This is a genomic window from Pantoea sp. BJFS-204, from assembly GCF_049310725.1.
Taxonomy (GTDB): Bacteria; Pseudomonadota; Gammaproteobacteria; order Enterobacterales; family Enterobacteriaceae; genus Pantoea; species Pantoea agglomerans.
The window spans coordinates 229,129-286,799 of sequence record NZ_JBMOWE010000005.1; the positions used below are offsets into that span (position 1 = coordinate 229,129).

Genomic DNA, 57,671 nt, shown 5'->3' on the forward strand with positions numbered 1-57,671 from the left:
GGGTTTTAAACGAGCCGGTGACTTTAACCACCTGATCGTAATTGAGGATGTCGGGATACATCCGCTTGCTGGCGCACTCCAGCGCCAGTTGTTTGATGTCGTAATTAACGTCGCCCGCCCGGCGGTTGACGCCTTCGCGAATGCTGAACACCAGTTTAGGGAACACCGCCGTTTTGCGATTTTTACCCAGTCCGGCCAGCCGGTTAAGCAGAATCGACTGCTGAATCAGCCGGGCCGCCCAGTCCGTCCCCAGACCAAAACCAAAGGTGACAAACGGCGTCTGGCCGTTGGCGGTGTGCAGAGTATTCACCTCATACTCCAGCGACTGAAAGGCGTCGTAGCACTCTTTCTCCGTACGCTGGCGCGCATACTGCTCGGCCTGCGGGATCTGCCACTGCTCCGCAATCGCCAGATGTCGGGCATAGCTCTGCTCAACAAACGGGGCCAGCACTTCATCAATACGGTTAATGGTGGTGCCGCCGTAAATATGGCTGGCGACCTGCGCGATGATCTGCGCCGTCACGGCGGTGGCGGTGGCGATCGATTTAGGCGGCTCGATCTCAGCATTGCCCATTTTGAAACCGTTGGTCAGCATGCCTTTCAGATCGATCAGCATGCAGTTGAACATCGGGAAGAAAGGGGAGTAGTCGAGATCGTGATAGTGGATCTCGCCGCGCTCGTGCGCCAGCACCACATCGCGTGGCAGGATCTGCTGCTGTGCGTAGTGTTTTGCCACGATCCCGGCCAGCAGATCGCGCTGCGTCGGGATCACTTTGCTGTCTTTGTTGGCATTCTCGTTCAGCAGCGCCGCATTGGTCTGATCTACCAGCCCGCGGATGGCGTGATGTAACTGGCTCTGACGATCGCGGGCGACATCGCGATCGTGGCGGTATTCAATGTAGGCGCGGGCCAGTTGAGGGTAAGGACCCGCCATCAGCGTTTCTTCAACCGCACACTGAATTTCACGGATATCCACTTCCGGACAATCGGCCAGCCGCAATGCCACGCGCTCAGCGACCTGCGCGCACCAGGCCGCGTCTTCTACTTCGGCTGCCCGTGCCGCCGCCGCCACGGCCTGCTCAATACGCTGCGCATCAAAGCCTGTCCGGCATCCATCACGCTTGATTACCACCGTCGCCATTTCTCTCTCCATAAACTACATATAGGGGTCGAAAGGATTCTATTCGCTACATGTAGTGATTGCTGAGAATTATTGCGATCAGATTTGACCTGAAACAAGGAAGCCTCAACCCGCTGGAAAACTCTGGCTGATGTAAAAAATCGGGTGCTGGTTCAGGTTTCCTGCAGGATCCACTGGCGGATTGGCGTGCAGCAACTTTAATCAACGTTCTGCCCTGTCAAAACGTTGACGTTACAAGGATGCCCGCCAATGTGGTTACCCCGTTCTTTGCTCCTGCTCCTGCTCCTGCTCCCGGCCCTCAGCCCAATCGCCCTGGCCAGTTCGCTGCCGCTGATGCCCTGGCCGCAACAGGTGGAACAGCCCGCCAGCGGCGGCACGCTTATCCTGACGCCGCAGCTGACGCTGCAAATCGCCGGCGATCATCTGGCGGGTGCCGAAGCGCGCTGGCTGGAGCGCATCAGCAATCAGACCGGCTGGCCGCTGTTGCCCGCCACCCAGCCGGTAGCAGCACCGACTATCCGCATCGTCATTGCGAAGGCGGTGGATCCGCTGCCGCTGCCTGATAGCGATGAGAGCTATCAGTTGCAGGTCGATGGCGACGGCGTCCTGTTAACCGCGCCCAGCCGTTTCGGCGCGATGCGCGGCATGGAAACCCTGCTGCAGCTGATACAAAACGGCGCACAGGGGACAACCATTCCTTACGTCACCATCCACGATCATCCGCGCTTTCCGTGGCGCGGCGTGCTGATCGACACGGCGCGTCACTTTATGCCGGTGGAGACGCTTAAACGTCAGATCGACGGCATCGCCGCCGCGCGAATGAACGTCTTTCACTGGCATCTTACCGATGATCAGGGCTGGCGCTTCGCCTCCAGCCACTATCCCCAGCTGCAGCAGAAAGCCAGCGATGGCAACTATTACAGCCAGCAGCAGATGCGGGAGATCGTGAAATATGCCACCGATCGCGGGGTGCGTGTGGTGCCCGAGCTGGATATGCCGGGACATGCGTCCGCGCTGGCGGTGGCGATGCCAGAGCTGATTAGCGCACCCGGCCCCTGGCAGATGGAGCGCGGCTGGGGCGTCTTTAAACCGCTGCTCGATCCCAGCAACGAACAGGTTTATCAGGTGATCGACACGCTGGTGGGTGAGATGGCGGCGATCTTCCCCGATCCCTGGCTGCACATTGGCGGCGATGAGGTGGATCCGACACAGTGGAACGACTCGCCCACTATCCAGCAGTTTATGCGCGACCACGATCTGAAAGATGCCCATGCGCTTCAGGCATATTTCAATCAGCGGGTAGAGAAGATCCTGGAAGCCCATCACCGTCAGATGGTGGGCTGGGATGAGATTGCCCATCCCGATCTGCCGCGCAGCATTCTGATCCAGTCGTGGCAGGGCCAGGATGCGCTGAGCGCGCTGGCAAAAGAGAACTACCGCGGCATCCTCTCCACCGGTTTCTACCTTGATCAGCCTCAGCCTGCCAGCTATCACTACCGCAATGAGGTCACGCCACAGGACCTCAACGGCCAGGATCGTCTGCGGCCAGGCGACCAGGCGCAGAGCTGGTCATTCACCATGCCGCGGCTGAAAGGCAGCCCGGTAAAGGGCAGCTTTACGCTGATACAGGGAGAACCAGGCTGGCGCGGTTTTATCGACTTCGATGGCAAAGCCCGCCGGATGGTCAGTCAGATCAACTGGCTCTCGACGCAGCAGGTGCGGTTTAGCGTGGATAGCTGGATGGGGCCGTTCCAGCCGGTGTTCACGCTGCAACAGAACGCCCTCAAAGGTTATGCAGAGGTAGGCAACGTGCGTTATCCCACCACCGGCCAACGGCTGGCTCAGACGCCTGCGGGCATCGCGCCCGCGCTGCCCACACCTGCGCAGGTGCAGCAAAATCTGCTGGGTGGCGAGGCGGCGCTGTGGGCGGAAAACATCAACAGCCAGATTATTGATACCAAACTGTGGCCGCGCGCCTTTGTGGTGGCCGAGCGGTTATGGTCGGCACAGGATGTCACCAATACCGACTCGATGTATTCGCGGCTGGCGGCGATGGATCGCTGGAGCAGCGTGTCGGTCGGAACGCTGCAACACGCGCAGACGGAGCAGCAGATGATGCGGCTGGCCAGTGGGCATGACATCGCCCCACTGCGGGTACTGGCCGAGGTGCTGGAACCGGCGCAATACTACACGCGTCAGCATCTCAAGTTTCAGGCGGGCCATTACGACTACCATGAACCCCTGAACCGGCTGGCAGATGTACTGCCCGCTGAGAGTGAGGCGGTACGTCAGCTGGAGCAGCAGGTCGCCGTGTTAATCGCCAATCGTAATAATCCGGCTGCCGCCTCTGCGGTTCGCGCGCCGCTGCAGCGCTGGCAGGCTAACACCAGTGCGGTGCTGCCGATCATTAACGCCAGTGCAACGCTGAAGCCGCTGGCACAGAGCGTGCAGCAGATCGAGGCGCTGAGCGCCATGGGCCTCGCGCTGGTTAATGCTTACGTTCGCAATCAGGCGTTTGGTGCCAGTGAAGTGGCGGAGATGCGTGCGACACTGGATGCCGCCGCAGAGGTACAGGATGAAACAGTGATTGCGCTGGTCAGGCCGCTGGAGACGCTGCTGCGCGCCTTTCAGTAAACGCTGCGGCCGGATTAACCGGCCATAGCGTCCTCAGGCCGGGCCGCTGACCGAGTGGCGGCGCACCAGGGTCGGGCTGAACATGTGGGTCACTTCCGGCAGCGGCTGATTGTTGGCCAGCGCCAGCGCCAGCTGGGCCGCCTGCTGCGCCATGGTGACAATCGGATAGCGGATGGTGGTGAGGCGCGGTCGCACATAGCGCGAAACCAGCACATCATCGAAGCCGATCAGCGACATCTCTTCCGGCACCCGAACACCGTTATCGCTCAGCACCGCCAGCGCGCCGGCGGCCATTGAGTCGTTGTAGCAGGCGACGGCGGTGAAATTCTTGCCGCGACCCAGCAGTTCCGTCATCGCCTGCTCACCGCCCACTTCATCTGGTTCGCCCCAGGTGACCAGCCGATCGCTGCACGGCAGGCCATGTTCTTTCAGCGCATCGTAGTAACCCTGCAGGCGATCTTCTGCATCGGAGATGGTGTGGGTCGAGCAGATAAAGGCGATATTCTGGTGGCCAAGCTGGATCAGATGACGGGTTGCCAGCCAGGCGCCGTAGCGATCGTCGAGCGCGATACAGCGCTTTTCAAAGCCTTTTATCAGCCGGTTCAGCAGCACCATGCCAGGCACCTGCTTCATCAGCACTTCCAGCTCTGCATCGGGGATTTTCTTGGCGTGAACCACCAGCGCCGCGCAGCGGTGACGCATCAGTTGTTCAATCGCCTGCCGCTCTTTTTGCTCATTATGGTAACCGTTACCAATCAGCAAAAAGTTACCGGTGTCACCTGCCACCTCATCCACGGCTTTAACCATTGCGCCAAAAAAGGGATCGGAGACGTCACCGACAATCAGGCCGAGCGTTTCGGTCGATTGCTGCGCCAGTGCGCGTGCGTTGGCGTTCGGGTGATACTGAAGCTGCTCCATCGCCTGACCTACGGCCTGTCGGGAGCTGTCGCTGGCTTTGGGAGAATTATTGATTACACGGGAGACTGTGGCGACAGAAACGCCAGCCAGTCGCGCAACATCCTTTATGGTAGCCATGCGTTGACCTGCTTTGGGGAAAACGTTTACACATCGCATCAGTGTTACGGAAAAGGGCTGACACATCAACCCGACAGAATGCCAGCGTCGTCGCAAAAAGGGGTAAAAACGGTCACTGCTGCACGTCTTCTGCTGAGGCGTCGCACCATGCTATGCTCAATCTCCCACCTGGCTACCGTGAAAAACAACGATGAAAACCAAAGTGCCACATCTGGCGCACTGGGGCGCCTTTACCGCCGTCACTGAAAACGATCGCCTGATTGGCTGCGAACCTTTCTTCGCCGATGCCGATCCGTCACCGATGATCCACACCATTCCTGAACTGGTCTATTCCGACAAACGCATTCGTCAGCCGATGGTGCGGCGCTCGTGGCTGAAGTCACGCGAAAAGAGCGACCGTACGCTGCGTGGCCGGGAGGATTTTGTTGCCGTCGACTGGGAAACCGCGCTGGATCTGGTGGCGGAGGAGAATCGCCGCATTCGCGAGCGCTATGGCGCATCGGGCATTTTCAACGGCTCCTACGGCTGGTCATCGGCCGGACGTGTTAACCATGCCCGCACCCTGATTCGTCGCTTCTACTTTCAGGGCGGCGGCGGCGTTGATCAGCAGGGTAACTACAGCTGGGGCGCCGCGCAGTTCTTCCTGCCCTATGTGATTGGCACCTACATGCCGCTGACCGGGCGCGTCACCGAATGGCCGCAGGTGGTGGAACATGCCGAAATTTTTGTCGCCTTTGGTGGGCTGGCGCTGAAAAATGCCCAGGTTGCCTCGGGGGGCGCAGGGCAGCACAGCCTGAAACCGGCGCTGATGCAACTGGCCGCCAAAGGCACGCCGGTGATCAACATCAGCCCGATGCGTGATGACTGCCCGGAATTTGTTAACGCCGAGTGGATTCCGATTCGCCCCAACACCGACGTGGCGCTGATGCTGGCGCTGGGTCATGAGATCACCCAGCGCGGCGCGGTTGACGAAGCGTTTCTCGCCAGCCACTGCACCGGCTGGCCGCAGCTGCGCGCCTATCTACTGGGCGAAACCGACGGCGTGGCGAAAACCGCCGGCTGGGCCAGCCGTATCACCGGCATCCCGGCCGATCGCATTGTGCAGCTGGCGCAGCAGCTCACCGGCAAGCGCAGCTTTATTACCTGCTCCTATTCCGTTCAGCGCGCCCATCGCGGCGAGCAGCCTTACTGGATGATGATTGCGCTGTCGTCGATGCTCGGCCAGCCAGGCCTGCCGGGCGCAGGTTTCTCTTTTGGTCACGGTTCGATGAACAGCGTCGGCAACCCGCGCCAGGAAGGGCCGGCTCCGATGATGAGCACCGGCCCCAATCCTTCCGGGCTGTCGATTCCGGTGGCGCGGATCAGCGATATGCTGCTCAATCCCGGCCAGCCTTACCGCTTTCAGGGCGAAACCCTGCACTATCCCGACATTCACATGGTGCACTGGGCGGGCGGCAATCCTTTCCATCATCATCAGCAGCTCAACCGGCTGGTGGAGGGCTGGCAGCGGCCCGATACGGTCGTGGTGCAGGATATCGTCTGGACACCCGCCGCGCAGATGGCGGACATCGTGCTGCCCGCGACCACCACGCTGGAGCGCAATGACATCGGCGGCTCCTCACGCGACCGCTTTGTGCTGGCGATGCATCAGGCGATTAAACCGCAGCATCAGGCGCGCAACGACTTCGATATTTTTGCTGACCTGGCGGAGCGCCTCGGCTACCGCGATACCTTCACCGAAGGGCGCAACGAGATGCAGTGGATCGCCCATCTTTATCAGCAGTGTGCGACCGCGCATCAGCGTAAAGGCATCGATTTCCCGTCGTTTGAGGAGTTCTGGCAGCGCGGCTTTGTGGAGATCCCCGAAGGGGGCAAACCCTATCAGTTTATGGATGATTTCCGTGCCGATCCGCAGGCCAATCCGATTAAAACCGCCAGCGGCAAAATCGAGCTCTTCAGCCAGACCATTGCAGACTACCAGCTGGACGATTTCGCCGGCCATCCGGAATGGCGTGAACCCCAGGAGTGGCTTGGTTCGCCGGTCAGCCGCGACTATCCGCTGCACATGATCTCAATTCAGCCTTCCGACCGGTTACACAGTCAGCTGGATGCGACAGAAACGGTGCAGGGCAATAAAACCGCCGGACACGAAACGCTCTACATGCATCCGCAGGATGCGGCCGCGCGCGGGCTGGTGGAGGGCGACGAGATAGAGGTGAGCAACGCACGCGGCGTGATGCTGGCGGGCGTGCGGATCACCGATGGCGTGACGCAGGGCGTGGTGATTATCGCCACCGGCGCCTGGTTTGATCCCGGCTTTGGCAAGGCGTGGCAGCCGCACGATCGCGCGGGTAACCCCAACGTGCTGACGCTCGACATCGGCACCTCGTCGCTGACGCAGGGGCCAAACGCCATGAGCTGCCTGGTGGAAATCAAAAAACATCAGGATTGCACAATAGCGTAAGGATCTCATGGCTGGTTACATTTTGCCGGTAACTGTTGCGTTTGAGAGATGGCAGCCGATCGATCCCTCTTGCTACATTCAGGGTCCCAGAGGTATTGATGGGTGAACATCAATAGATTTTCTTGATTACACCAACCTGCGCAGATGCGCAGGTTTTTTTTTGCCAGAAATCGGCCGTCGATAACGAACTGATACACAGTTTTCCTGTTATACGGCCAGCGCTTTCTTTATAACTGCTGGCACCAGCCCCTTTCTCTTTATTTTGCGCAGCGGAATGCCATGCCCCGGATTAAAAAACTACTGGGAAAAGACCAGATAAAAGCGCCGTTTAACCCTTTTCGTTTCCGACTGATCTGCCTGGGTGTCACGACCTGTCTGGTGGTGCTGCTGGCGCGCGTCGCGGACCTGCAGTTCCTGAATCAGCCGATGCTGGAGCACGAAGCGGATCAGCGATCGCTGCGTACCGTGACGCTGCCGACCAGTCGCGGCACGCTGCTGGATCGTAACGGTGAAGCGCTGGCGCTCAGCGTCCCGTCGCGCGACGTGATTGCCGATCCGCAGCGCGTGCTGGAGAGCAACCCCGATTTTACCAGTGCCAAATGGGCCTATCTGGCGGCGGCGCTCAACACCCGTCCCGAAGAGCTGGCGGCGCAGATCACCGCCAACCCGAAACGTCGCTTCCTCTATCTGGGGCGTAAAGTCGAGCTGGGCATTGCCAAAGATATTAAAGAGCTGAAGCTGAAAGGCATCAGCGAAGTCTATGATGACAGCCGTTTCTATCCGATGAGCGAAGCCTCTGCGCCGCTGATCGGCATCGTCGGGGCGGATAATGTCGGCCTGAACGGACTGGAAAAGGGCTTTGATAAAGTATTGCAGGGCGAGCCGGGCAAAGAGGTCTATCGGCAGGATGCCGCAGGCAATATCATCGCGATGATCAACTATCAGCCGCCGACCCAGCCGCCGACGGTACAGCTCAGCATCGACAAATATGACCAGTACACGCTCTACAGCAAACTGCGCGACGGCGTACTGATCAACAAGGCGGACTCGGGTGCGGCCGTGCTGGTGAAAATCGACACCGGCGAGATTCTGGCGATGGCCTCCTATCCGTCGTTCAACCCCAACAACTATGAAGGGGCAACGCCCGCGCAGATGCGTAACTCTGCCATCAATGACAGCTACGAACCGGGATCGACCGTCAAGCCGTTAGTGGTGATGGAAGCGCTGGAGCGCCACCTGGTGCGCCCGGATTCGGTGATCGACACCACGCCTTACAGCGTTAACGGCCACCTGATCCGCGACGTCGGCCACTGGCCGCGCCTGACCATGACCGGCATTCTGCAAAAATCGAGCGACATTGGCGTGTCACACCTCGCGCTGGCGATGCCCGCCGAAGCGCTGGTCAACACCTATCATGCGTTCGGCCTTGGCAAACCAACCGGCTTAGGGCTGACCGGCGAAAGCGTCGGCTACTTTCCGTTGCACCGCACCCGCTGGGCAGATATCGAGCGGGCCACCTTCTCCTTTGGCTATGGCCTGCGTGTGACGCCGCTGCAGATTGCCCGCGAATACGCCACGCTCGGCTCCTATGGCATTTACCGTCCGCTGTCGATCACCCGCGTTACGCCACCGGTCATGGGACGCCAGGTCGCCAACCCGGAAACGGTGAAAGAGGTGGTGCACATGCTGGAGAGTGACGTCCTGCCGGGCGGAACCGGGCTGAAAGCTGCGGTGCCGGGCTACCGTCTGGCAACCAAAACCGGTACGGCGGAAAAAATGGGCACCAGCGGCAAGTATGATGGCGGCTACGTCAACTACACCGCCGGTCTCGCTCCCGCCAGCCATCCTGAAGTGGCGCTGGTGGTGATGATCAACCATCCGACGGCGGGCGATCACTTCGGTGGCTCGGTTGCTGCGCCGGTGTTCGGCAATATCATGGGACCGGTACTGAAACACATGAATATTGCACCGGATGCCATCTACACCAAACCGGCGGCCACTCCTTCAGATAAATCTTAGACAAATCAGAGTGTAAGCGAGGCGTGAAGGATATTCACACCTCGTTGCACTTCCCCGAATTCGGTTGCGTTTTCCTGCTGTCTCCGCGCGGTCAATCAGTGCGAGGATAGCAGTCCCAGAGGTATTGATGGGTGTGAAAACAACACCGCTTCGGCAGTGAGACCCTGTTATTACACCGACCCACGCAGATGCGTGGGTTTTTTTTGCCTGCTCGCCTGAGCCTGCCGTTACCGCTGTAAAAACCCCCGCTAAATCAACATCGTTCTTAACGAAACCCTGACAGTTTGCCAATAGAAAGGCGCGTCGCCTTTCACTGATAATGGCCGCCGTGAAGCCTGGCGCTTTTTTGCTCGCCGCCGCTCACTGCCGCATTCCGCACGTTCCGGGATTTCTTTTTTTGCTTATCTGAAGAGTTCGACGATGACTCACCTTTCTCGCCCCACGCGTTCCTTTGGGCTTAAATGGCTGCTCCTGTTGCTGGTGGCGGCGATTGTCGCTGGGGTTATCTGGCGTCTGCTGGCGGCAGGTCACGGGCCGGGCGAGGGGATGCCGTCGGGCAGACCGGGTGTGCATGGCATGATGGGCGGAGGGGCGACGCTGGTTCACAGCGGTGTCGCCAGCACGGCGGATGTGCCGGTGTGGCTGAATGCGCTCGGCACGGTCATCCCCAACGCCAGCGTCACGGTGACCAGCCGCGTTGACGGCCAGCTGGAGCAGGTTTTCTTTACTGAGGGGCAGAAAGTCAGCGCCGGGCAGCTGCTGGCGCAGATCGATCCGCGCAGCTTTCAGGCCACGCTGAACCAGTATCAGGGCGAACTCAGCGAAAACCAGGCGCTGCTGAAAAGTGCGGAGCTGACGCTGGCGCGCTACCGCAAACTGGCGGCGCAGGATGCACTGGCGCGTCAGGATCTGGACAGCCAGATTGCCACCGTCGGGCAGTATCGCGGTGCCGTCGCCGCCGATCAGGCGCAGATCGCCAGTGCGAAACTCAGCATTGAATATGCCCGGATCACCGCCCCGATCAGCGGGCGCGTCGGCCTGCGTCAGGTCGATCCCGGCAACATGGTTCAGAGTGCCAGCAGCACCGGCCTGGTGACTATTACCCAGATGCAGCCCGCCGCCGTGACCTTTAGCGTGCCACAAAGCGAAATCCCGACGCTGGTCAGCGTGCTGCATCAGGGACAGAGCCTGCCCGCCACGCTGTATGATCAGGACAACCAGCATCAGCTCGGCAGCGGCGAAGTGAAGTTCATCAGCAACCAGATCGACACCGCCACCGGCACCGTGGCGCTGAAAGCGGTGTTCGCTAACCAGGATGAGTCGCTGTTTGCCAATCAGTTTGTGAATCTGCGGCTGCAGACCCGGGTGCTGAAAGGCGCGACGGTGATCCCGGCCCAGGCGCTGCAGCTGAGCAGCGACGGCAGTTTTGTCTTTGTGATCAATCAGGATCACAGCGTTACGCGCAAAGCGGTTACCACCGGTCCCGCTTTCGGAGACGATCAGCAGGCGATCCTCAGCGGTGTTTCGCCGGGCGATCGGCTGGTGACGGAAGGGATCGATCGTCTGACCAGCGGCAGCAAAGTGTCGCTGGCTGATGAGACGCCCGCCGCTGCGGGTGCTGTGTCGAAATGAACCCGTCGCGCCTGTTTATTCTGCGTCCGGTCGCCACCATTCTGCTGATGGTCGGCGTGCTGATCGCCGGCATTTTTGCCTGGAAATTCCTCTCAACCTCGGCGCTGCCGCAGGTCGACTATCCGATCATTCAGGTCACCACGCTCTATCCGGGTGCCAGCCCGGATGTGATGGCATCGTCGGTCACCTCACCGCTGGAGCGCCAGTTAGGGCAGATGGCGGGGCTGAGCCAGATGAGCTCCACCAGTGCCAGCGGCTCCTCGATCATTACCCTGAAGTTCAGCCTCGATCTGTCGCTGGATGTCGCCGAGCAGGAGGTGCAGGCAGCGATCAATGCGGCGAATAACCTGCTGCCCGACGACCTGCCCAATCCGCCGACCTACAAAAAGGTTAATCCGGCGGACAGCGCGGTGGTAACGCTGGCGGCGAGCTCCAGCACGCTGCCGTTGACTGAGGTGCAGGATCTGGTCAACACCCGGGTGGCGCTGAAGCTGTCGCAGATCTCCGGCGTCGGGATGGTGACGCTGGCGGGCGGCCACCAGCCGGCGATTCGGGTGCAGATGAATCCTCAGGCGCTGGCGGCGCATCATCTGACGCTGGAGGCGGTAAATACGCTGATTGGTAACAGCAACGTCAATGGCTCCAAAGGCGGCTTTGACGGTAAATATCATTCGGTGACCATTGACGCCAACGACCAGCTGCGCACCGCAACCGAGTACGGCAACCTGATCCTCAGCTATGAGAATGGCGCGGCGCTGCGCCTGAAAGATATCGCCCACATTGAACAGGGCCCGGAAAACAGCTTCCAGTCGGCGTGGGCCAACAACCAGCCCGCGATTGTGATCAGCGTGCAGCGTCAGCCGGGCGCGAACGTGATCCAGGTGGTGGACAATATCAAGGCGCAGCTCCCCGCGCTGCAGGCGGCGCTGCCGGAGGGGGTGAAGATGACCATTCTCTCCGATCGTACCCAGACCATTCGCGCCTCGATCAGCGACGTGCAGTTTGAACTGATGCTGTCGATTGCGCTGGTGGTGATGGTGACTTTCCTGTTCCTGCGCAACGTGGCCGCCACGCTGATTCCGAGCGTGGCAGTGCCGCTGTCGCTGGTCGGCACCTTTGGTGTGATGTATCTGGCGGGCTTCAGCCTGAATAATCTGTCGCTGATGGCGCTGACCATCGCCACCGGTTTTGTCATTGATGACGCTATTGTGGTGGTCGAGAACATCTCCCGGCGGCTGGAGCAGGGCGAGTCACCGATGGAAGCCGCGCTGAAAGGCTCACAGCAGATTGGCTTCACCATCATCTCGCTGACCTTTTCGCTGATTGCGGTGCTGATCCCGCTGCTGTTTATGGGCGATGTGGTCGGGCGACTGTTCCGGGAGTTCGCGATTACGCTGGCGGTGGCGATTCTGGTGTCAATGCTGGTGTCGCTGACCCTGACACCGATGCTGTGTGCTTATCTGCTGCGCCACATTCCGCCTGAACAGCAGTCGACGTTTGCCCGCAAGGGCGGCGAGCTGTTTGATGCCCTGGTGCGCGGCTATGACCGGCTGCTGACCGTGGTGCTGAACCATCAGAAACTGACGCTGCTGGTGGCGCTGGCCACCTTCGGGCTGACGGCGCTGCTCTACATGATGGTGCCGAAAGGCTTCTTCCCGACCCAGGATACCGGGCTGATTCAGGGCATTACCGTCGCCTCACAGGACGTCTCGTTTAACGCCATGGCAACGCGGCAGCAGGCGTTGTCGGCGCGGATCCTGAAAAACCCGGCGGTGGAGAGCGTCTCATCGACGATCGGCATCGACGGCACCAACACCAGCCTTAACAGCGGGCGGTTGCAGATCAACCTGAAGCCGTTTGGCTCCCGCGATCTCAGCGCCAGCGAGGTGATCAGCCAGCTGAAACAGGCGACCGCCGATGTGCCGGGCATCCGGCTCTATCTGCAACCGGCGCAGGATCTCACCGTCAACGATCAGGTCTCGCCGAGTCAGTATCAGTTCACCCTCGATGATGCCGACAGCGAAAATCTGGTCAGCGAGTCGCCGAAACTGGTGGCGGCATTGCAGCAGCGGCCCGAGTTTAATGGCGTGGTGAGTAACCTGCAGGATCAGGGGCGCGTCTCTTACGTTGAGCTGAACCGCGATAAAGCGGCGCGCTTCGGCATTACTGCCTCGAACGTGGACACCGCGCTCTATAACGCCTTTGGTCAGCGGCTGGTCTCGACCATCTTCACCCAGTCGAATCAGTATCGGGTGGTGCTGGAAGTGGCTCCGGCATACCAGCAGGGTCCGGCGTCGTTTGATGATGTCTGGCTGCAATCGTCCGGCAGCAGCAGTTCGGCGTCGTCATCCACCAGCACGGCTTCATCAGCGTCAACGTCTTCGTCAACATCGTCGTCTTCGTCGACGTCCACTTCAGCCTCTGACACCAGCGCCAGCCCGATCAGCAGCGGCATGGTCAAACTCACTGCTATCGCCACTATCCACCAGCGCACCGGTTCGCTGATGCACATGCGGCTGAATCAGTTTCCGGCGGTGATGATCTCCTTCAACCTTAATCCGGGCTACTCGCTGGAGGATGGACAGCGGGCGATCGCGGAAGTACGGCAGCAGCTGCATCTGCCGGAGAGCACCACGCTGCGTTATCAGGGGGAAACCTCGGCGTTTCAGAGCGCCACCGGCAACACGCTGTGGCTGATTCTGGCGGCGCTGATCACCATGTATGTGGTGCTCGGCATCCTCTACGAAAGCTTTATCCATCCGGTGACCATCCTCTCTACGCTGCCGTCGGCGGCGGTGGGCGCGTTGCTGACGCTGCTGCTGGCGGGCACCGAATTCAGCCTGATTGCGCTGATTGGGGTGATACTGCTGATCGGCATCGTGAAAAAGAACGCCATCATGATGATCGACTTCGCGCTGGAGGCGGAACACCATCAGCAGCTCAGCGCGCGCGACGCGATTCATCAGGCCTGCCTGCTGCGCTTCCGCCCGATTCTGATGACGACGATGGCGGCGCTGCTGGGTGCGCTGCCGCTGATGCTGGCCTCCGGCTCCGGGGCAGAGCTGCGTCAGCCGCTGGGGCTGGTGATTGTCGGCGGGCTGATTGTCAGTCAGGTGCTGACACTCTTCTCCACGCCGGTCATCTACCTCCTGTTTGATGGGCTGGCGCAGCGCGGTAACGCCTGGGTGAAACGCCGTCAGCAGCGGGCGCGGAGCGGGCAATGAATCTGACCCGGCTGTTTATCTTTCGTCCGGTGGCGACGCTGCTGCTGACGCTGGCGATCCTGCTGCTGGGCGCGCTGGGCTACCGGCTGCTGCCGGTAGCACCGCTGCCGCAGGTCGATTTTCCTACCATCATGGTCAGCGCCAGCCTGGCAGGCGCCAGCCCGGAAACCATGGCGGCGACGGTCGCTACGCCGCTGGAACGTTCGCTGGGGCAGATTGCCGGTATCAGTGAGATGACCTCCAGCAGCTCGCAGGGCTCCAGCAGCATCATCCTGCAGTTTGAACTGGACCGCGATATCAATGGCGCGGCGCGCGACGTTCAGGCGGCAATCAACGCGGCGCGCAGCCTGCTGCCCAGCGCAATGGCCTCGCTGCCGACCTATCGCAAAGCCAACCCGTCAGACGCGCCAATAGTGATGCTGGCGCTGACCTCTGCCACCCGCACACTAGGCGAACTCTACGATCTGGCGGAGAGCAAAATCGAACAGGCGATGGGGCAGGTACAGGGCGTTGGCGAAGTGTCGCTGATGGGCAGCGCCTTACCGGCGGTGCGGATTGATCTGCAGCCGCTGAAGCTGACCCATTACGGCATCTCGCTGGAGACGGTGCGTGCCGCCGTCGCCAACAGCACCACTAATCTGCCTAAAGGGATCTTACAGGGCAGTGACCAGTCGTGGCTGGTGGACAGCAACGGCCAGCTGGAGAAGGCGGCCAGCTACCGCGATCTGATCATCACTTATCAGCAGGGCAACGCGGTGCGACTGCGCGACGTCGCCACGGTCTATGACTCGGTAGAAGATCGCTATCAGGCGGGGTTTCTGAATGCCACACCGGCGGTGATGATCGGTATCAAACGTCAGGCGGGTGCCAACATGCTGGAAACCATCGACGCGATAAAAGCGCAGTTGCCGCAGCTGGAAAAGAGTCTGCCTGCTGACAGCCAGCTGAACGTGGTGGTTGACCGTTCGCCTGGCGTGCGCGCCTCGCTGTATGACACCGAAGAGACGCTGCTGATCGCGGTGCTGCTGGTGATTGCGGTGGTGTTTATTTTTCTGCGCAATCTGCAGGCGGTGATCATTCCGGCGCTGGCACTGCCGGTGTCGCTGATCGGCACCTGCGCGGTGATGTATCTGCTGGGATACAGCCTGGATAACCTGTCGCTGATGGCGCTGATTATCGCCACCGGCTTCGTGGTGGATGATGCGATTGTGGTGCTGGAGAACATCACCCGTCACATTGAGCGCGGGCTGAGCCCGTTGCGGGCAGCGCTGCGCGGGGCGCAGGAGGTGAGCTTCACCGTGCTGTCGATGACCGTGTCGCTGATCGCGGTGTTCATCCCGATCCTGCTGATGGGCAGTATTGTCGGGCGGCTGTTCCGCGAATTCGCCGTGACGCTCACCGTGTCGCTGCTGATCTCGCTGTTTGTCTCGCTGAGTCTGACGCCGATGCTCTGCGCCCGCCTGCTGAAACCAAAGCCGCCCGTCAGCCAGCGGCCGCATCCGCTTTATCAGTTGATTGAAAACCAGCTGAATCGCCTGCTGGCCGCCTACGGGCGCGGGCTGGCCTGGGTGATGTGCCATCAGAAACTGACGCTGCTCAGCCTGCTGCTGACCGTACTACTGAATGTTTTTCTCTTCGTCGTGGTGCAGAAGGGCTTCTTCCCCAATCAGGATACCGGGCTGCTGATGGGTGCGCTGCGCGCCGATCAGAACATCTCGTTCCAGGCGATGAAGCCGAAAATGCTGATGTTCACGCAGATCATTCAGCAAGACCCGGCGGTAGAGAGTGTGATGTCGTCGATGGGCAGCGGGATGTTTGGCTCCCGCAACAGCGCCAACTTCTTTGTGCGGCTTAAAGATTTTGATCAGCGCGATGCGACCGCCACCGAGGTGGCCAACCGGCTGACGAGAAAAACCAGTCACATCGCCGGGGCGCAGATGTTCCTGATGGCGGCGCAGGACCTGCACATTGGCGGACGCAGCGCCAACGCCACGTATCAGTACAGCCTGCAGGCGGACGATCTCGATCTGCTGCGCACCTGGACGCCGAAAGTGCAGGCGGCGCTGGCGGCGATCCCCGAGCTTAACAGCGTGGACTCCGATTCGCAGACCGGCGGCCAGGAGTTGGAGCTGACCATCGATCGTGATCGCGCCACCCGGCTGGGCGTCAACGTGAACATGCTGGATACGCTGCTGAACAATGCGTTTAGCCAGCGGCAGATCGCCACGCTCTATCACACCCTGAATCAGTATCACGTGGTGATGTCACTGCAGGATAGCGACACCGCCAATCCCGAGACGCTGCAGCAGCTTTATGTGATTAACGATAGCGGTGACCGCGTGCCGCTCTCCGCCTTTGCCCGCTTCAGCGGCGGCAACGCGCCGCTGTCGGTGGCGCATCAGGGCCAGTCCGCGACCAGCACCCTGGCGTTTAATCTCAACGAGGGGGTGTCACTGGAACAGGCGCAGGAACTGATAAAACAGGCGATGGCGAAGCTGGGCCTGCCATCGACCCTTCATGCCGGTTTTGCCGGCACCGCCGCCGCCTTTTCTCAGCTGACCGCGACCATGCCGTGGCTGATTCTGGCGGCGCTGGCGGCGGTCTATCTCGTGCTCGGCGTGCTCTATGAGAGCTACATCCATCCGCTGACCATTCTTTCGACCCTGCCGTCAGCGGGCGTCGGCGCGCTGTTACTGCTGCTGCTGACCGGCACGCAGCTCACGGTGATCGCGCTGATTGGCATCATCCTGCTGATCGGCATCGTGAAAAAGAACGCCATCATGATGATCGATTTCGCCATCGACGCGGAGCGGCGGCAGGGCATGTCGCCACAGCAGGCGATCACCCAGGCGTGCCTGATGCGCTTCCGGCCCATCATGATGACCACGCTGGCCGCCTTTTTCGGCGCGTTGCCGCTGGCGCTGGGCAGCGGCGGTGATGCCGATCTGCGCAGCCCGCTGGGCATCGCTATTGCGGGCGGACTGGCGCTCAGCCAGCTGCTCACGCTGTTTACCACGCCGGTTGTTTATCTTTGGCTCGATCGTCTGGGCCGTGCCACTCAACGTCAATGGCGTCGTCTGCGCCCTACGGAATCCTGATCCATGAAACCGCTTATCCCCTTTGTTGTGATGCTGCTGCTGGGCGGCTGTAGCGTCGGTCCCGACTATCAGCGCCCCGCGATGGTGATGCCGGTCCACTATAAAGAGGCCAGAGGCTGGCAGCAGGCGACGCCGCTTGATGCGCAAAGCAAAGGCGAATGGTGGGCGGTTTATCACGACGCCACCCTGAGCGGCCTGCTGAACCAGGTGAGCATCTCGAACCAGAACGTGGCGAATTATGCCGCGCAGTACCGGCAGGCACAGGCGCTGGCGAGTGAGTCACGCGCGGCGCTGTTTCCCTCGCTGGGCTATGACGGCAGCGCGACGCGCAGCGGCAGCCACGCGACTGACAGCAGCGTTCGCACCACCAGCAGCAGCCATCAGGCGGAGCTGAGCGCCAGCTGGGAGCTGGATCTGTGGGGCAAACTGCGACGCACGCTGGAGGAGAACCGCGCCAGCGCCTCGGCCAGCGCGGCGGAACTGGCCAATATCACCCTGAGCGCCCAGTCTGAACTGGCGCAGGACTATTTCCAGCTGCGCATCATGGATCAGAAAATCGCGCTCTATCAGCAGAGCGTTGATGCTTATCAGCGCTATCTGAAAGTGATTACCAGCCAGTATCAGGCGGGCACCGCGTCGCGTGCCACCCTGGCTCAGGCGCAGCTGCAGCTGGAGAGCGCCAGCGCCTCGGCGCAGGATTATCAGTGGCAGCGTGCACAGATGGAGCACGCCATTGCGCTGCTGGTCGGCAAAGCACCCGCTGAATTCAGCCTGACCGCCGCGCCGCTGACGGCCACGCTGCCCGCGATTCCGGCAGCCCTGCCGGGCGAGCTGTTGCAGCGCCGTCCCGACATTGCTTACGCCGAACGTAACATGGCCGCCGCCAATGCTGCGGTGGGCGTGGCGGTGGCCGGTTACTATCCCGACCTGACCCTGAGCGCCAGCGGTGGCGTCAGTTCTTCCGTGCTGCATTCGCTCTTCTCGCTGCCGAATCGCGTCTGGTCGCTGGGGCCGGAGCTGAGCGGCACGCTGCTGGATTTTGGTGCGACCGCAGCACAGGTCGATCAGGCACGAGCGGGCTGGGATGCCAGCGTTGCGACCTATCGTCAGACGGTGCTGACCGCAATGCAGGAGGTGGAAGATAAGCTGGTGGAGCTGAACACGCTGCAGGGTGAGATCGCCGCGCAGCAGCGCGCCACCGACGCGGCGCAGACCTCGGCGCGGGTAACGCGTTTGCAGTATGAGGCGGGCATGATTACGTATCTGGATGTGGCGACCACCGAAAACAGCCGCCTGAGCGCGCAGCAGAGTTTGCTGACGCTGCAGAGCACGCAGTGGGTCAGCAGTGTGGCGCTGATTGCCGCGCTGGGCGGTGGCTGGCAGGCACCCTGAAGGCGGCGTCAGGTTACCGATAATTCTGTTGTCGAACCGCGTCAAATCCTGCATCGTGAGGGGCTATTTTCACGATGCTAAGGAGCCGGCATGGTTTTCACACTATTGCGCCTGATATTTCGCCTGTTATGGCGGGTCGAACTGCGTGGCGACGTCGCCGAACTGCATAAGCAGAAGGTATTGATCACGCCGAACCATATGTCGTTTCTCGACGGCATATTGCTGGCGCTATTTTTGCCGATTAAGCCGGTCTATGCGGTCTATTCGACCATCAGCGAAAGCTGGTTTATGCGGCTGGTTAAACCCTTTATCGACTATGTGCCGCTCGATCCCACCAAACCCATGGCGCTCAAACAGCTGGTCAGGCTGATCGACAGTGGCCGTCAGGTGGTGATCTTCCCGGAAGGACGCATTACCGTCACCGGATCGCTGATGAAGATCTACAGCGGGGCGGGTTTTGTCGCGGCGCGTTCGGGCGCGAATGTGGTGCCGATGCGCATTGAAGGCGCAGAGTACACGCCGTTTGGCCGTCTGGCGGGCGTGTTTAAACGTCGCCTGTTCCCGCGCATCACCCTGACGATTCTGCCCGCCACCCGCATTCCGATGCCGGAGGCGAAACGGGCGCGCGATCGGCGCGTGCTGGCCGGTGAGCATCTGCATCATGTGATGATGGAAGCGCGTATGGCGGTGCGTCCGCGTGAAACCCTGTTTGAGGCATTTCTGGCGGCGCGTACGCGTTATGGCGCGTTTAAGCGCTGCATCGAAGATGTCAATTTCAAACCCGACAGCTACAACGGACTGCTGAAGAAGGCGCTGGGCGTGGGCCGTATTCTGGAGCGCTACAGCCAGCCGCGCGAAGTGGTAGGACTGCTGCTGCCCAATACCACCGTCACGGCGGCGGCGATTTTCGGGGCATCCCTGCGCGGACGTGTTCCGGCGATGCTCAACTATACGGCGGGCGTGAACGGCATGCGGGCGGCACTGACCGCCGCGCAGATCAAAACGGTCTTCACGTCGCGCCAGTTCCTGGACAAAGGCAACCTGTGGCATCTGCCACAGGGGCTCGATGATGTGCAGTGGATCTATCTGGAAGATCTGAAAGATACCGTGACCAGTAAGGACAAACTGTGGATCGTCGCCCATCTGCTGATGCCGCATCGCGCACAGCTGCCCCAGCAGCCGGAAGACGCCGCGATGGTACTGTTTACCTCCGGCTCGGAAGGCAATCCTAAAGGGGTGGTGCATTCGCATAAAAGCCTGCTGGCGAACGTTGAACAGATCCGCACCATCGCCGACTTCACCCCGCGCGACCGCTTTATGTCGGCGCTGCCGCTGTTCCATGCGTTTGGTCTGACCGTCGGGCTGTTTACGCCGCTGATGACCGGCGCGCAGGTGTTCCTCTATCCCAGCCCGCTGCACTATCGCATCGTGCCGGAGCTGGTCTATGACCGCAACTGCACCGTACTGTTTGGCACCTCGACCTTCCTCGGCAACTACGCGCGCTTTGCCGCGCCCTATGATTTTGCCCGCCTGCGCTATGTGGTGGCGGGGGCGGAGAAGCTGCAGGAGAACACCCGTCAGCTCTACATGGAGAAGTATGGCATTCGCATTCTTGAAGGCTACGGCGTAACCGAATGCGCGCCAGTGGTCGCGATTAACGTGCCGATGGCGGCGAAGGCGCACACCGTCGGACGCATTCTGCCGGGCATGGATTCGCGGCTGATGTCGGTGCCGGGCATTGAGCAGGGCGGACGGCTGCAACTGCGCGGACCGAACGTGATGAAGGGCTATCTGCGGGTTGAGAATCCAGGCGTGCTGGAAGTGCCGGTCGCCGACGATGGCGAAGGCAATCAGGAAGCGGGCTGGTATGACACGGGTGATATCGTCAGCTTTGATGACGGCGGTTTCTGCCAGATTCAGGGGCGTGCCAAACGCTTTGCGAAGATTGCCGGTGAGATGGTGTCGCTGGAGATCGTCGAGCAGATCGCTCTGAAAGCGTCGCCGGACAAACAACATGCCGCCTCGCTGCGCCCGGATGGTCAGCGTGGTGAGGCGCTGGTGCTGTTCACCACCGACGCTGAACTGGCGCGCGACAGCCTGCAGAAAGCGGCCCGCGAGCTGGGTGCGCCAGAACTGGCGCTGCCGCGTGATATCCGGGTGATGAAGCAGTTGCCGCAGCTGGGCAGCGGTAAACCCGATTACGTCACGCTGAAAAAAATGGCGGAAGAGGAGCAGGCATGAGCCTTGATCGTAATGCGCCGCTGATGTCACGCGGCATGATCGCCGTGATTATCGCCCAGTTCTTTTCGGCCTTCGGCGATAACGCGCTGCTGTTTGCCACGCTGGCCGTGCTGAAAAGCCAGTTCTATCCCGACTGGAGTCAGCCGGTGCTGCAGATGCTCTTTGTCGCAGCCTACATTCTGCTGGCACCGTTTGTCGGTCAGGTCGCGGACAGCATGGCAAAAGGGCGGGTGATGATGCTCGCCAACAGCCTGAAGCTGCTGGGCGCGCTGGTGATCTGCTTCGGCTTCAACCCCTTCCTCGGATATACCCTGGTGGGCGCGGGCGCAGCCGCTTACTCTCCGGCTAAATATGGCATCCTCGGTGAGATCACTCACGGCGAGAAGCTGGTGAAAGCCAACGGGCTGATGGAGGGATCGACCATCGCCGCCATTCTGCTCGGCTCAGTGGCGGGTGGGATGCTGGCTGACTGGCATCTGCTGGCGGCGCTGGGGATCTGTGCGCTGACCTACGGCATTGCCGTGGTGGCCAACCTGTTTATCCCGAAACTGCAGGCGGCGCGTCCTGGTCAGAGCTGGCAGCTGGGTATGATGGTACGCAGTTTTTTCAGTGCTGCCGCGCTGCTATGGCGTGATGCGGAGACGCGCTTCTCGCTGCTCGGCACCAGCCTGTTCTGGGGCGCAGGCGTGACGCTGCGTTTTCTGCTGGTGCTGTGGGTGCCGGTGGCGCTGGGCATCAGTGACAACACCACGCCAACGACCCTGAATGCCATGGTGGCGATCGGGATTGTGATTGGGGCGGCGGCGGCGGCGAAGCTGGTGACGCTTGAAACGGTGCGTCGCTGTATGCCAGCCGGTGTGCTGATTGGTGTGATGGTCGTCGTCTTCGCGCTGCAGCATTCTCTGCTGAATGCCTATCTGGTGCTGATGCTGATTGGCGCGCTGGGCGGTTTCTTTGTGGTGCCGCTGAATGCGCTGTTGCAGGCGCGGGGCAAAGAGAGCGTCGGTTCAGGTAATGCGATTGCGGTGCAGAATCTGGGTGAGAACAGCGCCATGCTGATCATGCTGGGGCTCTATACACTGGCGATCAAGACGGGTGCACCTGCGGTGGCGACGGGCGTCGGTTTTGGCGTGCTGTTTGCGCTGGCGATAGCGCTGCTGTGGCTGTGGCGACCGGCTAAGCGTTAAGCGATTCACCGCCTCTCTCCGGGATAGCCGGAGAGAGGCGGGCGCCCTCGTTAACAATAGATGTTAACAACGGAGATTAGCGACGAAGGGCAATCGCTTCGATTTCGATCTTCACATCCTTTGGCAGACGCGCCACTTCGACACAGGAACGCGCCGGGAAGTGAGCTTCATGCTCGGTGAAAAACGCCTCATAAGCCGCATTGACCGTGGCGAAGTCATTTAAATCTTTTACGAACACCGTGGTCTTCACGATGTCGCCGACCTTCAGACCTGCTGCTTCAACAATCGCCTTCACATTTTCCAGTGACTGACGCGCCTGTGCGGCAACGTCATCCGCCACCTGGCCGGTCGCCGGATCCACCGGGATCTGGCCAGAGGTGATGATCATGCTGCCCAGATCGACACCCTGAACATAGGGGCCGATAGCGGCAGGGGCTTTTTCAGTACTGATTTCACGAGACATCATTGCTCCTTTGATTACGTCGTCAGGCGGCGATGCCGCCGGTGTTGCCCATTATAAGGTCGGGCAGGGCGATTACCAGTGACCCAGCACCACATGGCGGGCGAACTCTTTTTCGCAATATTTGCACTTCAGATGCACATCGTCGGCGCGCTGCTTCACGGCAAAGCTGGAGAAGACCGGCTCGCTGCGGCTGATGCAGTTGCTGTTGGGGCAGGTCAGTACCCGTTCAACGTGGTCCGGCAGCGTCGGGGCGATCTTAGCAACTACTTCATAGTCGTCGATGCGGTTGACCGTGGCATGGGGCGCATAGACCGCCAGCTGATTCACCTGATCGTCGGTGAGAAAGGTGTTCTCAATCTTGATCAGATCTTTGCGGCCCATCTCGCCCGAGGGCAGATTCAGGCCAATGGTAATGCGCTGATCGGTTTCGGTCAGCCGGAACAGAGAGAGCAATTTAAAGCCGATCTGCGCCGGAATATGGTCGATGACCGTGCCGCGTTTGATCGCTTCGACCTGCAGTTTGTTGTCCTGCGTCATGGGGGTATCTCCTTACAGGGCGAGTTCGCTGTTTAAAACCAGTGCCAGCAGAGCCTGGCGCGCATAGATGCCGTTACCCGCCTGCTGGAAATACCAGGCATACGGGGTTTTGTCGACATCGGTGGTGATTTCGTCGATGCGCGGCAGCGGGTGCAGCACCTTCATATTGTCGCGCGCCGTAGCGAGATCGGCGGCGCGCAGAATGAACTGCGCTTTGACGTTGGCATATTCTGACGGATCAAGCCGCTCTTTCTGCACCCGCGTCATGTAGAGGATATCGAGCTGCGGCATCACCTCTTCAAAGCTGTCGTGACGTGACCAGCTGATATTCTTCTCATCCAGCATGTCGGTGATATAGGCCGGCATCGCCAGCGCATCGGGCGCGATAAAGAAGAAGCGGTTGCCGTCAAACTTCGCCAGCGCCTGGGTCAGGGAGTGGACGGTGCGGCCATACTTCAGGTCGCCGACCATCGCCACATTCAGCTGATTAAGACGGCTCTGCGTCTCCTGAATGGTGAAGAGATCAAGCAGCGTCTGGGTCGGATGCTGGTTCGCGCCGTCACCGGCGTTGAGAATCGGGATGCCGCCGGAGAACTCGGTCGCCAGCCGCGCCGCGCCTTCCTGCGGGTGACGCATCACGATCGCATCGACGTAGGTGCTAATCACTGAAATGGTGTCGGCCAGGGTTTCGCCCTTTTTGCCCAGCGACGTATTACTGCCGTCAGCAAAGCCCACCGCTGACGCGCCGAGGCGATGAATGGCGGTTTCAAACGACAGGCGGGTACGGGTCGACGCCTCAAAGAAGCAGCTGGCGATAACCTTGTGCTTCAGCAGTTCCGGCTGCGGGTGGGCTTTCAGCTTTGCGGCGGTGTGCAACGCCAGTTCCAGCTCTTCACGACTGAGGTCGTTAATTGAAATAATGTGTTTGCGATATAGCGGGTTAGCCATAGCTTTCTCCTCTGCGCGGCCGGATTGCGGACAAAAAAAAGCCCCTGCTTAAGGGGCTTTTTTAAGATCGGGTCGATGACCGAAAGAAACAGTAGCACCGCCTGCGGTCAGGCGTGATTGAGCGTCAAATTGTCCGCTGTGCTGTAGCATATTTCCTCCGGCAAATTGGGCCGCATTATACCCGTTCGCGGTGGGGCAGCAAGAGGAAAACGTTTGCGCCTGCCTGGCCGATCGGTGTCCAGGCCAGATCCGGCGGATGAATAGGCCGGTATGAGCGGGCGCGACTCAGCGTCCTCAGCCGCGCGATGCTGGTCGGTCAGCGCTGGCCCAGCGTGGCCACCATTACCGCTTTAATCGTGTGCATCCGGTTCTCAGCCTGGTCGAACACAATGCTGTGTGGTGACTCAAATACCTCGTTGCTCACTTCCATGCCGTTGGGCAGATCGTACTGCTCTGCCATCTGCTGGCCCAGCGTGGTCTGATCGTCGTGGAAGGCGGGCAGACAGTGCAGGAATTTAACCTGCGGGTTGCCGGTCAGATCGAGCATCGCCCGGTTCACCTGATAGTCACGCAGCAGCGCGATACGCTCGGCCCACACCGCTTTGGCTTCGCCCATCGACACCCAGACATCGGTGTAGATAAAGTCAGCGCCTTTCACGCCGTCGGCAATATGTTCGGTGAGGGTAATTTTCCCGCCGGTCTGCTGCGCGGCTTCACGGCACTGCGCCACCAGTTGCTCCTCTGGCCAGCAGCTCTTTGGTGCCACCAGACGCAGATCCAGCCCCACCTGTGCGGCGGCTTCCAGCATGGTGTTGCCCATGTTGTTGCGCGCATCACCTACATAAACCAGCGTCATCTCGCTGAGTTTTTTGCCCGGCAGATGCTCCTGCATGGTCAGCAGGTCGGCCAGCAGCTGGGTCGGATGAAACTCGGTGGTCAGGCCGTTCCACACCGGCACACCGGCATGTTCCGCCAGCGTTTCCACCAGTTCCTGACCGTAACCGCGATACTGAATGCCATCATACATCCGGCCCAGCACCCGCGCGGTGTCGCGCATCGACTCTTTATGGCCGATCTGGCTGCCACTCGGGCCAAGATAGGTGACGTTCGCACCCTGATCGTAAGCGGCAACTTCGAAAGAGCATCGGGTGCGGGTCGAGTCTTTTTCGAAGATGAGCGCGATGTTTTTACCTTTCAGATGCTGCACTTCCTGGGCGCTTTTTTTCGCCCGTTTCAATTCAGCGGAAAGGGTAAGCAGGTGATCAATCTCGGCGGGCGTAAAATCCAGAAGCCTGAGGAAATGGCGCTGATACAGCTGACTCATACAACACTCCGGTAATCATTAAAGTGAATTAAAATTCAATCTAACCGTATGAATATGCATTTTCAAGTGCGGGGCTAATAAACTTTTCGTTTTGTGTAGTGGCGCGACGGGCAGTATGGGAAAATAATTGATTATTGCCGAACTCAGAGAGGATATCGTCATGGCATATGAAGCATTACTGGAAGAGCAGCAGGAAGAGACGCGGCAGATTATTGAAGAGCTGCTGGAGGATGGCAGCGATCCTGATGCGCTCTATACCATCGAGCACCATCTCTCATGCAATAATTTTGATTCGCTGGAAAAAGCGGCCGTTGATGCGTTCAAGCTGGGTTATGAAGTGACCGAGCCGGAAGAGCTGGAGCTGGAAGATGGCACCACCGTGATGTGCGTCGACATCATCAGCGAATCCGCCCTGAAGCCTGAACTGATCGATGTGCAGGTTGAGCAGCTGGTGAACCTGATTGGTAAGTACAACGTCGATTACGACGGCTGGGGCACCTATTTCGAAGATCCCGATGCCGAAGATGAAGATGACGACGCCATCGAAGATGAAGATGATGATGGTATTCGCCACTAAGTAGCCGGGGCGGAGAGTTCTCCGCCTGTCACCCCTGCCACCTGTTTTAACATCATGAACTACGCACCCTTACTTGAACCGATCTATCAGTTTCTGCACTGCCGCACGCCACAGGCCTGGATTGATGAGGCGCGCAAGCCGGAAAATCTGACCCTGCTGTTAACCGACCATCTGGTGTGCGAACTGAAAGCCGCGCAGACCGCGGTGTGGTTGATCCGCAAATATGTTGCCGACAAACCCAGTGGCGACGCCATTCTGGCGTGGCTGAAACCTTATGAAGATTTTATCTTCCGCGAAGATGGCGACAGCGACTTTATCAACGCCCATAAGAACCTGACAAAACGTATCATCGTGCGCAATGCGCTGCCGTGGGCGGATGAGCTGGTGGAGAAGATGGTGCTGCTGATTAAAGAGGAGCTGCATCACTTCTATCAGGTGTGGGAAATTATGCAGTCGCGCGGGCTGGTCTATCAGAAGATTACCTCCAGCCGCTATGCCAAATCGCTGCTGCGCGAAGTCACCACCCATGAACCGGAAACGCTGGTGGATAAGCTGATATGCGGCGCTTACATCGAGGCGCGCTCCTGCGAACGTTTCGCCAGTCTGGCACCTTATCTTGATGACGAACTGGCGAAGTTCTATCTGTCGCTGTTGCGCTCAGAGGCGCGGCATTATCAGGACTATTTAACCCTGGCGGCGCAGATTGCCACCAGAGACATCACGCCGCGGGTGCAGGTGATTGGGGCAACAGAAGGGCGGTTAATCAGCGAACCCGACAACGAATTACGCTTTCACAGCGGCGTACCGGCGTTCTGATTCGGACGCGTTTACGGAATCCGCCCCTGTTTCACAATGGCTTCAGCATGCGCACTTCGCAGTCGACATGGCCGGTGCAGCCCATCGCGCTGTTGATATGCTCAAAGCCCAGTGACTCATAAAGTTTAATGGCCCGCGTCAGGCTGGCGGTGGTTTCCAGATAGCAGCGACGGAAGCCGTGACTGCGTGCATGTTCTATCGCCCGCAATGCCAGTTCGCGAGCCAGACCCTGACCGCGTACCTCTGGCAGAAAGTACATCTTTTGCAGTTCGCAGATATCGGGCGCGCTGCAGGCGAGCGGCGCAACACCGCCGCCGCCGACCACCTTGCCCTGATACTCAACAATCCAGTAGGCGCTCTGTTCGGCACTGTAGAGCTCAAACAGCTGGTCGAGCTGCGGATCGGAAACGGTGTAGCCCTTGTCAGCCGTCAGGCCGAACTCCGCGGAAACGTCGCGGATCACCTGGGCGATATGCGGATTATCGGCGGCAGTAATCGGCCGCACCTGGAGGTCAATAAGCGGGGTGGCGCTGGTCGTCATCATCTCTTCCGGATTTGTACGAGGTCAATAAAAAAGCCGGGCAAGCCCGGCTTTATGAATAAGCTGTCAGCTAAGACGCTTACAATGCCGCAATGACCGCCTGCTGTTCAATCAGTTTTGTTTTTGATTGTTGCAGGTCCGCTACGCGTTCGCGCTCTTTCGCCACCACCGCTTCCGGGGCGCGCGAAACAAAGCCTTCGTTCGCCAGCTTGGTCTCGATCTTCTCGATTTCCACATCCAGCTTAACCAGCTCTTTCGCCAGACGCTCCAGCTCAGCGGTTTTATCCACCAGATCCGCCATCGGGATCAACAGCTCTGCGCCTTCAACCAGTTTGGTCACCGACACCGGACCTTTCTCGCCCGCAGGCAGAATGGTCAGGCTTTCCAGACGCGCCAGGCGCGACAGGAAGTTGCGGTTAGCTTCAACGCGACGCAGTGCCGCAGGCGAGCAGTCACGCAGCAGCACATCCAGCGGCTTGCTCAGTGCGATATTCATCTCGGCACGGATATTACGCACCGCCACGATCGCCTGTTTCATCCACTCAATGTCCGCTTTCGCTTCGGCATCTTCTTTCGCCGCATCGTACTGCGGGAAAGGCTGCAGCATGATGGTGTCGTCGCTGATATTTTTCAGCCCCTTCACGCGCTGCCAGATGGTTTCAGTGATAAACGGAATGATCGGATGCGCCAGACGCAGCAGCGCTTCCAGCACGTGAACCAGCGTATGACGGGTGCCACGCAGTTCAGATTCACTGCCGCTGTTCATGACCGGCTTGGTCAGCTCCAGATACCAGTCGCAGAACTGGTTCCAGGTGAAGTCATACAGCAGGTTAGCCGCGATATCGAAACGGTAGCTATCCAGCGCTTCACGGTACGCTTTCACCGTGTTGTTGAACTCGGTCAGGATCCAGCGATCTGCCAGCGACAGCGTCATTTCGCCGCCATTCTGTCCGCAATCCTGCTCTTCGGTGTTCATCAGCACAAAGCGGCTGGCGTTCCACAGCTTGTTACAGAAGTTGCGATAGCCTTCCAGGCGCTTCATGTCCCAGTTGATGTCGCGACCGGTAGAGGCCAGCGCCGCCAGGGTGAAACGCAGCGCATCGGTGCCTGATGGCTCGATGCCGTCCGGGAACTGCTTCTCGGTACGTTTGCGGATTTTCTCCGCCAGCTGTGGCTGCATCATGTTGCCGGTGCGTTTTTCCAGCAGTGCTTCCAGTGAAATGCCGTCGACCATATCCAGCGGGTCAATCACGTTGCCCTTGGATTTCGACATCTTCTGACCTTCTTCATCACGGATCAGACCGGTCATGTAGACGGTTTTAAACGGTACCTGTGGTTTGCCGTTTTCATCTTTGATGAAGTGCATGGTCAGCATGATCATGCGGGCAATCCAGAAGAAGATGATGTCGAAGCCGCTGACCAGCACGCTGGTCGGATGGAAAGTACGCAGCGCTTCGGTGTTTTCCGGCCAGCCCAGGGTGGAGAAGGTCCACAGACCTGAGGAGAACCAGGTATCCAGCACGTCATCATCCTGACGCAGCGCCACATCGGCGGCCAGGTTGTTCTCAGCGCGCACTTCGTCTTCGGTGCGGCCGACGTAGACGTTACCGTTGTCGTCATACCACGCCGGGATGCGGTGACCCCACCAGAGCTGACGGGAGATACACCAGTCCTGAATATCGCGCATCCAGGAGAAGTACATGTTTTCGTACTGCTTCGGTACAAACTGGATGTCGCCGTTTTCAACGGCTTCAACCGCGACTTTCGCCAGCGGTGCGGTACGCACATACCACTGATCAGTCAGCATCGGCTCGATAACCACGCCGCCACGGTCGCCGTAGGGCACGGTCAGATCGTGGGGTTTGATCTCTTCAAGCAGGCCGAGTTCATCGACAGCGGCAACAATCGCTTTACGCGCCGCGAAGCGTTCCATGTTCTGGAAAGCCGCCGGGATCTCATCGGAACAGGCATCGCTGGCTTCGCCATTGGTGTCATACACCTGAGCACGGTCGCGGATATCGCCGTCGAAGGTCAGGATGTTGATCATCGGCAGTTTGTGACGACGGCCGACTTCGTAGTCGTTGAAGTCATGCGCCGGGGTGATCTTGACGCAGCCGGTGCCTTTTTCCATGTCGGCATGTTCGTCGCCAACGATAGGGATAAGACGGCCAACCAGCGGCAGCATCACAAATTTGCCGATCAGATCTTTGTAACGTGGATCTTCCGGGTTAACGGCGACGCCGGTATCGCCCAGCAGGGTTTCCGGACGCGTGGTGGCGACCACCAGATAATCTTTACCGTCGGCGGTTTTTGCGCCGTCAGCCAGTGGATAGCGGATATGCCACATCGAGCCTTTGCTCTCGCGGTTTTCCACTTCCAGGTCGGAGATTGCGGTACGCAGTTTTGGATCCCAGTTCACCAGGCGTTTGCCACGGTAGATCAGGTTCTCTTTATAGAGGCGAACAAACACCTCTTTCACGGCGTTGGAAAGGCCGTCGTCCATGGTGAAGCGCTCGCGCTCCCAGTCGACGGAGTTGCCCAGACGGCGCATCTGGCGGGTAATGGTGCCGCCGGATTCTGCTTTCCACTGCCAGATTTTGTCGATGAACGCATCACGGCCATAGTCCTGGCGCGTCTTGCCCTCTTCAGCCGCAATTTTGCGCTCAACCACCATCTGCGTGGCGATGCCCGCGTGGTCAGTACCTGCCTGCCACAGGGTATTTTTCCCCTGCATGCGCTGGTAACGGATCATGGTGTCCATGATGGTTTGCTGGAAGGCGTGACCCATGTGCAAGCTACCGGTGACGTTCGGCGGCGGGATCATGATGCAAAAGCTTTCCTGGCTGGTATCGCCATTCGGTTTGAAGTAGCCCTGCTTTTCCCAATGCTCGTAAAGCGGCTGCTCGATATCTTGCGGGTTATATGTCTTTTCCATTTCTGCTATGTCGTTTGCGGCTGTGGTGGCGCTGCCGTATTCAATTGGAATCCAACGCTGCGATACGCTTTATAGCGGTCGCGCGCCAGTTGTTTGAGCGTGTCTTCGTAAGGAACGAAGTCTATCACTTCATGGAAAGCAGTAGCAAAATCTGCGAAGTGGGGCAGCAGGCTAATCAGCAGGTCACGCGGTGAACTGCCGCGACGCTGTGGCCAGGCCAGCTCAACCGGCGCACCGTAGCGCGGGCCTTCACCCGCCAGGTTATGCGGCACGAAGGCGTTTGCCGGTCGTTGCCACAGCGCTTCGTCAAGTCGAATGGCTTGCTGTTCATCTTCGCAGGCGATCAACACCCGCTTTCCGGCCCGCCAGCGTGTTTCCGCCAGATTGCACACCAGCGCTTCAACGGCGCTAAGGCCATCGCTCGTTGCATCGGTTTCCAGCACGTAGAAGGTTGCGTTTTTCATCGGTTTGCTCATCAGAAGATCAAGGGCGGAATGATATCCGCCCTTGCTGTCAGAAAAGAGGGCGCTTAATCGTCGCCGTTCAATCCTGCCCGATTCAACAGAAATTGCGACAGCATCGGCACCGGACGTCCGGTGGCGCCTTTGGCCTTGCCGGAGCGCCAGGCGGTACCGGCGATATCCAGGTGTGCCCAGTTATATTTGCGGGCAAAGCGTGCCAGGAAGCAGGCGGCGGTAATCGCGCCGCCGGGACGGCCACCAATGTTCGCCATATCGGCAAAGTTGGACTCCAGTTGCTCCTGGAACTCATCCGCCATTGGCAGACGCCAGGCGCGATCGCCTGACTGCTCCGAGGCGCTGATCAGCTCATGCGCCAGCGGATTGTGGTTCGACAGCAGGCCGCTGATGTGATGACCCAGCGCAATCACGCAGGCACCGGTCAGCGTCGCCACGTCAATCACCACTTCCGGATCGAAACGTTCAACATAGGTCAGCGCATCGCACAGGACCAGGCGACCTTCGGCGTCGGTGTTCAGCACCTCAACCGTCTGGCCAGACATGGTGGTCAGCACGTCGCCTGGACGCATCGACCGGCCATCCGGCATGTTTTCACAGCCTGCCAGCACGCCGACTACGTTCAGCGGCAGATTCAGCTCTGCCACCATACGCATCACGCCATAGACGGCGGCCGCGCCGCACATGTCATACTTCATTTCGTCCATGCTGTCGGCAGGCTTGATGGAGATGCCGCCGGAGTCAAAGGTCAGCCCTTTGCCCACCAGCACAATCGGACGTGCTTCCGCATCCGGATTGCCTTTGTATTCAATTACCGACATCAGCGATTCGTTTTGCGATCCGGCCCCGACAGCGAGATAGGCGTTCATGCCCAGCTCTTTCATCTGCTGTTCGCCGATGACGCGGGTGGTGACATTTTTGCTGAAGGCATCCGCCAGCTGACGCGCCTGTGACGCCAGATAGGCGGCGTTACAGATATTAGGTGGCATGTTGCCGAGATCTTTAGCCGCTTTCATACCGGCTGCGACCGCTAATCCATGCTGGATAGCCCGTTCGCCGCTGGTCAGTTCACGGCGGGTCGGCACATTAAAGACCAGCTTGCGCAGCGGACGACGTGGCTCCGCTTTGTTACTTTTCAGCTGGTCAAAGTTGTAGAGCGCCTCTTTTGAGGTCTCTACTGCCTGACGCACTTTCCAGTAGGTGTTGCGGCCTTTGACATGCAGCTCGGTCAGGAAGCAGACCGCTTCCATTGAGCCGGTGTCGTTGAGCGTGTTAATGGTTTTCTGAATGACCTGCTTGTACTGGCGTTCATCCAGCTCACGCTCTTTACCGCAGCCAATCAGCAGAATACGCTCGGACAGGATATTTGGCACATGATGCAGCAGCAGTGTCTGGCCCACTTTTCCTTCCAGCTCGCCGCGGCGCAGCAGGGCGCTGATGTAGCCGTCGCTGATTTTATCCAGCTGCTCGGCAATCGGTGACAGACGACGCGGTTCGAAAACGCCAACGACAATGCAGGCACTGCGCTGTTTTTCCGGGCTTCCGCTTTTTACACTGAACTCCATGCACTCTCCTGAATCTTAAAGACAACGGCCGCTGCTGCCGCTAGAATGTAGCGCGCTCATGACCCATTTATTCATCGTCGCAGCATGACATTCTGCTGCTGGAGGTCATAATGAATCAGGGTGACAAGATGTTGTTTTTTCACCACCCGGACGCGTTTTTCATACAAATTTAGCTACGGCGACGGCCATTGATGAAGAAAAATGGCTGATAAGCGTTGAAACTAGCGATTTTCCTGCAAAAAGACAAGTTTTCACAGGCGTACTAAGCGTGATCATCATTAGATATCTGGTTCGGGAAACGCTCAAAAGCCAGCTGGCTATCCTGTTTATCCTGCTACTCATCTTCTTTTGTCAGAAGTTAGTCAGGATCCTGGGTGCCGCGGTGGATGGCGAAGTGCCGACAAACCTCGTTCTGACCTTGTTAGGACTCGGTGTGCCTCAAATGGCACAACTTATACTGCCCTTAAGTCTGTTTCTGGCGATCCTGATGACGCTGGGGCGGCTCTACACGGAAAGTGAAATTACCGTGATGCACGCCTGCGGCCTGAGTAAGGCCGTCCTGGTAAAAGCGGCGATGGTTCTGATGCTGTTTACCTCGATAGTGGCGGCCGTGAACGTCATCTGGCTGGGGCCGTGGTCATCCCGCTATCAGGATGAGGTGACGCAGAACGCCAAAGCGAACCCGGGTGCGGCAGCAATGGCCGCCGGACAGTTCCAGACCTCCAGCGACGGCAGCGCCGTGCTGTTTGTCGAGGATGTGAAGGGCAACAACTTTGGTAACGTGTTCCTGGCGCAGTTACGGCCAAAGGGCAACGCGCGGCCTTCAGTGGTGCTGGCTGACAGCGGTCACATGGAGCAGCATAAAGATGGCTCGCAGGTGGTGACGCTGGATAAAGGCACCCGTTTTGAGGGCACCGCTCTGCTGCGTGATTTCCGTATCACCGACTTCACCAATTATCAGGCAATCGTAGGCTATAAAGCGGCAACGCTCGATCCTAACGATGCAGAACAGGCAAGCCTGACCGACCTGTTCGCGAATAAGACACCTGAGTTTCAGGCCGAGCTGCACTGGCGTCTGACGCTGGTGTTCTCGGTGCTGGTGATGGCGCTGATGGTGGTGCCGCTCAGCGTGGTGAACCCACGCCAGGGGCGCGTGCTGTCGATGCTGCCCGCCATGATGCTCTATCTGATTTTCTTCCTGTTGCAGAGCTCGCTGAAGTCGAGCGGCGCGAAAGGGCGGCTCGATCCGGCGCTCTGGATGTGGGTGGTGAATATCAGCTATCTGGTGCTGGCGGTGCTCCTTAACCTGTGGGATACGGTGCCGATGCGTCGGATTCGCGCCCGCTTTACCCGCGGAGGGTCGGTCTGATGTTTCGCGTACTTGACCGCTATATCGGTAAAACCATTTTCAATACCATTATGCTGACGCTGTTCATGCTGGTGTCGCTTTCCGGCATCATCAAGTTCGTCGATCAGCTGCGCAAGACCGGCCAGGGCAGCTACAACGCGCTGAGCGCCGGTTACTACACCCTGCTTAGCGTACCCAAAGATATTGAGATCTTTTTCCCGATGGCGGCCCTGTTGGGCGCGCTGCTGGGACTGGGCGCGCTGGCGCAGCGCAGTGAACTGGTGGTGATGCAGGCGGCGGGCTTTACCCGCATGCAGGTTGCGCTGTCAGTGATGAAAACAGCGATTCCGCTGGTGTTGCTGACCATGGCGATTGGCGAGTTTGTTGCGCCGTCGGGCGAGCAGATGGCGCGTAACTACCGGGCGCAGCAGCTTTATGGCGGTGCGCTGGTCTCAACACAGAACGGTCTGTGGGCGAAAGATGGCAATAGCTTTATCTTTATCGAGCGCATTAAAGGCGACAACGAAATTGATGGCGTGAGCATCTACAGTTTTAACGATCAGCGTCGTCTGCAGAGTGTGCGTTACGCGGCGACGGCGACCTGGGATGCGGCTAAGAAGCGCTGGATACTGTCTCAGGTTGATGAGTCTAATCTCACCGATCCTAAGCAGATTACCGGTTCACAGAGCCTGAGTGGCGAGTGGAAAACGAATCTGACGCCGGATAAGCTGGGTGTGGTTGCGCTGGATCCAGACGCGTTATCGATTCGCGGTCTGCATAGCTACAGCAAATATCTGAAGCAGAGCGGCCAGGAATCGGGACGTTATCAGCTGAATATGTGGAGCAAAATCTTCCAGCCGTTGTCGGTGGCGGTGATGATGCTGATGGCGCTGTCGTTTATCTTTGGTCCGCTGCGTAGCGTGTCGATGGGTGTGCGTGTCGTAACCGGTATCAGCTTTGGCTTCCTGTTCTACGTGCTGGACCAGATTTTCGGTCCGCTGAGCCTGGTTTACGGTCTGCCGCCGATTCTGGGAGCGATTCTGCCGAGTTTTGCGTTCTTCGCTATCAGTATGTTTATGTTGATTAAGCGGCGCTAAGCGCAATGAATGCAGTAGAAGAAAAGGCCGCGCAAGCGGCCTTTTTTGTGACCGGTGTTCAGGCTCAGAGCAGGCTCCCATCGCTTTACGTTTAGCCGTCGTCTGGAAGAGTCGGTTTCAGCGCGGGGAGCGGCTTTATTCTGCGCTGACGCCCTGTTTATGCGGAGTGCCGGGTCGTCTCTTTCAGTGTCCTGATAAGTTGCTCTCTGTTCAGGGCTACGCAATAGGCGGGCGTCGCACGCTCGAAACGCCAGCCTTCCGCTAACGATCCCGCATCCACGGCATCAAATCCAAAGGCTTCATATAATGCCGTGGCGGTCGCTTTCCCTTCGCTATCATCCCCCGCCAGCGGTAACGCCTGCCGGTTAGCATCGCCCGGCGGCAGGCCCTGAGTTTCAAGATCGGTCATGCGGATGGCATTGAATGCCTTGGTGACGCGGCTGTCAGGAAGCAGGCGGGCAAGCCGTTCACTGGTGCTGATGCGGCCATTGAGCAGCTCTTCAATTTCGCCATCGCGGTCGGGATAGTAATTGACCGCATCAAGCACGATTTTTCCCCACAATTCTGTGGCCGGAAGTTGTTCCGTTGCCGTGAGCGGCACGGCAATCACCACCACGTCACCGAACTCTGCGGCCTCGGTGGCGGTGCCGGTTTCACAGCCAATCATCGGTTTCAGGCTGAACAGCGTTCGTGGATCGCGCGAGTTGCTGAGCATCACCTGATGTCCCGCCTGAATCGCCAGTTTTGCAATCGCCCGGCCAACAAAGCCTGCGCCAATAATGCCTATTTTCATACGTTTCTCCTCGATGAGTTTCACGCACTGACCTTAATTAAAAACAGGAGGTGAATAAATCGACAAACAGACGCAATATAAACAACCAACAGGAGGGAATCATGGATCGGCTTACCAGCATGAACGTGTTCGTTACCGTCGCGGAATCGGGCTCGTTTGCCGCCGCAGGCGGGCATTTGCAAATCTCACCGCAGATGGTGGCGAAGCATATCGCCATGCTGGAGAAGCATCTCGGTACGCTGCTTCTGCATCGCACCACCCGACGACAAAGCCTGACGGATGTGGGCCGCAACTATTACGAACGCTGCAAAATCGTGCTGGCAGAGGTGCAGGAAGCGGATGCGATCGCGCTGGATATGCAGCAGCGGCCGTCCGGTACGCTGAAGGTCAGCGCCCCGGTCACGTTTGGTTCTTTTAGCCTGGCGCCGTTTGTGACCCGCTATCTTGACCGGTTTCCGGAAACGCAGGTCGATCTTGAACTCAGCGATCGGCTGGTCGATCCGTTTGAAGAGGGTTATGAGGTGGTGATCCGGATTGGTGCGCTGGCGGACAGTTCGATCATTGCCCATCCACTGCAGCCCTACCGGCTGATAGCCTGCGCGTCGCCAGCCTATCTGGCGCGGCACGGTGTGCCCGCCACGCCAGCGGAGCTGGTGAACCACGCCTGTCTCGTTTATGGCATCTGGTCGCCCTCAAAACCCTGCCGCTGGGTATTCAGCCAGGCCGGTAAGGTTGAAGAGGTACATCCGCAGGGGCGCATGCGATCGAATGACTGGAAAGCGCTCCTGCATGCGGCGCTGGAGGGTTATGGCATTACCCTGGGGCCGGCCTCCATTCTCTCTGAAGAGATCAGACAGGGGCGGCTGGTCCAGGTGCTGCCCGATTATGCCGGGCCAGCACGACCCATGCATGTTCTGATCCCGGCGGGCCGCCGCCAGACGGTGAAAATCCGCAGCTTTGTTAGCGCCATTATCACCGAGTTTGGCCTCTATCCACCCCAATCCGGCTAAACCAGGCGGTTATCGGCTCAGCAGCGGGAGTAACTGGGGCAGCTGCGACAACAGGTAGAGAATCAGCCCGATGGTGCCGCCAACCAGCGTGCCGTTGATGCGGATAAACTGCAGGTCTTTGCCGATATTAAGTTCGATCTGCTGCGACATGTCGCGTGCATCCCAGCTCTTCACGGTGTCGCTGATATGACGCGTCAGGAAGCCAGCAAACTCTGGCGCAACGCTGCGTGCGGCCTGTTCCAGATGCTGATTCATCGAGTCACGCAGCGCCGGGTCGGCCGCCAGGGTTTCGCCCAGCCATAAGGCTGCACCACGCACTTTCTCCTGCACCCGTGAGTCATCGCTGCTGAGATCCGCCTTAAGCCAGTTGCGCATATCATTCCACAGCTCGCCGATGTAACGATTGAATGAGGCATCTTCTTTCAGCCAGCCTTTGATCTCCTCGGCACGCTCTGCCATCTCCGGGTCGTTCTGCAGTTTAACGATCAGCTTGTCGACCGCCCGATTGAAGCCGAGGCGCAGCTCATGGCCCTGATCCAGCGCCACATCATCCAGCAGTGAATCGACCGCGTTTGCCACCAGCTCGGCGCTGTGCTCGCCCAGCCATTCGGTCGGCAACATTTTTGCTTTAATCGGATGCTCGCGTTTGAGCCAGCGCACCAGCTGCATGGCAATAAACTCGCGGGTACTGGGCTTATGCAGCAGCTTCAGCAGCTGTTCGATTGCCGCGTCCAGCAGCGCCTGATGACGGTTGTTTTTCGTCAGGCTCTCCAGCAGCAGGGCGCTGGTCTGGCTGAGATCGACCTTGTCGATGGCGCGATGTACTGCGCGGCGCATGAAATTCTGGATCCGTGTGTCATCGGTCAGATCAAGGAAGCCGCGCATGACCTGCAGCAGATGGCGGCCAATGCGGTCAGCATTGCCCGGCGCATTCAGCCATTGCGCCAGCAGGTTGGAAGGATCGTGACGGCGAATCAGATTCAGCAGCGAGTCGGTATCAAGAAACTTCTCCTGCACAAAGCGACCGAGGTTTTCACCGATACGATCTTTGTTGCGCGGAATGATGGCGGTATGACGCGAGATAAAGGGCACCGGCACGCGCCGGAACAGGGCGACCACCGCGAACCAGTCCGCCAGCGCACCGACCATCGCAGCTTCTGCTATCGCCTTTACGCCGCTGACCCAGAAGCCGGGCGGCAGAAAAAGCGTAACGATAAAGGTAATTGCAGCCAGCAGTAACAGCAGCAGCGCCAGACGTTTCGTCCGTTTCAGTTCGTGTTGTTTATCCATATCCTGATCTTAGCAGAGAGCCGGTTTCATCGGCGACGACCACCCAGCAGGCTGCCGAGTACGCCACGGATGATCTGATTGGTAATCTGGCGCGTAGCGCTTTTCGCCATGGTCTGCACCACGCCATCGTGCTTGCCGCCGCGCGGGCCGGTTCGGCCAAACAGGATCTCTTTCAGCCCGCCGAGAATGCCGTTATCTACCGCGACGTCGTCGCCTTTCGCCGGAGGCGCACTGGCCTGATCGCTGGCGGCCTGAAACCCTTTTTGCAGCTTCTCAAATGCCGATTCGCGATCAACTTCGCTGTCATATTTGCCATAGAGCGGTGAATGATTGATCAGGCCGTTGCGCTCATCGCCTGTGACCGGACCCATACGTGAGCCGGGGGCGATCACCATGGCCCGTTCCACCACCGACGGACTGCCTTTGGTATCCAGGAAGGAGATCAAGGCTTCGCCGGTGCCCAGCGCCTGAATCGCCTCGACGCTGTCAAACGCCGGATTGGCGCGCAGGGTATCGGCGGCGGTTTTTACCGCTTTCTGATCTTTAGGGGTGAAGGCGCGCAGGGCGTGCTGAACGCGGTTGCCGAGCTGGCCCAGCACCCGATCGGGAATATCTGCCGGGTTCTGGGTGACGAACCAGACGCCGACCCCTTTGGAGCGGATCAGCCGCATGACCTGTTCTATTTTCTCCAGCAGCACCGGCGGTGCGTCGGTAAACAGCAGGTGCGCCTCATCAAAGAAGAACACCAGCTTTGGCTGATCGAGATCGCCCGCTTCCGGCAGATGCTCATAAAGCTCCGACAGCAGCCACAGCAGGCTGGTGGCGTAGAGTTTCGGCATCTGGTAGAGCTTCTCAGCAGAGAGGATGTTGATGACGCCTTTGCCGTTGCTGTCGACACGCATCCAGTCGGCAATATCCAGCATCGGTTCACCAAAGAAGTGCTCCGCGCCCTGTTGCTCCAGCGTCAGTAACCCGCGCTGGATGGCGCCGACCGAGGCGCTGTTGATGTTGCCGTAGTGGGTCTGGAAGCTTTTGGCGTTGTCACCGATGAACCGGGTCATGGCGCGCAGATCTTTGAAGTCCAGCAGCAGCAAACCCTGGTCATCGGCGATGCGGAAAATAATCTGCAATACGCCACTCTGCACCTCATTAAGGTTCAGCAGTCGCGCCAGCAGCAGCGGCCCGAGATCGGAGACGGTAGCGCGAACCGGATGGCCTTTCTCGCCGAAGATATCCCACAGCACCACCGGATTGCTCTGCGGCTGCCAGTCGGTGACACCGATTTTCGCCAGCCTCTCCTGCAGTTTTTCGCTGGACTGGCCAGCCATCGCCACGCCCGTCAAATCGCCTTTAACGTCAGCCATAAAGACCGGCACGCCGCTGGCGGAGAACGATTCAGCCAGTTTCTGCAGCGTAACGGTTTTACCGGTGCCGGTCGCGCCGGTGATCAGACCGTGGCGGTTGGCCATTTGCGGCAACAGATGAAGTTCGACGTCTGGCGTACGGGCAATCAGTAGCGGGGAAGTCATGATTTTCCACTCTCAGGCATTGGGTTATGCCTGAAGGATAGCAAGCCGGAGCGGCACAGGAGGAGAACTATTCACCAAAAAAAGGCCGCTGCCCGGGGAGCAGCGGCCTGCAACAGTGGTTTACTTCTGCACCTCTTCAAAATTGAGCAGGCTGACCCCGATGCCCTGCTGCAGGTGACTGAGGTTGCTGCGCACCGCCACCTGGGTTGCGCCCTGTAACAGCATGACAAACGGCGAATCCTGCTGGATGCGGGTTTGCAGCCCGGTGTAGAGGTTACGACGTTTCACCGCATCGCTCTCTCCGGCAGCGGCGCGGGTCTGTGCACTCAGCTCCGGAATCGTCCAGCCGACGCGCCACGCCAGGGTTTTGCCGCCGCCCGGCACGTTATAGGCAAAGGTGCTGGCATTGGTGTTGGGATCGATGTAGTCCGCGCCCCAGTAAGTAAAGATGGCCTGGAAGTCCCGGCTGCGCATTTTGCTCCACAGCTCCGATTCCGCCACCGGCTGGATATCAAGCTGCACATCCGCTTTGGCAAAGCTGGCCTGCAGTGCCTGCGCCACATCAATGTAAGGCGGCTGGTTCACCACCGTCAGCGCGATATGGGTGCCAGGTTTGATGCCGCCTTTTTGCAGTATCGCCTGCGCCTTTTTCAGATCGTAATGGAACGGTGTCGTGTTCAGCGCACCATCGAAGCCGTCCGGCAGGAAGCTCTGATGAATGCGGTACTGACCTTTCAGCAGCTGGTTCGCCAGGCTGTCATAGTCAACCAGCCAGCGCGCCGCCTGCCACAACGCCGGATTCCCCAGCGCCGGTTGCTGCGGGCTTTGGGTGTTAAAGCCCAGGTAGTAAACCAGGCTGGACGGGAAGGCATCAATACGCACATTGGCGGTGTTCTTCAGCGCGGTAATCTGATCCGGACCGAGCTGATAGGCGACATCCACATCGCCCTGCTGGATCAGCAGACGGCGGCTACCGGGATCGGCCACACCTTTCAGCAATACCCGCTTCAGATGCGGCTTCTGGCTGCTGTTGGGATTGGCTTCCAGCACCAGCGCCTGCAGCGGGACAAACTGTTTGATGGCATAGGCGGCGCTGCCGGCGGAGTGCACCTTCAGCCAGCTATTACCGTAATCGTTGTTGCTGGCGTGCTGCTGCGCCAGTTTGCTGTCGACGATGGAGGAGACCGGCGCGGTCAGCAGGCGCAGCGCCAGATCGCTGCCGATCTCCGCTGGCCAGCGCAGCTCAAGCTGGTGGTCGTTGATCACCGTGAACTGCTGATCGATATTTTCTGGCGTCCAGCCAAATTCACCCAGAATAAAAGAGGGCGCTTTATTGAGTTTTACCGCGCGGGTTAATGAGAAGACCACATCCTGAGCGGTCACGGGATGACCACTGGCGAAGCGGGCCTGCGGATTAAGATCAAACACCAGGCTGTGAGGCGTTTTGCCTGCCTGCCAGCGTGTGGCAGCCAGCGGCGAGAGCTGCTGCGGATTCTGATGGTCCGGCTCCAGCAGCGTCTGGTAGATATTGCGCAGGCTGCTGTTACTGACGGTCTCAAAACTTTCCGCCGGGTCGAAACTGATGATGCCATCAAGCGGAACGGCAATCACCAGGGTGTCGCCAGGCGTGGCGGCGTGTGCCGGATGAACCAGTGCCAGAGCCGTAAACAGGGACAAGAGTGTTTTTCGCATGGAGGGTTATCCTGAGTCGTTGATAGCTCTACTCTATCGGGCGCCGGATAATCTCCAAATGCGGGTTTCTTATGAGCTTTGCACAATTATTAGCGTAGTCATTCAGGCAAAGAGACAAAATAAGATAATGACGGTAAGTAATTATTTTATTGTCATTTTACAGCGGGCGGAATAAAGCCGGATTTACTCAGCCGATCACAAATTGCGCACAGTCTGATTGTATGACTATCAAAGTCACTATAGTGTTAACGATGAGAATCATTCTCTTGTATGGAAGTATGATATTTTTTTATCGGTTATTTGGCGTGATGATGTCAGGGCGAAAATAATAACCCTCATTCCTGCGTTAAAAGAGTTAAATACCCGATGTTTATGCGGTTTTACCCCCGATTTCCGCGCTGTAAATCTTTTACCTCTCCGCAACTCTTTCGCAACACCATGATAAACTTTCACTAAGACACATCTTAAATTCAATTTTTACATTCAGACATATCTATATCCCTAAGATTGCCAGGTTATTAACCGATAAGTTCCGTTAGTCACCGAACCATAATTCTACCTGCCCTTGTCTGTTCTGCCGTCGTCTGTGCCGCGTGCGTTGATCTCTGCGGGGAGTTTTCCGCCTGCACTCAGCCTTTCAGCTTCATAACAAATAAAGCGGGTATTTAGCAGATGAGAGTCGTGCGGATATGCTTTTAGAAAAACCCACCACCAGGCGTAAATTTTTGCTCGGTTCACTGCTGGCGTTGCCATTAAGTGAACTGGTCTTCAAAGGCATTACTGCGGCACAGGCGGCAGAGATGGCCGCACCGGAGTTAGCCGATTACAAACCGATCTTTTTTAGTGCCGATGAGTGGCAGTTTATCCTGGCCGCCACTGACCGTTTGATTCCGGCAGGCGGCAAAGGCAAAGCGCCGGGCGCGCTGGAAACTAACGTGCCGATCTTTATCGATCAGCAGCTGCACAGCGAAGCGTTTGGCAGCGAAATCTACATGCAGGGGCCGTTCAATACGCAGGCGCCCGCAACCATGGGTTACCAGATCCCGTTCCGCCCACAGCAGATGTATCAGACCGGTATCCGGCTGATTAATCAGTGGTCGCAGAACACCCATCAGAAAGCGTTTCATGCACTGACGCTGGAAGAGAAAGATGCGGTACTGACCCAGGTAAACAAAAACGAGATCGACTTTGCCGCACTGGGCGAAGCCGATCTTAAGCCTGCGCATTTCTTCAGCCAGCTGCTTTCCGATACCAAGCATGGCTACCTTGCTGACCCGATGTACGGCGGTAATAAAGGCATGAAAGCCTGGATCGCCATCGGCTTCCCCGGCGCGCGTGCCAGCTTCACCGAATGGGTGAAACAGCACAACGTTCCTTATCCGCTGGGTCCGGTCAGTGTGAAGGGCGAACGCGCGTAGGGCGCGTCCACATCAGGTATTTGAAACAGGATTATCATGGCACAGGTTACTAAAAAAGAAGTCGACGTCGTGGTCTGCGGCCTCGGCTGGGCAGGCTCGCTGATGAGCATTGAGCTGGCACTGGCAGGTCTGGACGTGCGCGCCCTTGAGCGCGGCGGCGATCGCGATTATGACGAGTTCGCCTACCCGAAACCGGCGGATGAATACGCCTATGCGGTGCGCAACAAAGTGTTTGCCACTCCCGCCGAAGTGGCGGTCACCGTGCGCTACAACAGCAGCCAGACGGCATTGCCAACCCGTAAATGGGGTGCGTTTGCACCGGGCACCGGCGTAGGCGGTTCCGGCCTGCACTGGACGGCGGTACTGATCCGTCCGACACCGACCGATATCAAACTGAAGACCTATGTCGACGAGGCTTACAAGCCGGGCATTCTGCAGGATGATATGCGGGTGATGGACTTCCCGTTCAGCTGGGAAGAGATCGAGCCTTACTACTACAAATTCGAACTGATTTGCGGCCAGTCGGGCAACACCGGCAACCTGCGCGGCAAAATTCTGGAAGGCGGCGATCCGTTTGAAGGCCCGCGTTCTGAGCCTTATCCGCTGCCTGCGCTGGATGACACGCTGAACAACGTGATGTTCAAAGAGGTGGCGACCAAACTCGGTTACCATCCGTTCCCGAACCCGTCGGCCTGTGTGTCACGTGCGTGGAAAAACCCGTACGGCAACCAGATCGCGCCGTGCAACTACTGCGGCTACTGCAGTAAATATCCCTGCCTGAACTACTCCAAAGCGTCGCCGCAGACCGCCGTAATGGATTCACTGAAGCGTATGCCGAACTTCTCCTATGAAGTGAATGCGGAAGTGATCAAGGTCGTGCTGAACGATGATAAGAAAACCGCGAAAGGCGTGATCTACATCGATGCACAGGGCAACGAGTGCTTCCAGCCAGCGAAAATCGTGGTGCTGAGCAGCTTCCAGCTCTACAACGTGCGTCTGATGCTGCTCTCCGGCATCGGCAAGCCTTACAACCCGATTACCGAAGAGGGTGTGGTAGGGCGTAACTACGCGTTCCTGTCCAACGGCGGCGCGACGCTGTTCTTCAAAGATAAAAACTTCAATCCGTACGCTACGGCGGGCGCGACCGGCCAGATGTTTAACGATATCTCGCCAGGCAACTTCGACGGCCCATCACTTGGCTTCCTCGGCGGCGCGAAGATCCACAGCTCACAGGCGACCGGTACGCCGATCAGCACCGCGCTGCCAAAAGGCACGCCGACCTGGGGTATGGGATACAAGGAAGGTCTGGAGGAGTGGTACGGTCATTCGATGAAGATCAGCATTACCACCACCTGTCAGTCTTACCGCGATATCTATCTGGATCTCGATCCGAACTACAACGATCACCGTGGCCTGCCACTGCTGCGCATGACCTTCAACTGGAAAGAGAATGAGCTGAAGCTGCAGCAGCACCTGAAAGGCATCGTCGGCAATATCGCGAAAGAGCTGAACCCTGACAGCATGAGCATGAGCTTCCTGCCAATGGGCGCGGATTTCGATCTGACCAAATATGTCTCTACCCACAACGTGGGCGGTGCCGTAATGGGCGATAACCCGAAAACCTCGGCGCTGAACAAGTATCTGCAGAGCTGGGACGTGCATAACGTCTTTGTGCCGGGCGGCAACGCTTTCCCGCAGAACTTCCAGGCGAACCCGACCGATACCATCGGTGCGATCACCCTGATGGCGGCACAGGCGATCAAAGATCAGTATCTGAAAAATCCCGGCCCACTGGTACAGGCATAAGCGCATGAATAAGCTGAAACTGAAGTCTTTTATCTTTGCCAACGCGGTGCTGTTAGCCAGCGGATTTGCGCTGCCGGCTCACGCCGAAGATGAAGCGCAACTGATTAAGCAGGGCGAATATCTCTCGCGGCTGGGCGACTGCATGGCGTGCCACTCACTGCCTGGCAAGCCTGACTATTCAGGCGGGCTGGCGATTGAGTCGAACCTTGGCACCATCTTCTCCACCAACATCACGCCCGATAAGCAGCACGGTATTGGCAACTACAGCGAGCAGCAGTTCTCTGACGCGGTGCGCAAAGGGGTATTACCGGACGGTTCGCATCTCTATCCGGCGATGCCTTATCCTGATTACGCCAAAATCAGTGATGCCGACATCCACGCGCTTTACGTCTACTTCATGAAAGGCGTGCATCCAAGCGCAGAACAGCCGCCGGAAACCGATCTGAGCTTCCCGTTCAGCCAGCGCTGGGGCATGCGTTTCTGGAACTGGGCGTTCGCCTCGGATAAGCCGTTCCAGCCGATTGGTGGTGCGTCAGCAGAGGTCAACCGCGGTGCCTATATCGTGGAGAGTCTTGGCCACTGCGGCAGCTGTCATACGCCGCGCGGTCTGGGCATGAACGAGAAAGCGCTGGATAGCGGTGACGATAAATTCCTGGCAGGCGGCAGCCTGAACAACTGGGATGTGCCGTCACTGCGTGGCCTGCCGCGCTGGAGCGAGCAGGAAGTGGTGGACTACCTGCAGACCGGCCGTAACGATAAAGCGGCGGTGGGCGGCGAGATGACCTCGGTGATTGAGCACAGCAGCTCACACATGACCGACGCCGATCTGAAAGCCATCGCGGCCTACCTGAAGTTCCTGGGCGGCAACCCGCCATTGCAGGCGTATAACGTGCAGGCGCAGCAGGCAACGGAAGCGAAACTCACTGCCGCGAAGAACCTGAGCGAAGGCGAGCGTCTTTATCTGGATAACTGCGGTGCCTGTCACTTCGTGACCGGCAAAGGCGCCCCGGGGATCTTCCCTGAGCTGGATCAGGCGACGATCGTCAATGCCAAGGATCCAACCGGATTGATCCACACCATCCTGGCCGGCGCACAGCAGCCTTCCACCGCGAAGGCCCCTTCGAAACTGGCGATGCCAGGCTTTGGTCAGCGTCTGAGTGATGAAGAGGTGGCGCAGCTGGCGACCTTTATTCGTCAGGGCTGGAGCAACACCGCGCCAGCGGTGAGCAAAGATCAGGTTGCTGAAGTGCGTAAAACGCTGAAGTAATCGAGCTTTCCCCTCTGCCCGTTCGGAGAGGGGAAATCCCGGATTAGTGAAAGGTGCGCACCACTTCCAGCACGCCGTTAATGATAAACTGCACGCCCATACAGACCAGTAAAAATCCCATCAGGCGCGATATCGCCTCAATGCCACTTTTACCCACCAGCTTCATGATGGCACCCGAACTGCGCAGTGAAATCCACAGGATCAGACTCACCAGCAGGAAGATTAGCACTGGCGCGACGGTGATGACCCAGGCCGGAAAGTCGACGCCGCTTCTTACCGTCGAGGCGGAAGAGATGATCATCGCAATGGTACCCGGCCCCGCCGTGCTCGGCATCGCCAGCGGCACAAAGGCGATATTCACCGGCTCTTTGGCTTCATCCAGCTCATCCAGTTTCTGCTTTGCTTCGACAGAATGGCCGGCAGGTTTAGCCGGGAACAGCATCCGAAAACCGATAAAAGCGACGATCAGGCCGCCCGCCATGCGCAGGCCAGGAATGGAGATGCCGAAGGTATTCAGCACCGCGCTGCCCGCATACCACGCCACCATCATGATGGCGAAGACATAGATTGAAGCCTGGCGCGCCTGTCGGTTGCGCTCCTGGAAGTTCATCTCACCCGCCAGCCCCAGGAACAGCGCCACGGTGGTGAGTGGATTGGCGAGCGGCAGGATCACCACCAGCCCCAGGCTGACTGCTTTAATTAACTCCAGCATGACAAATCGCCTTTTCCGTGGTGATTAGTGCTTCGGACGCTCCAGCGCCTCGAGCAGTTCCGGAAAGAAGTCCTGCAGGATTTCAGGCGTCATCAATTCGGGATACTGCATCAGATGCTCGCGGATACGCTCGTTGATGTCCGGCAGCAGACGCTGGGCCGCGGCGCTGGCGGTGATTTTGTGCTTCTTCATGGCGCGCAGCAGATCGCCTGGCAGCGCGTCTTCGTCGTCGGCGTCATCCACCATCTCCAGCGCGTCCAGCTCGTCGAACATCTCCATCAGCGCTTCGGTCTGCGGCGTGCGCGACTCATATTCACGCGGATGTTCATCTTCCAGGAAACGCAGCATGGCGCGCATCGGCGTGCCGTCTGGCGTGGATGGCGGCTCGGTGGCGAACCAGCTCAGCAGCTGATGCATGGTGACCTGGTGGACGCGAAAGCCGCTGTCGACCAGTTCATCGGCCAGCAGCTCGGCGGTTTCGTTTTCAATCACGCAGATGTGAGTACGTTTGGGTTCGTACTGCTCCAGCCACTGGTAGATCTCTTCAATCACGCCATCGTCATACTCGAATTTTTTGGTGACATAGCTGTCGTCCTGTTCGTGAACGCAGGCCTGAATCTGATCGGGGTCGAAGTAAAGTGCGATGTTGATGCCTTTCATGCGTGCTGTCCTGTAGAAATCAAAACAACACTATAGCGCTCAACCCCAGGTTAAGGGAATGTCAGGCGTCACAGCATGGGGGGCGTTTAACGCTCCCCTCAGAGCAGAGAGGGGAGAGAGAAGGGAAGGAGATCAGGAGATAAAGTTTTTGCCCTGCTTCAGCACCACGTCACAGGCTTTGGTTTTCAGCTTCTCACCCATCGGCGAGTTGCTCAGGCTTTGCAGATTCAACTGCTGGCCGTTACCGGTATTCAGCAGACCGGCCACGCCCTGGGTGTAATCGGTTTTCTGTTCCTGCGCAGTGGTGGTGTTCAGACCGAGCTTGCTCAGCACCTGGTCTTTGACCGACTGCACATTGTTTTTCACCACGTTATGTTCGACACAGTACTGCATCACACCGGCGGCGTTGGTCATGCTGTTGGCGCTGACCGCTTTATCGCCGCCACCCAGCATGCTGGTAATGGTAGAAAGCGACATGCCGCTATTCTGCTGCGTGGTGCCGGTGGTGCTGCCGTTGTTCTGCTGGCTGAGCTGTGACGCTGCACTGCTCAGCTGATCCTGCCAGCTTGCCGCTGATGCACTGCCTGCGACCAGAAGTGCCGCCAGTCCCCATCCCCACGCACTGCGTTGTGCTTGCTTCATTTCAACCTCGGTATGTGCTTATTCAGTTTTCCTAAGAAAGGCTGACGGGCAGAAAGTTCCTGACTTCCTTTTATAAATAGCGTCTTAAATAGCACTTTGGGAATCTTCTGTAATAAGAGCGATAAAATATTCAGATGCTTGTGGGGGTTATTATTCTGTGAAGTGATTTTCTGAAGGCAGTAATAAGCACATCCCGCTGAAACATTATTTAATATCCTCACCATGTTTATCAGGAATTGTCCTGGTTTAAATTAAACTTACCGCTTTGCTTATAGCGTGTTTTCTAAGCGCTTGCGTCTGGGTTGGTAATATTTACCTGAGGAATTAAATTTATATAACTTCATGTATTTTAGTTAATTTTTATTTTTAGCGTAGCGGTGATTTAAGCCGTACCACTGCTTGTTGATGTGATTTTCTGTGCCGTAATTAAATTAAGTTGGCAGGATTTTTTATTATTCTGGCTTGCGAAATCAGCCAGAGTGTTCATGCTTAATCACTGTGTCAGGCAGTTGTGGCAGATATTTAATTTAACGGGAGCGATATTATGGCTGGACAGCCAGAGCACAATAATAATGCAGAGGTCACGCTTAAACTCGCTGAAGAGCAAATAGCCCTGACGAAGCAAAAGATTGTGGATGGACATGTCCGTGTTACCCGTTCCACAACTGAGCATGACGAGGTCATCAGTACACTGCTTAACCGGGAGAAGGTTGAGGTTGAGCATGTAGCGAAAGCGCAACCCGTTGAAACGATGCCCGAAATCAGGGAAGAGAACGGTGTACTGATTGTCCCGGTAGTAGAGGAAGAAATCCAAATCGTCAGAAAGCTGGTGCTTAAAGAGGAGATCCACATCCGAAAAGTGCAGGAGAATGTTCCTTTTCAGGAGGTGGTGACCCGACGTGAGCAGCAGGTGAACGTTGAAAGAGATGACGATCAAATTAGCTAACAGAGAGGAACCTATCATGGCACATGAAAAAATCGTAACACTGTTCGATTCTGCAAATCAGGCAGAGGCCGCGAAAAGAAATCTCGTGAAAGCAGGCTTTTCTGATCGGGACATCAGTCTTATCAGTGGAGAACGTTTACAGGAGGAAGGACACTCTATCCGCCATCCAAGCATCTGGCAGCGTCTGTTTGGTCACTCCGTTGATAAAGAGCAGGCCGATGTTTACACCAGAGCGATGGACAAGGGCGGCGTAGTGCTGACCATCCGCACCGAAGAGGAGAAGCTGGCTCGCGCCATGACCATTCTCCATTCTCATGACTCGGTGGACGTTCCGTCACGTATGCAAAGCTCAGTTGAGAATGGCACCACCGCGCCGGGCATCAACCCGACGACGGCAGGCAAGCAGTTTGCCGGTGAGACCAACGACCGCCAGGTTGAACCGCGACGCACCTCACTGACCGGTGATGAGAGCGAAGCTGACATTCTGCGTCTTGCCGAAGAGCAGGTGGAAGTAGGTAAACGTCTGGTGAGCGAAGGCTCCACCCGCGTACGCCGCTATACCGTGACCGATACCGTATCTGAAGATATCTCGCTGCATGAGCAGCACGCTGACATCTTCCGCCGTTCGGTGAATGAACCCGCGCTGGCTGGTGAAGTGGACTGGTCCGAGAAAACCGTCGAGGTCGCTGAGACCCATGAGCAGCCGGTGATCAACAAAACGACCCACGTGAAAGAAGAAGTGGTGGTGCGTACCGACGGCAGCGATCGTACCGAGACCATTAACGACACGGTGCGTCGTCAGGAAGTGGATATCGACCATGCACGAGGTGGTCTGGAGCGCGAACTTCCGGGTACGACCGCAGGGGTAAAACCTGCGACCGCCGCAGCAGGCACGCAGTCACCAGGTGCACATAACCGTGACCACAAAGAGAGCCTGACTGAGAAGGTGAGTGAAAAAGCCAGCGAAGTGAAGGATAAGGTCGGGAACAAACTGCACGACCACTCGCATTGAGGCGCTTATCCTGACAACAACAGGCGCTAATGGGCACCGCTGATGCCCGATGCTGAGCATGCATGATGCAAGAAGGGGCCAACCGTGAGGTTGGCTCTTTTGCGTGTGTGGGGCAGTAAAAAACGGACAACGGCGTCATATCTTCTTCGGTATAATCAGGAAATATCTGCGCAGGCCAGGCAGGAATAAAACATAAGGGAATAAAGTGAACTGTAAACCGATGCTTTTCGTGCTGGCGGCGTTCTCCCTGTCGGCCCAGGCCGCCCAGAGCGGAAAAACGCTTGAGCACAAAGACTGGGAAGTTGTCTGTGATAACACCCTGACCTGCCGCATTGCAGGTTATGCCAAAGAAGAGGATCCGTCTGGCTCGATCCTGCTCACCCGTGCCGCTGGACCTGGAACGGAGACCGTGGGAGAAGTTACGCTGGGTGATACCGAAGATGACAGCACGCCGGCGGAAAAACTGACGCTGTGGATCGACGGGAAATCAGCAGGCGATCTGGTGGCGGCTGATGATAACTGGCGGCTGTCTGCCAGCCAGACCTCCGCGGTAATCAGTGCCGTCAAAGGCAGCGGTAAAGTCGAATTTAAAGGCGGCACAAAGCCTTTCCTGCTTTCCGGCGAAGGTGCTTATGCCGTGCTGCTGAAAGCGGACGACGTGCAGGGCCGTATCGGCACGCCAGGTGCGCTCACCAAAAAGGGCAATAAAACGGAAAGCAGCGTGGCTAAGGCTGTGCCCGCACCGGTTATTCAGGCGGCAAAAACCCTCAGCGGCGAACCCCGTTTGCTGACCGCCTCGGAAATGGACGCGCTGAAAACCCGACTGCTTGCAACGGTCAATCATAATGACGATGACACGTGCGACAGCCTGTATTCACCTGCAGAAAACAGCGATCCGGAAACTGACGGACTCACGCTTACGCCACTGGATGACACACACGTTTTGCTTTCAGCACTCTGCTGGCGAGCGGCTTATAACGAAGGATATGGTTACTGGGTCATTGATAACCAACTCAAAGGCACGCCAGTGCTCGTGACGATTTCCGGGTCTGATTATGACAAGGGCGAGATTACCAATGTGCAGAAAGGCCGGGGGATCGGTGACTGTATGAGCCAGGAAAGCTGGGTATGGGATGGTCAGGCTTTCCGCAAAAGCTATGACGGCGGGACCGGTATGTGCCGTTATATCCATGCGGGCGGCACCTGGGATCTGCCCACGCTGGTAACGGATGTGAAGCCTGTTTCGGGTTAAGCAGGTGAACCTGAGAACCCAAGAGACGGTTTTTTCAGCAGTTGCACATTCGCCTGCTGATAAGGGTTGCGGAAACAGGGGGTAACGGTATAATCCTCAACGTTTTCCGCATACCCTTCAGTGCCGAAGTGGCGAAATCGGTAGACGCAGTTGATTCAAAATCAACCGCCGCGAGGCGTGCCGGTTCGATTCCGGCCTTCGGCACCATCGGAACATCAATAGACGTCAACGGACGTCTTTTTTTGTGCCTGAAATTCAGTATTTACCCATCATTCCCGCTATATTAACTCTCTCAAGGCCAACCAACTTCAACGTACATTTACCAACACCTGTTGGTACAGATGATGGTATTTCCGATTCGATAATGCTTGTACCAACAGGGAGGGGATAAGCATGGCTTAACAGATATCAAAGTCAGAACAGCCAAGCCAATGGATAAGCAATATAAGCTGACCGATGGCAACGGTATGCATCTTCTCGTCCATCCTAATGGTTCTAAGTACTGGCGTTTGCAGTACCGTTTTGACGGCAAGCAAAAGATGCTGGCACTTGGGGTATATCCTGAAATCACATTGGCGGATGCTAGATCACGCCGCGACGAAGCGTGTAAGCTGTTGGCGAATGGCGTCGATCCAGGAGACAAAAAGAAAAGTGATAAGGTTGAGCAGAGAAAAGCCCATACTTTTAAAGAGGTGGCGATTGAGTGGCATAGCACCAATAAAAAGTGGTCTGAAGATCATGCCCATCGTGTGCTAAAAAGCCTGGAAAATAATCTCTTCGCAGAGCTCGGGGAGCGTAATATCACGGAATTAAAGACTCGCGATTTATTAGCACCTATTAAAGCCGTGGAGATGTCTGGACGTCTTGAGGTTGCTGCCCGTCTTCAACAGCGAACCACAGCAATCATGCGTTATGCTGTGCAGAGTGGATTGATTGATTATAACCCCGCTCAGGAGATGGCTGGGGCAGTTGCTTCTGGAAACAGGCAACATCGTCCGGCACTGGAGTTAAAGCGCATCCCTGAGTTACTTGAGAAAATAGATGGCTATACCGGCAGGCCGCTAACCCGCAGGGCAACAGAGCTTACTTTGCTTATCTTTATTCGCTCCAGTGAGCTGCGTTTTGCTCGCTGGTCAGAGATAGATTTTAAAACGTCAATGTGGACAATCCCGCCGGAACGAGAGCCTATTCCTGGAGTGAAACATTCTCATCGCGGTTCAAAAATGCGCACACCGCATCTGGTTCCGCTTTCTAAGCAGGCATTGGCGATCCTGAAACAGATAAAACAGTTTTGTGGGGAGCACGAGCTGATTTTCATTGGCGATCACGACCCGCGTAAACCCATGAGTGAAAACACGGTTAACAGTGCCCTACGGGTTATGGGTTACGACACTAAAGCTGAGGTTTGCGGTCACGGCTTTCGTACAATGGCCTGTAGTTCGTTAATTGAGTCAGGGCTATGGTCGAAGGACGCGGTTGAAAGGCAGATGAGCCATATGGAACGCAATTCGGTGCGGGCGGCGTATATCCATAAAGCGGAACATCTGGATGAGCGCAAGTTGATGTTGCAGTGGTGGGCTGATTTTCTGGATGCGAACCGGGAGAAAGGGATTACGCCGTTTGACTATGCGAAGATAAACCGGGGAGCAGGTCACAGGAGGAACATATCAAAAACAGGCAGATACACAATTTAAATTACAGTCTCTTTCATCGATTTTTGTCCATTATGATGACACTCTATATTCGTATTGAAATCACAGTAATACAGTGCATTTTTTAGTAATATTTAACCTATTGATTATTTCAAGGAATAATGACCGTTGAAATTTGCACAAGCTCTCAGCATTCTCTCAAAGTCTTCTCCGTATGCGGTTAGTACCGAGAGAGAGCACTATCAAGATCACCTCGTTGGATTCAAGAGATACATATACATCACGACAGATATAGAAGCGGATTTTAAAAAAGCACTCCTATCTGCTAAGTCCAATCAAGTCATCTTCCTATGCGGAAGTAGTGGTGATGGCAAGTCTGAGATCTTGACGCAGTACAGCCAAAAGCACAAAGTGACTCATGACTTCCATTTGGATGCGACTCACAGCTTCAATCCAAGCCAGACAGCCATTCAAGCTCTTGATCAAAGATTCACCCAGTTCAAGCAAAGTCATAAACCACTTGTTGTGGGTATTAACGTTGGTATGCTCGGCAATTATGCAGAAGAAGGTTCCAAAGAGCATAGCGACATCAAAAAGGTGCTCAGAGACTTTCTCTCTCGTAAGCGATCAGCAATTCCAAAGCAGTACGTATTCTTGGATTTTGAAGACTATCCAAAATTCACCTTCAATGCTGAGGGCTGTGCATCAGACTTTGCAGAAAAATTTCTAAAAAGATTGACAGCACAAACGCTTGAGAATCCTTTCTATGCGCTTTATGACAAAGAGCTCAAATCTCTAGGTCATACTCGCCTGACGGCAAACTATGCGCTGCTGAGTCGCCCTTCAGTTCAGGAATCTCTGATCGGCTTATTACTCAAAGCCCGTCTTATCAAAGATCAGTTCCTCACGGCCCGAGCGTTACTGGATTTCATTTTCCAGTTGCTCGCGGCGGATGGCTACTTGTTCGACAACTTGTTTGCAGGCAGTGATAACGAGCTGTTATCCCGTATACAGGGTTTTGACCCAAGTAATCTGCACACGCGCACCGTCGATGAGTTTGTGCTTCAGCATGAGCTGGGCATTGAAGATGAGCGTTTCAATGCGTTTAGATCTAAAATTAACGAGCTTGGTTTTTACGAGGTAACCAAAGCAACGTCTTTTCTTCGCCTTTTCTATTTGCTTCGGGGTGACAAAGAGCTCAGCAATGAGTTTGTAACGCCTATCCAAAACGAGTTCACAAACAATCTGGTAGAAACCTATGCATCTGTCTGGATGCGACATCGTGATTTCGATGGTTCAGGAAAGATGCGCAAACTGCTTGGCAGTTTCTACAAAGAAACGCTGATCGCAGCGCTTCACCGCTATTGTAATCGTCATGCCCCAACACTCGACAAAGACGAGTATTTAGTTTCTGAGCTTAATGGCTACAAAACGGCGGTGTCTCTTGAAGTTAAGGCCGATTTTTCAGCAATACAAAACAGTACACTCGAAAAAATAGGCACCTTCAATGTGTATCTGAAAGTCGATGAACAATCGCTTAAGCCAATGCCAATTAGCGTCAAACTACTTGAGATTTTGGTCAAGATTGGGCAGGGGTATCGCCCTAACAAGCACGACAAAAATGCTGTTTTGTTACTTGATGAAGCATTGGAACAGATACTGACAGTAGCTAAGCAAAAAGAGACCTTTTTTATTCTCAAGGGTGATAAGCGCTACAAAATCGTGAAAGAAGAAAGTGACTATTTTGAAGTGAGTGGTATGCACTAATGACGACCGATAATTTCACATTACCGATAAAGGCCGGTTTGCCACAAACGGTAGCTGATAAGTTCCAAAATAAGAATACGTTGAGCAGTTACATTCCCATTCGTACGCAAGGCAATGATTTTGACTGGTCATCAGTCGTGGGCTTAGTCCTGCGTGGATTACTTTGTAAAAAAATAGGAAAGTACAATTACCAAGATTTTACTGCGGATTGCAAAAACAACTTACAAAACAAATTGGGTGAAGAGGAATTTTGGAGTGTACTTGAAGATATGTATTTCACTAATGAAAATATATTCTCGGTAACCCCTGAGTTTCTGTTGTTTAAGAGCCAGAAGAGTCAAGATAACAAGTACACGCGCGACATGCGAATGGCATCCTTGTTTATTAACTTACTTCAAGGACAGCAAATTGAACGATTTGAATCTAACTTGAATTTCCTCGAAGAGGAGTTTCTTAAAACGCTTTTAGACAAAACAAAGTCAGATCGTGACAAGGACTTCCAAGTGACCGAGTCACCATATTTGCCCTATATAGCAGAGGCGTTTAAACGTGACCTCGAGTTTTTAACTGGTTATCCGAAATACCTGTTGGATGAGTTCGAGCGTTTCTTGGCATTTTATGGCTTTGCTTACACGGCTCAATTAAGCCTATCGTTGTCGGATTGGAAAACAGGTGAAGCCCCAACCGCGAAACCGCTGTATTTCATCATGGATCATGAGCGCGCCAGCAGTGAACGTATCCATATCAAAAAGCACGGTTACAAGCTTTTTAGCGAATCGTCTTTCAAGCTGTTTCCCTTCCTCTCTATGCTGGAAAATCTTCAACCAAACCCAGAAAAATTAAAAAAACCTTTGTGGCAATTGGCAAAGGATATTAAGAGTTCAGAGCGGAGTGATCTAGCTGGGTATATTGAAAATTACGCAAAAATGTTTCGCCACAACAGAAAACTTGAAACAGCAATACCTGAAAAAGCAGAAACCGCAATTGATTGGTTGGAATATGCTTTGAAGCTTGCTGAAGAACAGTTCAGAGACCCTAAAACCGACCGTCCGGGGACTATCAAAAAATATATTAAAGCGGTTGAAGAAAACATGGCTACTGGCTTCGTGCAAGCTCGTGGTCGCTCTGGTCGGGTGTTAGTACTCACTCAAGACCACATTATTTTGCTTACTAACCTGGTGGTGGGTAAGGAAGAAAAGCTTCGCTTCCATGAGCTGATAATTGGCTTACAGCAAAGGGGGATTTTTGTTGATAAGCATACAGAACAAGAGCTTATTAAGTTCTATGAGCGAATTGGCAACGTTGAACGCATGAGTGATAGTGGAGATGCAGTGTATGTGCGCAAAACAATTTGAATCGTTTCTGGTTGAGCAGTTTTTACTGCACGCGAAAGGAAACATCCGCGCAGGCTATCGCTACCAGTTTAACTCTCCTGACCATGCTAATAGTCAGCGACTTTTCGATGCGCTCTTAGCGCGAAAAGGAGGAGAGAGCGAAGCTCGCAATGGTGTAGCGCTGAGCTATTTAGACCTAGAAGACTGCAAAGTGGTGCCAGTGCTTCATAGCGAAGATGCGTGTGAAACGGGCTTTACCGAAAACTACATCTCTAATTTGCGTGACGAAATAGCAAGCCAGGAAGGTCCGTTGAAGGGCTGTGCACTGGTGGTGATTCACAATAGTCGCCTAGATACTCTCATCAACTCGGCGGAAGATCTTGGCCAGTCTGGCCAGGTGTGGAGTCCAGGGAAAATCAAATTCGCTCTTAGTGGCTTTATTGAGCAATCTGACAAATCTCGAGACGTTTCGCTTTGCCTTTTGGACGACCAATTTGACGCGATTTTGGAAGATGGTGCGACCATGTTCGGTTTCGAGTCTTTATACAAGGCAGTTGAGGATGGCGAGCTGTGTTTCAGCGAGCTAGGCATGTTTGAGGATCCTTTTGTTGCTGAGTTATCGGGCAATAAAAAACAGATCAAACAGCGCCTAGAAGAAAACCGTACGCTTTACCAAGAGTTGTCGTTTGAAGTAGAGCATTTTGGTCAGCAACTCGAAGAAAGGCTGAAAGGCTTTAGTAGTAGGTTTATCAAAGAACATTTTTCTGACGATGGTTGGAAAGATGTGGAGTTTGAAACTTATCGAGAAGAGATCAAAAGGAATAAGATTCAGAACCTTAAGCATGAAGGTGAAGACGAGACCAATAATGCGCAAGTGATTGGTCGCTACCCAAAAGAAACTAAAGCAGGATTGCGTGACCGTCACTTGATTATTGCACTGGAAGAAGGGCAAAGTGAGTTTGAACTTAAACTGAGCTTTTCTGGCATCAGCGATTTAAGAAAAGAGCAGTTTAAAGTCTCGCCAGCGAATGCACTTGGCAAACAAGAAGTCATCAGCACGCGCCTAACTAGTAAAGGGGCAAACGCTACTCTAGCAGCTAGTTATGCCAATGAGCCTTTGTTTTTCACGCTAGCATTGAAGCGTGACAATACCTCTGAACACCATAACTTCCGTTGCTTGGTTGTCAGAAAAGGCGAGTTTCACCTCGAGGCATTCAAAAACATTTTCGCCGTTGAGCCTTCAAAAAAACGCCTTACCTTGAAAACGGTAGACAGCAGCTTGGTTATTAACCCGGCGCTAACTGCAAACCGAAGACTAGATGATGTCGGTGAAGTGGTTGACCGCGCAGAATTTGGTGTTGTCGATTTTGAATCTTTGGCCAACGAGTCAGAAGAAATCAGCTTTGTGGTGAAATCAGGTGATAATTCCCTGACATTTTATATTGAGGGTGAACAGGTAGAAAGCAGCCTGTCCTTCCCATTGCTGCTTAACCAATCTCGCTTCCACAAATTGTTTGACGATCACGTGTTTGGCGAGCTTTATCCGAGTAAAGACGTTGTCGTGATCGATCATAGTGAATTTCGCGTCATGGAGCCGCGCATTAGCCTACTTCGTTGGGAAGAGTGTTTCGTTCAGCAAAAGCAAGTCTACCTAGCGGAATCCAACAGCATGGCGTTGGAACAGTTAAGGTCTATTGATGACGGTCTTCACTCAGCATACCAAGCACTGTTTGACTATCTAGCGAGCCGACGAACAACTATTTCGTTGGTTTCGTGGGGGCCTATATTTACGGCACTCGTGAAAGCGACCGTGGATGCATTCCTTGATTATTTCAACGCGATCCCAACTGGTGGCATGCTTACCAAAGAGCAAAAGCTTGTGATGCAAATCGGTTTGGTTCGCGAGAATGGTGAAGAATATTACTCGCCATTCCACCCAATGGTGTTGGCTTACTACTTAAATCTTTGTAATGAAATGCAAAAAGATGACAGCTTTGCTGACTTGCCAACTGTCACGTTCAATCGCTTGGGGCCAAGTGGACTGCTTCCGTATGTCTATCATCCCAAGCATGGGTTTGCCTACAACCAGCAAGTAACAGAAAACGGGTTTTGGGTTAAAAGTGTCCCTCACCAGAAAAGTTGTCTGAAGTTCGTTCGCAAGCTGGTTAAAGAAAAGATCAACGAGTTCCAAAAAG

General features: G+C 56.6%; 41 protein-coding genes and 1 tRNA gene (2 of these 42 only partly in view). 25 read left to right on the forward strand and 17 right to left on the reverse strand.

The features are described 5' to 3' along the window. On the reverse strand, positions 1–1,141 hold the 5' portion of the coding sequence (gene nrdD / locus ACO6VX_RS15785; RefSeq protein ID WP_422458193.1) for an anaerobic ribonucleoside-triphosphate reductase. Its footprint begins 998 nt before the window's first position; 1,141 of the gene's 2,139 nt are visible here — the first part of the coding sequence; it begins with the start codon at positions 1,139–1,141; the stop codon falls past the left edge of the window. A gap of 249 nt (positions 1,142–1,390) precedes the next feature. On the opposite strand from nrdD, the gene ACO6VX_RS15790 reads away from it, so the two are divergent. Further along, on the forward strand, positions 1,391–3,775 hold the full coding sequence (locus tag ACO6VX_RS15790) for a beta-N-acetylhexosaminidase (RefSeq protein WP_422458194.1): 2,385 nt from the start codon (positions 1,391–1,393) through the stop codon (positions 3,773–3,775). A 33-nt stretch (positions 3,776–3,808) separates the two neighbouring features. Here the strand turns inward: ACO6VX_RS15790 and galR are convergent, their stop codons facing one another. Further along, the gene (galR, locus tag ACO6VX_RS15795) at positions 3,809–4,810 is read right to left on the reverse strand and encodes an HTH-type transcriptional regulator GalR (protein ID WP_010251726.1); all 1,002 of its coding nucleotides are present in this window, start codon (positions 4,808–4,810) and stop codon (positions 3,809–3,811) included. Positions 4,811–5,000: 190 nt separating this feature from the next. Between galR and ACO6VX_RS15800 the strand changes: the two genes are divergently transcribed. From ACO6VX_RS15800 to lplT, 8 genes are all read left to right on the forward strand, one after another. After that, entirely contained in the window at positions 5,001–7,274 is a 2,274-nt protein-coding gene (locus ACO6VX_RS15800) for a molybdopterin guanine dinucleotide-containing S/N-oxide reductase (RefSeq protein ID WP_010251724.1), read from the forward strand. Positions 7,275–7,553: 279 nt separating this feature from the next. Further along, positions 7,554–9,293 carry a penicillin-binding transpeptidase domain-containing protein gene (locus tag ACO6VX_RS15805; protein ID WP_010251720.1) on the forward strand — a complete coding sequence of 580 codons (1,740 nt, stop codon included), beginning with the start codon at positions 7,554–7,556 and terminating at the stop codon, positions 9,291–9,293. A 420-nt stretch (positions 9,294–9,713) separates the two neighbouring features. Beyond that, the gene (locus ACO6VX_RS15810; protein ID WP_422458195.1) at positions 9,714–10,925 is read left to right on the forward strand and encodes an efflux RND transporter periplasmic adaptor subunit; all 1,212 of its coding nucleotides are present in this window, start codon (positions 9,714–9,716) and stop codon (positions 10,923–10,925) included. Then, entirely contained in the window at positions 10,922–14,149 is a 3,228-nt protein-coding gene (locus tag ACO6VX_RS15815) for an efflux RND transporter permease subunit (RefSeq protein WP_422458196.1), read from the forward strand. Before ACO6VX_RS15810 ends, ACO6VX_RS15815 begins: the two co-directional genes overlap by 4 nt. Further along, positions 14,146–17,247, forward strand: coding sequence for a multidrug efflux RND transporter permease subunit (locus ACO6VX_RS15820; protein WP_422458197.1), 3,102 nt, complete (start codon positions 14,146–14,148; stop codon positions 17,245–17,247). Before ACO6VX_RS15815 ends, ACO6VX_RS15820 begins: the two co-directional genes overlap by 4 nt. Positions 17,248–17,250: 3 nt before the next feature. After that, the gene (locus ACO6VX_RS15825; RefSeq protein ID WP_122889220.1) at positions 17,251–18,639 is read left to right on the forward strand and encodes an efflux transporter outer membrane subunit; all 1,389 of its coding nucleotides are present in this window, start codon (positions 17,251–17,253) and stop codon (positions 18,637–18,639) included. Positions 18,640–18,729: 90 nt separating this feature from the next. Further along, a complete protein-coding gene (gene aas / locus ACO6VX_RS15830; protein ID WP_422458198.1) occupies positions 18,730–20,880 on the forward strand; it encodes a bifunctional acyl-ACP--phospholipid O-acyltransferase/long-chain-fatty-acid--ACP ligase in 2,151 nt (716 codons plus the stop codon). Further along, on the forward strand, positions 20,877–22,067 hold the full coding sequence (gene lplT, locus ACO6VX_RS15835; protein ID WP_422458199.1) for a lysophospholipid transporter LplT: 1,191 nt from the start codon (positions 20,877–20,879) through the stop codon (positions 22,065–22,067). The genes aas and lplT overlap by 4 nt, the downstream gene beginning before the upstream one ends. 76 nt (positions 22,068–22,143) lie before the next feature. On the opposite strand, the gene ridA is transcribed toward lplT, so the two are convergent. The 4 genes from ridA to argF all read right to left on the reverse strand — a co-directional run bounded on the left by ridA (position 22,144) and on the right by argF (position 25,339). Next, positions 22,144–22,530: a 2-iminobutanoate/2-iminopropanoate deaminase gene (gene ridA, locus ACO6VX_RS15840; protein WP_010251687.1), complete on the reverse strand. Its 387-nt coding sequence runs from the start codon at positions 22,528–22,530 to the stop codon at positions 22,144–22,146. A gap of 72 nt (positions 22,531–22,602) precedes the next feature. Beyond that, the gene (gene pyrI, locus ACO6VX_RS15845; RefSeq protein ID WP_010251684.1) at positions 22,603–23,067 is read right to left on the reverse strand and encodes an aspartate carbamoyltransferase regulatory subunit; all 465 of its coding nucleotides are present in this window, start codon (positions 23,065–23,067) and stop codon (positions 22,603–22,605) included. 12 nt (positions 23,068–23,079) lie between these two features. Next, the gene (pyrB, locus tag ACO6VX_RS15850; protein WP_010251681.1) at positions 23,080–24,015 is read right to left on the reverse strand and encodes an aspartate carbamoyltransferase; all 936 of its coding nucleotides are present in this window, start codon (positions 24,013–24,015) and stop codon (positions 23,080–23,082) included. 316 nt (positions 24,016–24,331) lie between these two features. Then, positions 24,332–25,339, reverse strand: coding sequence for an ornithine carbamoyltransferase (gene argF / locus ACO6VX_RS15855; RefSeq protein WP_061901816.1), 1,008 nt, complete (start codon positions 25,337–25,339; stop codon positions 24,332–24,334). Between the two features lie 160 nt (positions 25,340–25,499). Between argF and rraB the strand changes: the two genes are divergently transcribed. Both rraB and miaE read left to right on the forward strand, forming a co-directional pair. After that, positions 25,500–25,916, forward strand: a complete 417-nt coding sequence (rraB, locus tag ACO6VX_RS15860; RefSeq protein WP_010251675.1) for a ribonuclease E inhibitor RraB — start codon at positions 25,500–25,502, stop codon at positions 25,914–25,916. Positions 25,917–25,970: 54 nt separating this feature from the next. Further along, positions 25,971–26,732, forward strand: a complete 762-nt coding sequence (miaE, locus tag ACO6VX_RS15865; RefSeq protein WP_010671789.1) for a tRNA isopentenyl-2-thiomethyl-A-37 hydroxylase MiaE — start codon at positions 25,971–25,973, stop codon at positions 26,730–26,732. Between the two features lie 31 nt (positions 26,733–26,763). On the opposite strand, the gene ACO6VX_RS15870 is transcribed toward miaE, so the two are convergent. The 4 genes from ACO6VX_RS15870 to pepA form a co-directional block, all read right to left on the reverse strand. Further along, complete coding sequence (locus ACO6VX_RS15870; protein ID WP_346545680.1) at positions 26,764–27,273, reverse strand: GNAT family N-acetyltransferase; 510 nt, start codon at positions 27,271–27,273, stop codon at positions 26,764–26,766. A gap of 79 nt (positions 27,274–27,352) precedes the next feature. Continuing rightward, positions 27,353–30,208, reverse strand: coding sequence for a valine--tRNA ligase (locus ACO6VX_RS15875; RefSeq protein ID WP_010251660.1), 2,856 nt, complete (start codon positions 30,206–30,208; stop codon positions 27,353–27,355). 5 nt (positions 30,209–30,213) lie between these two features. Beyond that, entirely contained in the window at positions 30,214–30,672 is a 459-nt protein-coding gene (locus ACO6VX_RS15880; protein ID WP_010251657.1) for a DNA polymerase III subunit chi, read from the reverse strand. Between the two features lie 65 nt (positions 30,673–30,737). Further along, a complete protein-coding gene (pepA, locus tag ACO6VX_RS15885; protein WP_010251654.1) occupies positions 30,738–32,249 on the reverse strand; it encodes a leucyl aminopeptidase in 1,512 nt (503 codons plus the stop codon). A gap of 268 nt (positions 32,250–32,517) precedes the next feature. Here pepA and lptF point away from each other — a divergent pair, with 268 nt between their 5' ends. Both lptF and lptG read left to right on the forward strand, forming a co-directional pair. After that, a complete protein-coding gene (gene lptF / locus ACO6VX_RS15890; protein WP_010251651.1) occupies positions 32,518–33,618 on the forward strand; it encodes an LPS export ABC transporter permease LptF in 1,101 nt (366 codons plus the stop codon). Further along, positions 33,618–34,694 carry an LPS export ABC transporter permease LptG gene (lptG, locus tag ACO6VX_RS15895; RefSeq protein WP_010251648.1) on the forward strand — a complete coding sequence of 359 codons (1,077 nt, stop codon included), beginning with the start codon at positions 33,618–33,620 and terminating at the stop codon, positions 34,692–34,694. The genes lptF and lptG overlap by 1 nt, the downstream gene beginning before the upstream one ends. A gap of 157 nt (positions 34,695–34,851) precedes the next feature. Here lptG and ACO6VX_RS15900 read toward each other — a convergent pair whose 3' ends face one another. After that, positions 34,852–35,487 (reverse strand): NADPH-dependent F420 reductase, encoded by a 636-nt coding sequence (locus ACO6VX_RS15900; RefSeq protein WP_422458200.1) that lies wholly within the window; start codon positions 35,485–35,487, stop codon positions 34,852–34,854. Positions 35,488–35,588: 101 nt separating this feature from the next. Here ACO6VX_RS15900 and ACO6VX_RS15905 point away from each other — a divergent pair, with 101 nt between their 5' ends. Further along, positions 35,589–36,497, forward strand: coding sequence for a LysR family transcriptional regulator (locus ACO6VX_RS15905; protein ID WP_157353470.1), 909 nt, complete (start codon positions 35,589–35,591; stop codon positions 36,495–36,497). Between the two features lie 9 nt (positions 36,498–36,506). Here ACO6VX_RS15905 and ACO6VX_RS15910 read toward each other — a convergent pair whose 3' ends face one another. The 3 genes from ACO6VX_RS15910 to ACO6VX_RS15920 all read right to left on the reverse strand — a co-directional run bounded on the left by ACO6VX_RS15910 (position 36,507) and on the right by ACO6VX_RS15920 (position 41,008). Next, positions 36,507–37,787 (reverse strand): DUF445 domain-containing protein, encoded by a 1,281-nt coding sequence (locus tag ACO6VX_RS15910; RefSeq protein WP_033759683.1) that lies wholly within the window; start codon positions 37,785–37,787, stop codon positions 36,507–36,509. A gap of 26 nt (positions 37,788–37,813) precedes the next feature. Continuing rightward, entirely contained in the window at positions 37,814–39,316 is a 1,503-nt protein-coding gene (locus ACO6VX_RS15915) for a helicase HerA-like C-terminal domain-containing protein (RefSeq protein ID WP_422458201.1), read from the reverse strand. Between the two features lie 120 nt (positions 39,317–39,436). Then, positions 39,437–41,008: an ABC transporter substrate-binding protein gene (locus ACO6VX_RS15920; protein ID WP_010671775.1), complete on the reverse strand. Its 1,572-nt coding sequence runs from the start codon at positions 41,006–41,008 to the stop codon at positions 39,437–39,439. 689 nt (positions 41,009–41,697) lie between these two features. On the opposite strand from ACO6VX_RS15920, the gene ACO6VX_RS15925 reads away from it, so the two are divergent. From ACO6VX_RS15925 to ACO6VX_RS15935, 3 genes are read left to right on the forward strand one after another with little or no spacing between them, the layout of a single operon-like run. Next, positions 41,698–42,426 carry a gluconate 2-dehydrogenase subunit 3 family protein gene (locus ACO6VX_RS15925; RefSeq protein ID WP_010251628.1) on the forward strand — a complete coding sequence of 243 codons (729 nt, stop codon included), beginning with the start codon at positions 41,698–41,700 and terminating at the stop codon, positions 42,424–42,426. Positions 42,427–42,462: 36 nt separating this feature from the next. Further along, positions 42,463–44,232 carry a GMC family oxidoreductase gene (locus ACO6VX_RS15930; RefSeq protein WP_010251625.1) on the forward strand — a complete coding sequence of 590 codons (1,770 nt, stop codon included), beginning with the start codon at positions 42,463–42,465 and terminating at the stop codon, positions 44,230–44,232. 4 nt (positions 44,233–44,236) lie between these two features. Beyond that, positions 44,237–45,499 (forward strand): c-type cytochrome, encoded by a 1,263-nt coding sequence (locus ACO6VX_RS15935; RefSeq protein WP_422458202.1) that lies wholly within the window; start codon positions 44,237–44,239, stop codon positions 45,497–45,499. A gap of 43 nt (positions 45,500–45,542) precedes the next feature. On the opposite strand, the gene ACO6VX_RS15940 is transcribed toward ACO6VX_RS15935, so the two are convergent. The 3 genes from ACO6VX_RS15940 to ACO6VX_RS15950 form a co-directional block, all read right to left on the reverse strand. Continuing rightward, a complete protein-coding gene (locus ACO6VX_RS15940) occupies positions 45,543–46,211 on the reverse strand; it encodes a MarC family NAAT transporter (RefSeq protein WP_010671772.1) in 669 nt (222 codons plus the stop codon). Between the two features lie 24 nt (positions 46,212–46,235). Next, positions 46,236–46,871 (reverse strand): hypothetical protein, encoded by a 636-nt coding sequence (locus ACO6VX_RS15945; protein WP_010251615.1) that lies wholly within the window; start codon positions 46,869–46,871, stop codon positions 46,236–46,238. 132 nt (positions 46,872–47,003) lie between these two features. Then, positions 47,004–47,513, reverse strand: coding sequence for a DUF2501 domain-containing protein (locus ACO6VX_RS15950; protein ID WP_191937959.1), 510 nt, complete (start codon positions 47,511–47,513; stop codon positions 47,004–47,006). 544 nt (positions 47,514–48,057) lie between these two features. On the opposite strand from ACO6VX_RS15950, the gene ACO6VX_RS15955 reads away from it, so the two are divergent. From ACO6VX_RS15955 to dptH, 8 genes are all read left to right on the forward strand, one after another. Then, positions 48,058–48,459, forward strand: coding sequence for a DUF2382 domain-containing protein (locus ACO6VX_RS15955; RefSeq protein ID WP_010251609.1), 402 nt, complete (start codon positions 48,058–48,060; stop codon positions 48,457–48,459). Positions 48,460–48,475: 16 nt separating this feature from the next. After that, complete coding sequence (locus ACO6VX_RS15960; protein WP_052271154.1) at positions 48,476–49,471, forward strand: YsnF/AvaK domain-containing protein; 996 nt, start codon at positions 48,476–48,478, stop codon at positions 49,469–49,471. A 220-nt stretch (positions 49,472–49,691) separates the two neighbouring features. Next, entirely contained in the window at positions 49,692–50,723 is a 1,032-nt protein-coding gene (locus ACO6VX_RS15965) for a DUF1176 domain-containing protein (protein WP_422458223.1), read from the forward strand. 122 nt (positions 50,724–50,845) lie between these two features. Further along, positions 50,846–50,930 (forward strand) — tRNA-Leu (locus tag ACO6VX_RS15970). Positions 50,931–51,154: 224 nt separating this feature from the next. Next, complete coding sequence (locus ACO6VX_RS15975; protein ID WP_129062750.1) at positions 51,155–52,417, forward strand: tyrosine-type recombinase/integrase; 1,263 nt, start codon at positions 51,155–51,157, stop codon at positions 52,415–52,417. A 126-nt stretch (positions 52,418–52,543) separates the two neighbouring features. Further along, complete coding sequence (gene dptF / locus ACO6VX_RS15980; RefSeq protein WP_422458203.1) at positions 52,544–54,142, forward strand: DNA phosphorothioation-dependent restriction protein DptF; 1,599 nt, start codon at positions 52,544–52,546, stop codon at positions 54,140–54,142. Continuing rightward, positions 54,142–55,497 carry a DNA phosphorothioation-dependent restriction protein DptG gene (gene dptG, locus ACO6VX_RS15985; protein WP_129062752.1) on the forward strand — a complete coding sequence of 452 codons (1,356 nt, stop codon included), beginning with the start codon at positions 54,142–54,144 and terminating at the stop codon, positions 55,495–55,497. Before dptF ends, dptG begins: the two co-directional genes overlap by 1 nt. Then, positions 55,478–57,671, forward strand: the beginning of a protein-coding gene (gene dptH, locus ACO6VX_RS15990) for a DNA phosphorothioation-dependent restriction protein DptH (RefSeq protein ID WP_422458204.1). Its footprint extends 2,855 nt past the window's final position; the window shows 2,194 of its 5,049 coding nt (coding positions 1–2,194); the start codon lies at positions 55,478–55,480; its stop codon lies off the right edge, out of view. The genes dptG and dptH overlap by 20 nt, the downstream gene beginning before the upstream one ends.

Excerpts from the sequence above, each read along its gene's own strand:
- ACO6VX_RS15810 (WP_422458195.1), top strand. The coding sequence starts at position 9,714 with ATGACTCACCTTTCTCGCCCCACGCGTTCCTTTGGGCTTAAATGGCTG.
- ACO6VX_RS15915 (WP_422458201.1), bottom strand. The coding sequence starts at position 39,316 with ATGACTTCCCCGCTACTGATTGCCCGTACGCCAGACGTCGAACTTCAT.
- galR (WP_010251726.1), bottom strand. The coding sequence starts at position 4,810 with ATGGCTACCATAAAGGATGTTGCGCGACTGGCTGGCGTTTCTGTCGCC.
- ACO6VX_RS15900 (WP_422458200.1), bottom strand. The coding sequence starts at position 35,487 with ATGAAAATAGGCATTATTGGCGCAGGCTTTGTTGGCCGGGCGATTGCA.
- ACO6VX_RS15815 (WP_422458196.1), top strand. The coding sequence starts at position 10,922 with ATGAACCCGTCGCGCCTGTTTATTCTGCGTCCGGTCGCCACCATTCTG.
- ACO6VX_RS15965 (WP_422458223.1), top strand. The coding sequence starts at position 49,692 with ATGCTTTTCGTGCTGGCGGCGTTCTCCCTGTCGGCCCAGGCCGCCCAG.
- pyrI (WP_010251684.1), bottom strand. The coding sequence starts at position 23,067 with ATGACGCAGGACAACAAACTGCAGGTCGAAGCGATCAAACGCGGCACG.
- lplT (WP_422458199.1), top strand. The coding sequence starts at position 20,877 with ATGAGCCTTGATCGTAATGCGCCGCTGATGTCACGCGGCATGATCGCC.
- ACO6VX_RS15945 (WP_010251615.1), bottom strand. The coding sequence starts at position 46,871 with ATGAAAGGCATCAACATCGCACTTTACTTCGACCCCGATCAGATTCAG.
- ridA (WP_010251687.1), bottom strand. The coding sequence starts at position 22,530 with ATGTCTCGTGAAATCAGTACTGAAAAAGCCCCTGCCGCTATCGGCCCC.
- ACO6VX_RS15920 (WP_010671775.1), bottom strand. The coding sequence starts at position 41,008 with ATGCGAAAAACACTCTTGTCCCTGTTTACGGCTCTGGCACTGGTTCAT.
- ACO6VX_RS15940 (WP_010671772.1), bottom strand. The coding sequence starts at position 46,211 with ATGCTGGAGTTAATTAAAGCAGTCAGCCTGGGGCTGGTGGTGATCCTG.
- ACO6VX_RS15905 (WP_157353470.1), top strand. The coding sequence starts at position 35,589 with ATGGATCGGCTTACCAGCATGAACGTGTTCGTTACCGTCGCGGAATCG.
- ACO6VX_RS15955 (WP_010251609.1), top strand. The coding sequence starts at position 48,058 with ATGGCTGGACAGCCAGAGCACAATAATAATGCAGAGGTCACGCTTAAA.
- ACO6VX_RS15880 (WP_010251657.1), bottom strand. The coding sequence starts at position 30,672 with ATGAAAAACGCAACCTTCTACGTGCTGGAAACCGATGCAACGAGCGAT.
- argF (WP_061901816.1), bottom strand. The coding sequence starts at position 25,339 with ATGAGTCAGCTGTATCAGCGCCATTTCCTCAGGCTTCTGGATTTTACG.
- pepA (WP_010251654.1), bottom strand. The coding sequence starts at position 32,249 with ATGGAGTTCAGTGTAAAAAGCGGAAGCCCGGAAAAACAGCGCAGTGCC.
- ACO6VX_RS15960 (WP_052271154.1), top strand. The coding sequence starts at position 48,476 with ATGGCACATGAAAAAATCGTAACACTGTTCGATTCTGCAAATCAGGCA.
- ACO6VX_RS15820 (WP_422458197.1), top strand. The coding sequence starts at position 14,146 with ATGAATCTGACCCGGCTGTTTATCTTTCGTCCGGTGGCGACGCTGCTG.
- ACO6VX_RS15950 (WP_191937959.1), bottom strand. The coding sequence starts at position 47,513 with ATGAAGCAAGCACAACGCAGTGCGTGGGGATGGGGACTGGCGGCACTT.
- ACO6VX_RS15975 (WP_129062750.1), top strand. The coding sequence starts at position 51,155 with ATGGATAAGCAATATAAGCTGACCGATGGCAACGGTATGCATCTTCTC.
- ACO6VX_RS15930 (WP_010251625.1), top strand. The coding sequence starts at position 42,463 with ATGGCACAGGTTACTAAAAAAGAAGTCGACGTCGTGGTCTGCGGCCTC.
- ACO6VX_RS15875 (WP_010251660.1), bottom strand. The coding sequence starts at position 30,208 with ATGGAAAAGACATATAACCCGCAAGATATCGAGCAGCCGCTTTACGAG.
- ACO6VX_RS15805 (WP_010251720.1), top strand. The coding sequence starts at position 7,554 with ATGCCCCGGATTAAAAAACTACTGGGAAAAGACCAGATAAAAGCGCCG.
- ACO6VX_RS15825 (WP_122889220.1), top strand. The coding sequence starts at position 17,251 with ATGAAACCGCTTATCCCCTTTGTTGTGATGCTGCTGCTGGGCGGCTGT.
- ACO6VX_RS15910 (WP_033759683.1), bottom strand. The coding sequence starts at position 37,787 with ATGGATAAACAACACGAACTGAAACGGACGAAACGTCTGGCGCTGCTG.
- ACO6VX_RS15800 (WP_010251724.1), top strand. The coding sequence starts at position 5,001 with ATGAAAACCAAAGTGCCACATCTGGCGCACTGGGGCGCCTTTACCGCC.
- miaE (WP_010671789.1), top strand. The coding sequence starts at position 25,971 with ATGAACTACGCACCCTTACTTGAACCGATCTATCAGTTTCTGCACTGC.
- dptG (WP_129062752.1), top strand. The coding sequence starts at position 54,142 with ATGACGACCGATAATTTCACATTACCGATAAAGGCCGGTTTGCCACAA.
- pyrB (WP_010251681.1), bottom strand. The coding sequence starts at position 24,015 with ATGGCTAACCCGCTATATCGCAAACACATTATTTCAATTAACGACCTC.
- ACO6VX_RS15935 (WP_422458202.1), top strand. The coding sequence starts at position 44,237 with ATGAATAAGCTGAAACTGAAGTCTTTTATCTTTGCCAACGCGGTGCTG.
- rraB (WP_010251675.1), top strand. The coding sequence starts at position 25,500 with ATGGCATATGAAGCATTACTGGAAGAGCAGCAGGAAGAGACGCGGCAG.
- ACO6VX_RS15790 (WP_422458194.1), top strand. The coding sequence starts at position 1,391 with ATGTGGTTACCCCGTTCTTTGCTCCTGCTCCTGCTCCTGCTCCCGGCC.
- ACO6VX_RS15870 (WP_346545680.1), bottom strand. The coding sequence starts at position 27,273 with ATGACGACCAGCGCCACCCCGCTTATTGACCTCCAGGTGCGGCCGATT.
- ACO6VX_RS15925 (WP_010251628.1), top strand. The coding sequence starts at position 41,698 with ATGCTTTTAGAAAAACCCACCACCAGGCGTAAATTTTTGCTCGGTTCA.
- lptG (WP_010251648.1), top strand. The coding sequence starts at position 33,618 with ATGTTTCGCGTACTTGACCGCTATATCGGTAAAACCATTTTCAATACC.
- aas (WP_422458198.1), top strand. The coding sequence starts at position 18,730 with ATGGTTTTCACACTATTGCGCCTGATATTTCGCCTGTTATGGCGGGTC.